Source organism: Uliginosibacterium sediminicola (genome assembly GCF_039631295.1).
GTDB lineage: Bacteria > Pseudomonadota > Gammaproteobacteria > Burkholderiales > Rhodocyclaceae > Viridibacterium > Viridibacterium sediminicola.
In genome coordinates, this window is sequence record NZ_JBDIVE010000015.1 from 1 (window position 1) to 55,539 (window position 55,539).

Sequence of the window (55,539 nt, forward strand, 5' to 3'; positions counted from 1 at the left end):
ACTCAGATGACTGTAACGTTTGCCCATCGCAACACCTTAGCTCACTCCAAGTGTTGCACTTGAAACTTGAGACTAAGATTGCACGGCGGTCGGAAAAGCCGCAGGCGCCTTCCGACGTTTGTGCAGTTCATTCAAACCGAACGGGCGTCAGGGGGCGAAGGCTGATGTGCCCTCTCCCGGCGCTGCGCGCTACCCTCCCGCAGGCGGGAGAGGGGAATCATCTTCGCCCTCCTTCGCCCTCCTTCGCCCTCCTTCGCCTTCCTTCGCGGCCCTTCGTTTCCTTTGCGCCTTTGCGGTGAAAACTCACCCGTCAAACAAGCACCACGCCCAAACCCAGAAGATAAATGGGCATTGCCGCCCACAGCTTGTATGCTGACCCGAAGGGGTCGCCATGACTGGTACCAGGGAAAAGACGCAGCAGTGGCACGCGCAGGCGGCGGATGCGCTGGCGGCTGAGCTGGGTGTGGAGCTTGCGACGGGTTTGTCGGCCGCCGAGGTGGCGGCGCGCACGGTCAAATTCGGCCCCAATGCCTTGCGCGAGAAGCCGCCGCGCCCGCGCTGGCGGATGTTTGCGGATCAGTTCGCGGACTTCATGATCCTCGTGCTGCTGGTCGCGGCGGTGCTCTCCGGCCTGATGGGCGACGCCAAGGACGCGGCAGCGATCATCGTCATCGTCGTGCTCAATGCCGGCATCGGCTTTGTGCAGGAGCTGCGCGCGGCCAAGGCGATGGCGGCGCTCAAGAAGATGGCGGGCAGCCGCGCGCAGGTGCGGCGCGAGGGGCAAAGCCTGGACGTGCCGGCTGAGGAGATCGTGCCCGGCGATGTGCTGCTGCTCGAAGCGGGCGACGTGGTGGCGGCGGATCTACGCCTGATCGAAGTCGCCCAGCTCAAGCTCGATGAATCGCTACTCACCGGCGAAGCCGTGCCGAGCGAGAAGACCGCGGCGGCGCTGACTGCCGGCAAGCTGCCGCTGGGCGACCAGCGCAATATCGCCTTCAAGGGCACTATCGTCTCTTACGGGCGCGGCGTCGGCATTGTGGTCGCGACCGGCATGCAAACCGAGCTGGGCAAGATTGCCGGCATTCTCGACGCGGCGGTCGAGCCCGCCACGCCTTTGCAAAAGCGCCTTGCGGTGTTTGGCCGCTGGCTGCTGATCGCCACGCTGGCGATCTGCGCGGCGTTCTTCGTGATCTGCTTGCTGCGTGGCCAGCCGCTGGTGCTGATGCTGATGACCGCCGTGAGCCTGACGGTGGCGGCGATTCCCGAAGCGCTGCCGGCCGTGGTGAGCATCTCGCTGGCCCTGGGTGCGCGGCGCATGGTGCAGCAGCATGTGCTGGTGCGGCGCCTGCCGGCGGTCGAGACCCTGGGTTCGGTGACCTATATCTGTTCCGACAAGACCGGCACGCTGACCGAAAACCGCATGCGCATGGTGGTGCTGCATGCCACGCGGCCGCTGCGTTTTGATGCAGAACCGCCGCCCGAGATCCCCGCCAGCGAGCCCTGGCCAAGCCTGATGCGGGCGCTGGCGCTGTCGAACGACGCGACGCGCAATGAGGACGGCACGGTGAGCGGCGACCCGACCGAGGTGGCGCTGTTCAAGGCCGCGTTCGATGCGGGCTTTGCCAAGGCTGAGCTGGAAAAAGCTGCCGAACGCGTCTTCGAGCTGCCTTTCGACTCCGACCGCAAACGCATGAGCACCGTGCATCGTCATGACAGCGGCTTCATCGCCTACACCAAGGGCGCGCCGGAGAGTGTGCTACCACTGTGTCGCGCCGCGCTGGGCGAACAAGGCGAGGCCAGCTTCGACGATAAAGCCATGCTCAGCACGGCCGAAGGCATGGCCGCCGAAGGCTTGCGCGTGCTGGCCGTGGCGCAGCGGCATTGGACCGCGCAGCCGCACAAGGACGAGCAAGGGATCGAAGCAGAGCTGGTGTTCCTCGGCCTTATCGGCCTCATCGACCCGGCGCGGCCCGAAGCCCAATCCGCCATCGCGCTGTGCCGCTCGGCGGGCATCCGCGCAGTGATGATCACCGGCGACCATCCCGCCACCGCCTGCGCCGTGGCGCGCCAGCTGGGCATGCAGGGCGAAGCGGTGCTGAGCGGGCCACAGCTGACGGCGATGAATGATGAGGATTTCGCTGCACGCGTGGCCGACATCGAGGTCTATGCGCGCGTCGATCCGGCGCAGAAAATCCGCATCGTCGAAGCGCTGCAAAAGCGCGGTGAATTCGTCGCGATGACCGGCGATGGGGTCAATGACGCGCCGGCACTCAAGCGTGCTGACATCGGCATCGCCATGGGCAAGGGTGGTACTGACGTGGCACGCGAGGCGTCCAGCCTGATCCTGCTCGACGACAATTTCGCCACCATCGTGCAAGCCGTGCGCGAGGGGCGGCGCATCTTCGACAACATCCGCAAGTTCATCCGCTACGCGATGACCGGCAATTCCGCCGAGATCTGGACCCTGTTCCTCGCACCCCTCCTGGGCTTGCCGATCCCGCTGCTGCCGATCCACCTGCTGTGGGTGAATCTGATCACCGACGGCCTGCCGGGCCTGGCGCTGGCGGTCGAGCCCGCCGAGCGCGGACTGATGCAGCGCCCGCCGCGCCCGCCGGCCGAGAACATCTTCGCGCATGGCCTGTGGCAGAGCATCCTGATTGTCGGGCTGGCCGTTGCGGCGCTGTCGCTGGGCGTGCAGGCCTGGGCCATCGAGACGGGTTCCGCGCACTGGCAGACGATGGTGTTCACCGTGCTGACCTTGTCGCAACTGGCGATGGTGCTGGGCATGCGCAGCGAGCGGGCGTCCGTCTTCAAGGCCGGCCTCTTCAGCAACCGGCCGCTGATCGGCGCGGTGCTGATCAGCGTCGCCTTGCAGATGGCCACCCTCTACGTGCCGGCGCTCAACACGATCTTCCGCACCGCGCCGCTGAGCTTCGCCGAGCTGGCAATCTGCCTGCTGCTGTCAGCCCTCGCCTTGTTCATCGTCGAGCTGGAAAAGCTGCTGCGCCGCCGCTGGCCGCGCAGCAAACGGCACAGCCAACGCGCCGCATGAGCACATCGGCCCGCCGCACAGAGCGGCTTATTTGACGACGGTCACCGGCACTTCGCTCAAGACCAGCACCTTGGTGGTGATCGAACCGAGCAGCATGCCCATCACCGAACCCAGGCCGCGCCCGCCCATCACGATGCTGCTGCATTGCTGGCTCTGCGCGAAGCTGATGATGCTCTCGGCGATGTGTCCGACCAGGGTGCGCGCCGTGTAGGCGAGGCCTTCGCTATCGAGCAGCGCCTTGGCCGCGGCAAGCGCCTTCTCGCCTTCCTCGCGCTGGTAAGCATCGATGATGTCCTGGCTGATGAAGCGCTTGACGTCGCCGGAGAGAATTCCCGGCTGCACATTGATCAGGAAGATGGCGTCTAGCTGGCCGCGCCGGTTCTGTTCGATCACGTATTGCACGGCATGCAAGGCGACTTCGGATCCATCCACCGGAATAAGTATCTTGTCCATCTTGCTGACTCCTTTTTAACTGGCTGCGTCAGCGCCTCAGCGAGCTGCTGTGGTCTTCGGGCCTTTCTGCATTCTGCGCTCATTGCGCCCTAGCGCAGATCTGTCCGTCACTCAACGCCGCCAGACACTTTCAGCATAGCCGGCGAATCAGGCGCAAGCCGCCATGCATTGCAGCAATTGGTGCATGTCTGGCCGACCCAGGCACCCTTGTCGTGCCATGCAGCACAAAGCTGCCGAAAGAGGACTTTTATGAGCACACGGACACTTGCAGTTTCCACGATGATTCAGTGAGTTAGGGTCGGTATTCGTGCATACCACACAGTCAATACAAGAATTCGTATAGGGATACCCTAACAAGCCCCACAAAGATCAAAAATAGGTGCAAAATTTGCGTTGTGCAGTGCACGAAGCCAAGCCCAAAAGGATTGGCCCCTATTCAAACTACGTAGAACTGGAGAATGTCATGAGCAAGCTTTCCATCACCAGTGCCCATGCAGACGACTTGAACAGCCGGGATGCAGAGATCGAGCGCGAACGTCAGGAATACCTCGAAGAAACGCATGTCCAGAGCTACCAGTTCGGCGTTGATCGCCTGAAAGACGACTACTTCAGTCAGTCCGCCTGATTACCCCGAGCGCTGCGCGGCTGCATGCAGCCTCGCGCCTCCTGCAACGGCCCGTACAGCTCCGCTGTGCGGGCCGTTTGCATTGTGCCCAGGCCTTTCCCGCCCTGACTTGACCCACGCCTGCATGCTGCAATGCAATATCTGCGACAATTCGCCCCTCTTGAGTGAATCAGGACGCTGAAAGTCCCGCCGTGCAGCACAAAATCGCCCCGCAACTACAGTTTTTACGCCGCCTGTGGGCGCATGACAAAACCCTGGACGGTCTCAAGGTCGCCTGCGCCCTAGGTGGTGTGCTGATCCTCAGCCTGTGGCTGGAGCAGGAACACTGGATGATCAGCCTGATCCTCGGCGTCATCGCCTCAGCACTGGCCGAGACCGAAGACCGCGTCAGCGGCCGCCTGATGGCCTTGTGCATCACCCTGGTGTGCTTTGCGGTAGCGGCCTTTTCGGTGCAGTGGCTGTTCCCCTATCCCTGGCTGTTCGTCATCGGTCTCACCGTGTCGAGCTTCGGCTTCGTCATGCTCGGCGCGGCGGGCGAGCGCTACGCGACGATTGCCGTGGCCTCGCTGATTCTCGCCGTCTACACCATGCTCGGCGCGGATCAGCCGGCGATTCCCGGCGAAGCTGCATGGTTCAGGCCGCTGCTGCTGCTGGCGGGCGCCGCCTGGTATGGCGTGATCTCGGTGATCGCCGCCGCCTTGTTCGCCACCCGCGCCGCGCGGCAGTCGCTGGCACAACTCTTTGAAGCGCTGGGCGATTACCTGCAACTTAAAGCCGACTTGCTGGAGCCGGTCGGCGGGCGCAATGAAGATGCGCAGCGCCTGGCTCTGGCCGCGCAGAACGGCCAGGTGGTCAATGCCCTCAACCAGGCCCGCGAGGTGCTCACCCGCTGGGTGCAGGACCGGCGCCCCAGCGCCAGTGGCGAACACCATCTAAAGTGGTTTTTCCTCGCGCAGGACGTGCACGAGCGCGCCAGCTCTTCGCACTATCCGCACGCCGCTGCACTGGCGACGGCCTTCGCACGCAGCGATGTGCTGTTCCGTGTCCATCGTCTGATGCAGTTCGAAGCGCAGGCTTGCAGCCGTCTGGCGCAAGCCATTCTCAGCGAGCAAGCCTTTGACTACGGCGCCGAAGGCATGCGCGCGCTCGATGAGATGAGCGCCGCAATGGACTACGTGCAGACCCATACCGAGGCTGCGCATCAGCCGCTGCTCGAATCGCTCGCCGATCTGTGCCGCAACATCACCACCATCGAGCGCCTGCTGGCCGACGCCGGCAATCCCGACGCGCTGCAGGCCACTGCAGACAGCAGCCTGCGTGACAGCAGCCCACGCAGCCTGGCAGAAGCCTGGCAGCGCATCCGCCTGGAGCTCAATCCGGGTTCGGCGCGCTTCCGCCACGCGCTGCGACTGGCCCTGGCGCTGGCGGCCGGCTATGGCCTGCTGCACCTGTTCGAGTTGCCGCAGGGCTACTGGGTGATGCTCACCACCTTGTTCGTCTGCCGGCCCGGCTATAGCGATACCTGGCGGCGCATGAGCCAGCGCGTCAGCGGCACGGTGCTGGGGCTGATCTTCGCCACCGTCTTCATCGCCCTCTTCCCGCAAGCGCTGGCGCAGCTGGCGCTGATCGTCGTCGCCGGCGTGCTGTTCTTCGCCACCCGCACTGAGCGTTACCTGCTGGCGACCGCCAGCATCACCGTGCTGGTCCTGAGCTGCTTCAACCAGCTGGGCAGCAGCTATGCGCTGATCTGGCCGCGCCTGCTCGACACCGTGCTCGGCGCCCTGCTCTCCGGCCTGGTTGTCGCCTTCGTGTTGCCAGACTGGCAAGGCCGCCGCCTGCCGGTGGTGATGGCGCGTGCGCTGCGTTGCGCCACCGCCTACATGCGCGAGATCCTGCTGCAATACCATCAGGGCAAGCGCGACGACCTGCCCTACCGCATCGCCCGCCGTGACGCGCACAACGCCAATGCCAATCTCGCCGCGGCGATTGCCGCCATGCTGGGCGAGCCGGACCAGCATCGTCTGGCGCCGGATCAGGCCTTCCGCTTCCTCTGCGCCAGCCAGAGCCTGCTTGGCTATGTGTCGGCGCTGGGCGCACATCGCGAGCAGATCGACAACTGGCAGCACGCCGCACTGACCGACAGCGTTGCGCAACACATCGACCGTCAGCTTGAAGTGCTGGCCAATGCCTTGCAGCACCGCAGCGCACCGCCGGCCGTGGCGCTGGCCCCGCAGCTGGCCGAGCAGATCGACACCGCGCTGACCGGCGTCAATCCCAGCGAGCGCCGCGTGATGCGCCAGCTCTCGCTGATCAGCCGCCTGCTGCCCGAGCTGGAAGCCTTTGCCAGCGTGTTTGCCGAAGCACCGGCCGCCGAAAGCTAGGGCGGCCCGCATTCCGGCGCCGGTGCCGCTGGTGGATAATGGCGACTCGCGCCAGAGAGAAGCCACAACATAAATGAACGACACCCCCAGCGCCGGATTCGTCCGCCCCAATCGCCGCGAACTCTTCCTCGGCTTTTTCCTCACCGGCCTGAATGGTTTTGGCGGCGTCATGCCGCATGCGCGGCGCATGCTGGTGGACCGCCAGCGCTGGCTCAGCGACCGTGACTTCACCGACTTGCTCGGCCTCGGTCAGATCCTGCCCGGCCCCAATGTCTGCAATCTCGCCGTGATCGTCGGCGACCGCTTCCATGGCCGCCAGGGCGCGCTGATCGCTATTGCCGGCCTGATGCTGGCGCCGCTGGCAATCGTGATCCTGCTGTTCAGCCTATTCGCCCACTACGCCAGCGCCCAGCCCCTGCAGTACGCGGTGGCTGCGGTCGCCGCCGGCGGTGCCGGGCTGATGCTGTCGACCGGTGTGCGGCTGGCAATCAAGGCCGAGCGGCATCTGTGGTCGGCGCTGATCGCCCTGCTCAGCCTCGTCGCCATCTGGCTGCGCGTGCCGCTGCTGCTGGTGCTCGCCGTGCTCGGCCCGATCAGCATCGGCCTGGGCTGGCTGACGGTGCGCAAGGAGCTGCGCAAATGATTGGTCCGAGCTCGTTCGAACTCCTGCTACGCTTTTGCCTGTATTCGCTGATGGCCGTCGGCGGTGCCAATGCGCTGATCCCGGAAATCCATCGTGAATTCGTCGACAACTACGGCTGGTTCAGCAATGCCGAGTTCAACACGCTCTACGCCATTGCCCAGGCGGCGCCCGGCCCGAATGTGCTGATCGTCAGCCTGATCGGCTGGAAGCTCAGCGGTCTGGCTGGCACCCTGGCCTGCACTGTGGGCATGTGCGGGCCTTCGTCCTTGATCGCGCTCTATATCGGCCGCCTGTGGGAGCGCTTCAAGCATTCGCCGTGGCGCCGTGCCCTGCAGCTGGGGCTGGCGCCGATCACCATCGGCCTGGTGATCGGCAGCGCTGCCTTGCTGATCAAGACCACCGGCACCCACTGGCAACTGCTGATCGTCGCCCTCAGCACTGCCGTGCTGGCAACGCGCTTTGCGCTCAACCCACTGATCTGGCTGGCGATTGCGGCTGTGTTGGGCGCGCTGGGTGTGCTCAATTAAGCGCTGCAGCGCGCATCCCGCTTACGCGCACGACTGACGGGCCGCATGAATTGGGTCGCATGTCGTGAATGCCTTCGGCGCACAGGCACGAGCAAAGATTGCATTACCCAACTTTAACAGCCATCCCGTTTGTCGTGTGCCGCGGTCTTCGCGATGCTTTAGATGCGTATGGGACAATTCGCTGGGCCTACGCACACAGGCGGCCGATTACCTAAATTTTTTGCATGGCTTTGCATGTGCATGCCTGCATGAGCCCCTCGAACGAGACAAGCGACAGCGATGCGGAAACTGATCAGCGACACTCAGCATCTGTTCCAGCACAACAAGTTCGTCCGCCAGTGGTGCTGGCTGGCGCTGATTCATGGCGCGCTCGGACTGATTCTGGCCAACAGCTTGCAGCAGAAATATCAGGACATCCTCAAGCGCAATGAAGTTCAGCTATCAACCTTGGCCGACGTGCTGACCAGCAGCATCGAAAACGAGGCAACCCACATCATTCACTTCCTGCAGGCACTCAATGCCCAGCAGGACACACCGCGTTCGATCAAACTTGATGCACTGGCGAACGCTCTGCCTGCGGGCATCCGGGACATCGCACAGATCAGTCCTGAGGGGGTGGTCATTCATTCATCCCGGGGCGAACTGACCGGACACCCCTTAGGCAATCCGGAACTGCTCAGCACTCTGCGCAGCGCAGGTGCGGACACCGCCATTGTGCTGTCCGACAATGCGGGCAATGGGATCCCCGGCATCGTCCTGGCCTTGGCCAAGCTCAATAGCCATGGCGCCCTGCTGGGTGCAAGTGTGGCGCGAGTGGAATCGAGTTACTTTGATGTCTTGATGACACCGCTCATCAGCGCACCCGATATGCGCAGTGTACTGGGGCTGGAAAATCTGCAACTGCTCAGCATTCAGCCGCCTGTAAGCCTGCAGTTGATCAACCAAAAGCTGCCGCCGACCTCCATTTATGCCAGACACCTCGCGACCGGCCATGACCGCTCGATTCAGTACGCGCCAAGTGCCATCTCGGGCGGGCTAGAAAGAATCGTAGCGCTGCGCAGCACACGTGGCGCAGGCCTGAAATTTTCACAGGCCTTCATTGTCGCGGTCTCGCGCAGCCGCGCCGAAGTCCTGGCTAGCTGGTATGCCGACCGCCGCCTGCTGGGCGGCATCTGGCTGGCCTCGCTGCTCCTCGCCATATCAGCACTGGGCTACGTGCAACATAATCAGGTAGCGGCGCGGCGCGCGGTCCACCGCTCGAACGAAGCGCTGGCGCTGAGCAATGAACGCCTGAATACCGCATCGAGCATCGCCGCCCTCGGTTTCTGGGAATACAACATCAGCCGGGATCTGCTGAGCTGGGATCACGCCATGGGGCGCATTCTTGGGCACGCATCGCGTTCGTCCATGCGCGCCGAAGAGGCGATGCGACTCTGGCTCGTACCGGAACACCTGGCCAGATTCAGACTGGCCCTGGCACAGGCAGCGGAGAGCATCGTCCCGCTGGATGACATCTACAGCATCGTACGGCCGGACGGCTCGCAACGCCGGGTACGCCTGATCGGACAGGCACGCGAAGGCAGCAGCGAGAGCGGCCCCTACCTCATGGGCACGGCGGAAGACCTCACCGAACGTCTGGCCACCGCTGCCGCACTGCAAGAAGCGCAGGAGCAGTTCCGCACCGCCTTCAACGAGTCGGCGATCGGTCAGGTGTTCGTTTCGCTCAGCGGACGCTACCTGAAAGTCAATGAAGCCCTCGCCAGGTTCACCGGCTACAGCCAACAAGAACTCGAACGCATGGGCTCCGAGGACATCACCTACCCGGATGACCTGCTGCTTCACCGGCAAGCCGCGGAAGCGCTATGCAGCGGAAAACAGTCTTCTTGCCAGATCGAAAAGCGCTATCGCCACAAGAATGGCGAGATCATCTGGGGACGTGTCGTCGTGTCCGCCATCCGCAATGCAGCGGGTGAAACGCTGTACATCTTTGGCCAGGTTCAGGACATCACCGCCGCCCGCAAAGCCGATGACGCACTGCGCGAAAGCGAGAGCCGTTTCAGGAGCATGGTCGAGCTCTCACCGGTGGCCTACCAGACGCTGGATGCACGCGGCATCATTCTCGACGTCAATCCCCCCCTCTGCGCGATGCTCGGATTCGCACGCGAAGAACTGCTCGGCCGTGCTTTCCGCGAACTGTGCGATGCGGAGAGCCAGACCCGCTTCGCCACAGCGCTGTATACCCATGCGCGTCTGGATCGACTGAACGCCGAGTACAACCTGTATCACAAAGCAGGACACATCCTTACCGTAGTGCTTGATGGCCGCATACAGCGTGACACTGGCGGTACTTTCATGCGACTGCGCTGCGCGCTGCACGACATCAGCGAACGCAAACGCAATGAACTCGCACTGCGCCAGGCGATGCAACAGGCCGAACAGGCCAGCGAAGCGAAAAGCCGCTTCCTCGCCAACATGAGCCATGAAATACGCACGCCGCTCACCGCCATCATCGGCATCTGCACCTTGCTCCAGACACAAACGCTGTCGAGTCATGTGGCCGCGCAAGTGGGCAAGCTCAACACTGCGACGCAAATGTTGCTCGCCATCATCAACGACATTCTCGACTTTTCACGCATCGATGCCGATCAGCTACGACTGGACAGCGCGCCTTTCTCGATTCGCGACATGTTGCACAGCCTGCTGGCCATTCTGGAGACAAGCCTCGAACAGTCCAAGACGCTGGATATCAGCCTGGACTGCGCGGCGGAGCTGCCCGCCTACGTGCTCGGCGACCGACTCAGGCTGCAGCAAGTGATCCTCAACCTGGCCGGCAATGCGATCAAGTTCACGCCGCAGGGAGCGGTCAAGATTGCTGCACGCTTGTCTGCCCTCGTCGATGGCGAGGCCGACATCGCGTTCTCTGTTCAAGACACCGGCATTGGCATCGCGGGCGAACAGCTGGAACAGATTTTTGCCGAATTCACACAAGCCGACAGCTCGATCACCCGCCGCTTCGGCGGCACCGGCCTGGGGCTGAGCATCAGCCAGCGCCTGGTGCACTTGATGGGTGGCCAGATCAAGGTCAGCAGCCAGCCTGGCTCTGGCAGCAACTTCGCATTCAGCCTGCGCTTTCCAGTTTGCGCCCCTCCTCCAGATGCCCATGCTAGCGATGACGTCGCCAGCCAGGACGCCGACCCGGAAAGCTTGCCCTGGGACGCAGCGCTGCAAGACTTCAGGCTGCTGCTGGTGGATGACAGCGAGATCAGTCGCGAGGTGCTCGCAGCCTTGCTGCAGAGTGCGGGCGCAACGCTCAGCCAGGCGGCCTGTGGCGAAGATGCGATCGCCTGGCTGAGCACCGCAAACGCCTTACCGGACGCGATCCTGATGGATCTGCAGATGCCGGGCATGGATGGCTATGCCGTCTGCCAGGCCATTCACCAGCTGCCGCACTGCCGTTCTCTGCCGGTCATCGCCCTGTCCGCGCACATGCAGCCACAAGATATCGATGCCTGTCTGCGCGCGGGCATGGTCGCCCACATCGGCAAACCGCTCGACATGCCAAGCCTGGTGTCCTGCCTGCACGCCATCCGCGCACCAGCCCGGGCAAAAGTATTGAAAGACAAGGCTGGCGATGCTCAGCCCCCCCTGCCGGTAGTCGAAGGCTTTGAACTGGACAATACGCTGCGCCGACTGGGCCACAGCAAGCCCCTGTTCGCCCGTGCGGCCCGCAAGCTGCGCCCCGCCTTCGAAGCCTGGCCGGCGCACCTGCAAGAAGAGCTGCGGAACGCAGGCGTCCCAGCAGCGGGCAATGCACTGCATGCGCTCAAGGGCACAGCCGCAATGCTGGGCGCCCTGCATCTGGCACACCAGGCGTCCACACTACAGAAACATCTGCTGGCCCATGCCGAGCTACCCGCTGAGCAACTCCTTGAGCTGGACAAACAGCTTCAGCACGCATTCGAAATCCTTGAAATGACCGCAGACAGCCTGGAAAGCACGTCGGATCAGCAAGCAGATAAAATAAGCTGATTCATAACCAGACCTTCACCACGAGGCAAAGCTCATGAACACTCACTCCGAGAGCATTCTGGTCGTCGAAGACGACGCCATCATGCAAGACATCCTATGCACCACACTATCCCAGGCAGGCTGGCGCTGCATCAGCGCCTACAAGGCCGAAGAGGCGCTCGACAAGCTGAATGCCGAGCCGGACATCGCCCTGTTGCTGATCGATCTGGGCCTGCCCGGTATGTCGGGCCTGGAACTGGCGGCTGCCGTGCAAAAAAAATACAAGCTGCCCTTCATCGTCCTCACCGTCGATGACGAAGACGGCAAAGTGTCCGACGCTATCAAGGCCGGCGCAATGAGTTACCTGACCAAGCCCTTTGACACAGCGCAGCTGCCGCCCATCGTGCGCACCACGCTGGCGCGCCACAAGGATGTGCGCCAGCTCGAATCGGCCCTCCAGGCCGACCGCAGCGTCAGCGTCGCCATCGGCATCCTCATGCACAGCAAGGCCATGAGCGAGCAAAGTGCTTTCAATCACCTGCGTCAGGAGGCACGCGCCAAGCGCCAGGCGCTCGGCGGCGTGGCACAGAAAATTATTAAAGAATTCTCTTCATCAGAACGTTAAACTTAACAGAGCTTTTAGCAGCAAAATACTTGTCGCCCACAGCGCAAGCGCTTCCGTCCCGCCCCGACCCCGCGGATTGCCCCCAAGCCTGATCGCCTGACAGCGCGCTTGCCAAGCGCCTCCAGTCAGCAATGACGTCCTTCCGCACGCAATGAACAGTACCGAACAGATCCGCAATCTCGTCCTGCATCCGGGCGAAGTCCACATCGGCGATGCCCGCGACCGGGTCATTACCCTGCTGGGCTCCTGCGTATCGATCACCCTGTGGCATCCGCAGAAACAGATCGGTGCGATGTCGCATTACCTGTTGTCGACACGCGGCACGCAACAGCGATATTCAAGCCCGAGTGCTCAACTCGATGGGCGCTACGGTGACGAAGCCATGCAACTGATGTTTGAAGGCTTGCGCGCACGCGGCGTGGCGCCAGCTGAATGCGTGGCCAAGGTATTTGGCGGCGGGCATATGTTTGCCGGTCTCTGGCAGAACGAAGCGCGTGACATCGGTCGCAAGAATGGCGATGCCGCGCGCGCAATGCTGCGCAGCCTGCACATTCCCATCGTCTCGGAAAGCCTGTATGGCGAGCGTTTCCGCAAAATCTATTTCGAGATCGCCAGCGGCTTCGTGTGGGCCAGCAAGAGCACTGCGGATCTGCAAAAGGCGCCGCGCCGCCTCAACGAGACATTCCACACCAGAGCGGCGGGCCTCTATGCTCGCGCAGCGCGCAAACCCTTAGCCGGGCCTGTGTCCTGTCCCTGCGCGTGCGGCGCGGCCATGCCCTGCAACACGTTTCTAAAGTCGCTAGACTGCCGTATCGTCCGCAACAAGCTGGCGCGCAGTTGCGCGTAGAATTTGCGGCGAGCCGGTATCGCCCAAGCGTGCCGCCGCCTGCAAAGCCCTTGATAAAGCCACTCCATGCCCTACAGCCTTGACAACAGATTGGTGATCGGCGTCGCCTCCAGCGCGATGTTTGATCTCTCGGAATCGGATGCGATCTTCAGGCGCGAGGGCGAGGCGCTGTACCGCAAATTCCAGGAACAGAATCTCGACAATCCGCTGCCCAAGGGCATCGCCTTTTCATTCATCAAGCGATTATTGTCGCTGAATGATCTGAGCCCCCGGCAGGACGACCCGCTGGTCGAGGTGATTTTATTATCGCGCAACGATCCGGACACCGGCCTGCGCGTGATGCGCTCGATCGAGCATTACCAAATCGGCATGACGCGTGCCATTTTCATGCAGGGCAGATCACCCTACGAATATATTCCGGCGCTGAATATCTCGCTATTTCTCTCCGGCAATAAAGAAGATGTCGAAGCGGCGATCCGCCTCGGCATGCCGGCCGGCCATGTGATGAACTCGGCCCTGGTCGATGATGCCGAAGACGAGAGCTTGCGGATCGCCTTCGACTTTGACGGCGTACTCGCCGACGATGAGTCAGAGAGCGTATTCCAGGCGCAAAAAGACCTCGAAGCTTTCAAGGCGCACGAGGTCAAGAATGCCATGCAGCCGCACAACCCTGGCCCGCTGCAGCAATTTCTGGTGCGCGTATCGACGATCCAGGCCGCTGAAGAAGCGCGCAAGCGCGCCGACCCCGATTATCAGAACCGGCTGCGCGTATCGATAGTCACCGCGCGCGACGCGCCCGCCCACGAACGCGCGATGACCACGCTCAAGAGCTGGGGCGTGATGGCCAATGACGCCTTTTTCCTCGGCGGTATCGAAAAGAGCAAGGTACTCGCCGTGCTCCGCCCGCATATTTTCTTCGACGATCAGTCCGGGCATCTGAAAACTGCTTCCGAGGTCGTACCCTCGGTTCATATTCCCTTCGGCATTACCAATCAGCCCGCCCCGAAAGCCTGATAGCCCCCCGCTACTGAACAATGGCGCATCCTCAGCGATGCGCCATTTTCATTTTCAGCTGCGTCACAGGCATTACATTCAATTTGCTGCAGAAATATAACAACAAGGCTTTGTTTTTATTAAACCGGCTCCCGGCCGACGTCACAAATATTTAACTCAATAATCGCTCAAGTATTTCAAGCCAACTCCGCAAACCCCAGCCAGGAGACTGTGATTTGTAGGAAAAATAAACTTGAATACTGATGAACGATTTACCCCGTGCACGACTTTTTGTAACAAAAGTGCGCACAGGATTTAAATACAGGGCGTCGCGCAGATGAATATTCGTCACCGCATTGCATTACTGGTCATGCTGAGTTTTCTGGCCATTGCCTCGATAGGCGGCTATGCCGTCTTCGAGTCCCACAACAACGCTGTCAAGGTTCAGTCGGTGACCGACGGCGTGGTACCCACGGCACTGGCCACCGCCGATCTGGTCTCCGAGGTCAAGCAAGTCCAGCTCAACACCATGGCCCTGGTGTCGGCACCGGACAACGGCATCGCCAGCCAGCTCAAGGACAAGCTGGTGGCACAGAAGCTGAGCCTGCTCGACGGCCTCAAACACCAGCGCGCCAGCGCCACGGATGCCAAACAACAGGGTTTGCTCAGCCAGGCGCAGGAGAGTCTGGACAACTACTTCAACGCCATCGACGAGACGGCCCAGCTCAAGCTGGCCGGTCAGAGCGCGCTGGCCGAGGCGAATCTCTACGCCACGGTGGCCGAATACCAGCGCGAGTTCGGCCAGATCATCGACACCTTGCGCGTCGAGAAGAACCGCAGCAAGGACGAGACCATCGCCTCGCTCAAGGCCAGCCTGTCACGCACGGTTCAGGGCTTGTCCCTGGTGACGGTGCTGGCGGTCTCGCTGCTGTCGCTCATCGGCTGGATGCTTTATCGCCAGGTGATCCGCCCGATCAGCCACATGCAGGCGGAAATGAGCGAAATCGCCAGCAGCCAGGACTTCACACGGCGCGTCCCGGTCGAGCGCGAAGATGAAATCGGTCGCTCCATCCTCGCCTTCAACAGCATGATTGCGCGCATCCAGGAGAGCGCGGCGCAGCTGCGGCAAAAGAGCGCCGACATCCAGAGCATGCTGCAGAACATCCCGCAGGGCATTCTCACCATCACCGCCGGCAATCGCGTGCACCCGGAGTATTCAGCCTATCTGGCGAATATTTTGGAGACGCAGGAGATCGCCGGACGCAATGTGATGGAGCTGCTGTTTGCCGACAGCAAGCTCGGCGCCGACGCGCTGTCACAAGTCGATACCGTGGTCGCCTCCTGCATCGGCGAAGCGCTGATGAACTTCGAGTTCAACCAGCACCTGCTACCCGGCGAAATCGAAAAGAAAATGCCCGGCGGCGCCAGCAAGATTCTCGATCTGCAGTGGTCGCCGATTGCCGGCGAAGACGACAGCATCGCGCGCCTGATGGTCTGCGTGCGTGACGTCACCGAGCTGCGCAAGCTGGCCGCCGAAACCGCCGAGCAGAAACGTGAGCTGGAGATCATCGGCGAAATCCTCGGCGTGAATCAGGAGAAGTTCCACGAATTCATTACCGGCAGCCTGCGCTTCATCGACGACAACGAGGTGCTGCTGCACCAGCATCCGGAGCAGGATGCCGAGGCGCTGAGCCAGTTGTTCCGCAACATGCACACCATCAAGGGCAATGCGCGCACCTATGGCTTGCGCAAGCTCGCCAACCTCGTGCACGAGGCCGAGCAAAGCTACGAAGCGCTGCGCAAGCCGCGCCCGGAGCGCGCCTGGGACCAGGCGCAATTGCTTGAGCAGCTGGCCCAGGTGCGGCGTCTGGTCGAGCGCTACGCACACATCAACGAAGTCAGCCTGGGCCGCAAGGGCCCGGGACGGCGCGGCAATGTGGAGCGCTACCTGATGGTGGACAAGGCGCAGATCCAGGACACCCTGCAGCGCCTCGAAGCGGTCAATATCGCCAATATCCACGAGCTGATCGCCGCCCGCGACGCGATTCACCAGACCTTGCGCCTGCTCGGTACCGAGACGCTGCATGAAACCCTGGGCGGCATCATCGACTCCCTGCCCGGCCTGGCTGACGAGCTGGGCAAGGCCAAGCCGCGCGTGATCATTGATGATCAAGGCCAGCTGATCCGCACCCAAGTCAGCGCGACGCTGAAAAACGTGTTCATGCACCTGTTCCGCAACGCCCTCGACCACGGCATCGAGGCGCCGGGCGAACGCCGTGCGGCGGGCAAGGAGGCGGCCGGCACGATCAGCCTCGAAGCGCGGCGCGAAGCCGGCATGCTGCAGCTCAGGCTGCGCGATGACGGACGCGGACTGGCGCTGGCACGCATTCGCGACAAGGCGCTGCACAGCGGCCTGATCAGCGCCGACGAAGTGCTCAGCGATGAAGCCCTGGTGCTGCAGATCTTCCGCCCTGGCTTTTCGACCGCGGCGACCGTCACCGATGTCTCCGGTCGCGGTGTCGGCATGGATGCGGTGCAGGACTTCCTCAAACGAGAACAGGGGCGGATCGAGATCCGCTTTACCGACGAGGCCATCGGCGCACCGTTCCGCCAGTTCGAAACCCTGATCAGCCTGCCCGAGAACTGTGCCGAACAGCTGGCCGAGGGCAGCCGGCGCACCCTCATCGACACTGCCGAGCTCGCCGCCCATCAAGCCGCCACCCGCCAGCCGCGTGCGCTGCTGCGCGCAATCTGACCTTGCAAAGGAAAACAGCATGACCCAAGTACTCGTAGTCGATGATTCCAGCACCGTGCGCAACGAAGTCTGCGCCTGCCTCAAGGACGCCGGCCTGTCGGTGATCCCCGCCGTCGATGGCAAGGACGGGCTCGACAAGCTCAGGGCCAATCCCTCGATCAAGCTGGTCGTCAGCGACGTCAACATGCCCAATATGGACGGCCTGACCATGGCCGAGAAGATTCGCAGCGAGCTGCGCAATGCCACGGTGAACATCATCATGCTCACCACCGAAAACAGCCCCTCGGTCAAGGAGCGTGGCAAGGCGGCCGGCGTCAAGGGCTGGATCGTCAAGCCCTTCAATGGCGCGGCGGTCATCGCCACCTTCAAGAAGCTCGCTTCCTGAAGCACTCCATCCACTCTGGCTAGGCACTCACGGCTTCATTCGATGATGGACTACACACTCAGCACCCTGGCTTTACTGCTCACCGGCGGCCTGCTCGGCTGCGCCCTCGCCGCCCTCAAAGGCTTGCCGCGACTGCGCCAGCTGCAGCGCGAAACGGCCGCCCAGGCGGCGCAGATCGCGACCCTGTCGCAACACCTGCCACCCGGCGAAGTCACAGCGCAGCTTGAACAACTGCGCCAGGACGCGGCGCGCGAGTTGCAATCCCAGCTGGCAAGGCAAGAAGCCCAGCACGCCGCGCAACTGCAGGAAGCGCTGGCGGCCGCCCAGCAAAACGCCGCCGCCGAGATTCAGGCCCTTGAGCAGGCCCAGCACGCCCAGCTGAGCCAGTTGCGCGTCGCCCTGCAAGCCGAGCACGCCTCGGCGATGCGGGACATCGAGGCCCTGCTGCAGATCATGAAGATTCTCGAGCGCTGGCACGACGAAATGCGCGCGATTCTGGCCAACAACGGCACCCTGAAAAACCAGAACGCCGAGTTCGCCCGCATCGTCAAAAGCGTGGTCATCCTCTCGCTCAATGCATCCATCGAGGCCGCACGGGCGGGCGAAGCAGGGCGCGGCTTTGCCGTGGTGGCCGACGGCGTGCGCGATCTGGCTGACTCTGCCTCCAAATGGGCGCAGCACTACAAGCAGAACCTCGACACCAACGACCTGATCACCACCACCACCTTCCAGGACATCCAGGCCAGTGGCCACCTGATCCAGACCGCCGTGCTCAACCTGAAATCGGCTACCGAGCGCATCGGCCAGACCATTGCCCGCACCGAGCTGGCCCGGCTGTCATGATCAGCGCACGCACCTTGCAAAGCCTGGAAGCGGCCTTCACCCAGGCGCTGCAGCAGACCCTTGTGCTGTCGGCGGCCGACAGCCTGCAGATCAGGCCAGGCAAGCCGGGCTGCGCCGCGCCGGCCGACGCACGCAAGCTGCTGGCGCTGACCCTCTCGGCCGGCAGCTTCCGCATCATCACTCTGTTCGAATTCCGCCTTGACGCCGCGACCCGCGCACATTTCGCCGGGCCAAGCAGCCCTGCGCAGGATGGCAACGCGGATCAGCGCCTCGCCGACGCGCTGGCGGAATTCGTCAACCTGGTCTGCGGCACCGCCAACCGCCTCATTTCCAGCGACAGCCGCCGCACCGGCATGTCGACGCCCTGCGCGCTGGAGAGCAGCTGCTTGAGCCACCTGCACAGGCTGCAACCCGAGCAGACCCTGGTGCTGAACGCCCGCATCGGCGAGGCGCTGCAGTTCGACATCGTGCTGGGCATCTGCCTCTCCAAGGGCACTAGCCTGGATTTCGACATCGCACCCGCTGCGCAGGAGGAGATGGTGGGCGGCGAGCTGGAGTTGTTCTAGGCGGGCGCTCCGCGTCTATCGCAGCTTCGCCGCCAAAGCCGCCAGCTCGGGCGTCGTCCGGATGCCCTCTGCGACCATCGCCGCCACCGCTTCCGCACCCTTGCGCTGGAAGTGGGTGGTGTCGGGCTTGGCGCGGGTGCCAGCGCTCTGGCTGGCGTACCAGGGGTATTGCTGCGGATCGGCGGCCAGCCAGTAGTCGGTCCAGTCCTGCGGATGGGCGTTGGCGAAGGCGATGGTGGCCGCTTCGATGTCGATCAGCGGCACCTGGTAGGCGCGCGCGGTGTCCTTGATGGTCTGCACGTAATCACCACCGAAAGCGATGCCGCGCTCGGCGCTGGCAACGGTGAAGTGATTCGGCACCACTGGCAAACCCTCCTTGCGGTCCTTGTTCCAGACCCGCGTGGTCGGCGTCAGCAGAATCGGGATGGCGCCCTTGCTGCGCGCGACTTCAATGTAATGCGCCAGGGTGTTCTGGAAGGACATTTCCGGCTTGCCCGGCGGAAACTGCGGGCGGCCCTGAGCATCGTTAGGATAGCTGCAAAGATTGGCGACATCGGCCGCGCCACGGTCTTTCTTGTTGGCCTCGCAGTTCTGATCGTTATGGCCAAAGTGCAGCACGAGGTAATCGCCGGGGCGCAGGAAGGTCGCCATCTGCGCGAAATAGCCCTGATTGAGGAAGTTGCGCGAGCTGCGGCCGGACTTGGCGCCGTTTAGAATCTTCACCTTGGCCTCCGGCTTGAACAGCGGCTCGAAGACCTGGCCCCAGCCCATGCGCGGCAAGCGCGCCAGCTCGTAAGTGCTGGCTGTGGAGTCACCGGCGATGAGGATGCGCGTGTAAGCCGGGTCGAGCATCTTGGCCTTGGCCTGCTGCGCGCGGGCAAGATTGAGCGGCTCGACAGCGCTCTGCGCATCGACCTTGCCGACGTAGTAATAGTCCGCATCGAGCAGCAAGGTGCCGCCGGGGACGCCGCTGTTGTTGTCGTAGCCGCGGTTGTGCAGGAGCACGTCGAGCACCGCGTCGACGCCCTGGTGATTGGCCTGCATCGGAACACTCAGCGGGTCGAACTGCTCGGCAGCGGCCACGCCGGCATCCTTGAGCGCCTGCAGCACCAGGGGGCGCAGCGCTTCGGTGCGCTCACGGATGGCCTCCGCCGTCACGCCTGCGCTGCGGCCGACATCGATCAAGCCTTGCGGGCCCTTGAACTTCAGCCCCTGCGCCACGTCGGAGGCAATCTTGTCAGTCAGCGCATTGATATTGGCCCGCGTCACGCCTTGCGCAGCGACCTGACCCAGCAGCGCCGCCATGCAGCGTGACCAGGGGCGCGCGCTATCGCTGCAGTTTGCAGGCTCCTGATCGACCGCCCAGAGCAACAACGGCGACACCAGTCCCGTGGCGTCCAGCGTGTAGACGCCTTCTGCGTCGGCCTGGGTAGAACGGCGCTGACCATTTACATCGGCCACGCTTACGCGGGCATACGCCAGCGGGCCACCAATGGACACCACACCACTCAGACGCGGCCCGCTCAGCGGCGACGGGCCGGGGCTCATACAAGCATTCAAAAGCATCAGACATCCTGCAATCAGACAGAATAAACGCGACATCAGGCATCTCCTCCATGAGCCAGGCGGACCTTCTATTGGCGAGGTCCTGCGGCGCGCCGAGTGTGCGCGTTCAGCACGCACAAAGCTTGACGCGGATTGCGCTTTTCTAGGCGCCGCAACGCGCCTCCCGTACAATCCGGGCAACATGGATAACACAGCAACCTCACTGCTGGCGCGGGTATCGGGCCAGCCACGGCGCCCGGCCGCGCCTTTTCTGCCCATGTCGCGTGCCGAGATGGAGGCGCTCGGCTGGGACGCCTGCGACATCATCGTCGTTACTGGCGACGCCTACATCGACCACCCGAGCTTTGGCATGGCGCTGATCGGCCGCATGCTCGAAGCGCAGGGTTTTCGCGTCGGCATCATCAGCCAGCCGGACTGGCAGTCGGCCGAACCTTTCCGCATCCTGGGCAAGCCGCGCCTGTTCTTCGGCATCACCGCCGGCAATATGGATTCGATGATCAACCGCTACACGGCGGATCGCAAACCGCGCTCGGACGACGCCTACACAGCGCACGGCGCGCCGGCCAAGCGGCCGGATCGGGCGGTCACCGTTTACGCGCAGCGCGCCCGCGAAGCCTACCCGGATGCCAATATCGTCATCGGCAGCATCGAGGCCAGCCTGCGCCGCATCGCCCATTACGATCACTGGAGCGAGAAGGTGCGCCGCTCGGTATTGCCCGACTCCAAGGCTGACCTGCTGATCTTCGGCAATGCCGAACGCGCCCTGGTCGACCTGGCGCACCGCCTGGCGGCAGGTGAAGCGATCGAAGAGATCCGCGATCTGCGCGGCACCGCCTTCATGGTCAAGCGCGGCTGGAAGCCCGGCGATGACTGGATCGAGATCGATTCGCTGAATCTCGACAAGCCTGGCCGTATCGATCCGATTCCCGATCCTTACGCCATGGAGCCGCAGCAAAGCGCCACAGCGCCGAATGCCGATGGCTCGGCGCCGGTGCAGATCATCCCTGCCGCCGCCCGCGTTGCCGCACGCAAGGCGCAGCGCGGCAAGACGGTGATCCGCCTGCAGTCCTACGAGGCCATCAAGGACGACCGCGTGCTCTACGCGCACAACTCGCGCGTGTTCCACCTCGAATCGAATCCCGGCAATGCCCGCGCCATGGTGCAGGCGCATGGCGAGCGCGACGTGTGGCTCAACCCACCGCCAGTTCCGCTGACCACCGAAGAGATGGATTTCGTCTTCGACGCGCCCTACGCACGCGCGCCGCATCCGGTCTATGGCAAGGCGCACATCCCGGCCTGGGAGATGATCCGCTTCTCGGTCAACATCATGCGCGGCTGCTTTGGTGGCTGTACCTTCTGTTCGATCACCGAGCACGAAGGGCGCATCATCCAGAGCCGCTCGCATGAATCCATCCTCAAGGAAATCGAGGAAATCCGCGACAAGATTCCGGAATTCAAAGGGCATATCTCCGACCTCGGCGGGCCGACCGCCAACATGTACCGCATGGCCTGCAAGAGCAAGGAGATCGAGTCGTCCTGCCGGCGTTTGTCCTGTGTTTATCCGGGCATCTGCGAGAACCTCAATACCGACCACAGCTCGCTGATTTCGCTGTATCGCAAGGCACGCGCAATTCCCGGCGTGAAGAAGATCACCATCGGTTCAGGCTTGCGTTACGACCTCGCCGTGCGTTCGCCCGAGTATGTGAAGGAGCTGGTGACGCACCACGTCTCCGGCCTGCTCAAGATCGCCCCCGAGCACACCGAGGAAGGCCCGCTGTCGAAAATGATGAAGCCGGGCATCGGCAGCTATAACCGCTTCAAGCAGCTGTTCGACAAGTATTCGAAGGAAGCCGGCAAGAAGCAGCATCTGGTGCCCTATTTCATCGCCGCGCATCCGGGCACCACCGACGAGGACATGCTCAATCTCGCGCTGTGGCTCAAGGCCAATGACTTCCGCCCGGACCAGGTGCAGACCTTCACGCCGACACCGCTGGCGATGGCCACCGCGATGTACCACACGCGCAAGAATCCGCTGCGCAAGGTCTCGGCCGACTCCGAAGAGGTTGAAACACCGCGCTCGGCCAAGCAACGCAAACTGCATAAAGCGCTGCTGCGCTATCACGACCCCGAAGGTCATGATCTGATCCGCGAATACCTGCACGAAATCGGCCGCAGCGAGCTGATCGGCAACAGCCCGCAACACCTGGTGCCGCGCGCGCCGGCCGCACGCCTGCAACGCAATCAGGGCAAGGTGGCGGGCAACGATTACGTGCACGCCATTCCCAACCGGCGCCCGGCGCGCAGCCCGGCCGCCAAACCCTCACGCACACGACACAAAGCATGAAATCACTGGCAGTTTTCTGTGGTGCCTCCAGCGGCCACAAAGCGGTCTATCGCGAAGCCGCCGAGCAATTCGGCCGCCTGCTCGCCGAGCGCGACATCGAACTCGTCTGGGGCGCCGGCAATGTCGGCTTGATGGGTGTCGTCGCCGATGCGGTGATCGCCCATGGCGGCCGCGCCTGGGGCGCGATTCCCGATTTCATGGTGACGCGCGAACTGGCGCACCCCAAGGCGCAGGAAGTGCTGATCACCGCCAATATGCACGAGCGCAAGGCCGCCATGGCGGCACGCGCGGACGCCTTCGTCGCCCTGCCCGGCGGCTTCGGCACGCTCGACGAGCTGTTCGAAATCCTCACCTGGGCGCAGCTTGGCCTGCATCAAAAGCCGATTGCCCTGCTCAATGTAGAAGGCTTCTTCACACCTTTGCTGCAGCTGGTCCGCCACATGTGCGACGAAGGTTTCGTACGCCCGCAAAACCTCGATCTGTTCAGTCTTCACGACGAACCCGCTGCGCTGATCACCCACCTGCAAAACCTTCATGCTTGAATTGCTTCACCGCGCAGAACTGACGCTGCCGCTGTTCGTCCTGATCGCGCTCGGCTATGCGCTGATGCGCTGGGCCAAGTGGCCGCCGGAAGTCTCCAGCGCACTGACCCGCTTCGTCTTCTCCGTCGCCCTGCCGGCCTTGCTGTTCCACATGATGATGGATTTCGCCAAGCTGCCGCCGGTCGATGCGCGCCTGCTGATTGCCTTCTTCGGCTCCTGTCTGATCGTGTTTCTGATCGGGCGCGTCGTCGCCGCAAAATTCTTCAAGCTCGATGGCGTATCAGGATCTGTGTTTGCGCTGGGCGGCATTTTTTCCAATAACGGCATGCTTGGCATTCCGCTGGCCCGCGAACTGCTCGGACCGAGCGCCATGCCCTCGGTGGCGCTGATCCTGGTCTTCAATGCGCTGACGCTGTGGACCCTGGTGACGATCTCGGTCGAATGGGCCCAGCACGGCAGCCTGTCGGTCAAAGGTTTCAGCAAGACGCTGTTCAGCGTACTGACCAATCCGCTGGTGGCCTGCATCATTTCAGGCACGCTGTTCAGCCTGAGTGGCCTGCCAATGCCCGCCATGCTCGGCTCGCCGCTCGACATGCTGGCGCAGTCGGCGGTGCCGCTGGCGCTGATCGCCCTCGGCATGGGACTGGCGGAGTACGGCATTGGCGCCAACTGGCGTCTGAGCCTCTCGATCAGCGTGTTCAAGATCGCCGTGCAGCCCTTCGTGATCTGGTGCCTGGCGCGCATGCTGGGCCTGCCGCGCATGGAAACCGAGGTGGTCGTGCTGCTCGGTTCGATTGCGGTGGGCGTGAACGTTTACCTGATGGCGCGGCAATTCAAGGTCATCGAAGGAGAGGTGGCATCCAGCCTGGTCTTATCGACTGCGCTGTCAGCCCTCAGCACGCCGATTGCACTCACGCTGGCCGCCCTGTAAGCCCGCGCAAGCGGATTGATAGCATTTGCAAATCAGCACGATAGACATCATCGCCGCTTGCGTAATTCCCTTCTGCCCCGATTTTGTTTAGCATGCCCCCACCTACGGCTGCATGAGCAGCCATTTTTGTTGCGAGGAATCATGAGCGAAAACATCCTTCACGTCACCGACGCAGGCTTCGAGGCCTCCGTGCTGCAATCCACGACTCCGGTCCTGCTCGACTACTGGGCGGAATGGTGCGGCCCCTGCAAGGCCATCGCCCCGGTGCTCGACGAGATTGCCAAGGAATACGCCGGCAAGCTGGTCGTGGCCAAGCTGAACATCGACGACAACGCCGAAACGCCGGCCAAGTTCGGCGTGCGCGGCATCCCCACGCTGATGCTGTTCAAGGACGGCAACGTGGTTGCCACCAAGGTCGGAGCGCAAGCCAAGTCGCAACTGTCGGCCTTCATCGACAGCAATCTGTAAATCTACGACTTTCGTAGCAAGCGCCACGCATGTAGCGCTTGACAGGCCGGGACTTCTGCGATTAGAGTCCCGGTCAATCCAACGGCTCCCTGCCCTCTACCGCTACGCGGTCCAGGTTCGAGCCAGGCACCGGTAGCGCCGGCGCATAACACGCAAGACATTCCAGCGGCATCAGGCGCTCCAGCCAGCTTCAAGATTCTCACGATCATCATTTTTCCGGGCTCCGCCCTCCTCTCCGCACATCCTCTCGTCCCCCAGGGTTCTCCATGCAACTTTCCGAATTGAAGGCGCTTCACGTCAGTGAACTGCTTGAAATGGCAATCGCCAATGAAATCGACGGCGCCGCACGTCTGCGCAAGCAGGAACTCGTTTTCGCCCTGCTGAAGAACCGCGCGAAAAAAGGCGAGCCGATTTACGGCGATGGCGCCCTGGAAATCCTGCCCGACGGTTTCGGCTTCCTGCGCTCTCCCGATATCTCGTATCTGGCCGGCACCGACGACATCTACGTCTCCCCGTCGCAGATCCGCCGTTTCAATCTGCATACCGGTGACACCATCGAGGGCGAGATCCGCACCCCGAAGGATGGCGAGCGCTACTTCGCCCTGGTCAAGCTCGACAAGATCAATGGCGAGCCGCCGGAAAACTCCAAGCACAAGATCCTCTTCGAAAACCTCACGCCGCTGCACCCGACCGAGCCGATGAAGCTCGAGCGCGACATGCGTGGCGAAGAGAACACCACCAGCCGTGTCATCGACATGATTGCGCCGATCGGCAAGGGCCAGCGCGGCCTCATCGTCGCACCGCCCAAATCCGGCAAGACGGTGATGCTGCAGCACATTGCACACGCCATCACCGCCAACCATCCTGATGTCACGCTGATCGTCATGCTGATCGATGAGCGTCCGGAAGAAGTGACCGAAATGCAGCGCTCGGTGAAGGGTGAAGTGGTTGCTTCGACCTTCGACGAACCCGCCACGCGCCACGTGCAAGTGGCTGAAATGGTGATCGAAAAGGCCAAGCGCCTGGTCGAACACAAGCGTGACGTGGTGATCCTGCTCGATTCGCTGACCCGTCTGGCCCGCGCCTACAACACCGTGGTGCCGGCTTCCGGCAAGGTGCTGACCGGCGGTGTCGATGCCAACGCCCTGCAAAAGCCCAAGCGCTTCTTCGGCGCCGCGCGCAATATCGAAGAAGGCGGCTCGCTGACCATCATCGCCACCGCGCTGATCGACACCGGTTCGCGCATGGACGATGTGATCTACGAAGAATTCAAGGGTACCGGCAATATGGAAATCCACCTCGACCGCCGCATGGCCGAGAAGCGGATCTACCCGGCCATCAACGTCAATCCCTCGGGCACCCGTCGCGAAGAGCTGCTGCTCGAACCATCAGTCCTGCAAAAGATCTGGGTGCTGCGCAAGCTGCTCTACAACATGGACGATCTGGCGGCGATGGACTTCCTGCTCGACAAGGTCAAGCAGACCAAGACCAATGCAGAGTTCTTCGACGCGATGCGTCGTTGAGCTAGCTAAAAAAACGTGCCATAATCGACGTCTTTGCAACTGGGCGGTCACACCCTCCGCCCGCACGAGGAAAAATCATGAAAGCTGATACCCATCCGAATTTCGTTGCCGTGAAAGTGACGTGCAGCTGCGGCAATACCTTCGAGACCCGTTCGACGCTGGGCAAGCCTGCCTACCACGTTGAAGTCTGCTCGGAATGCCACCCGTTCTGGACCGGCAAGCAAAAGATCATCGACACGGCTGGCCGCGTCGAGCGCTTCCGCCAAAAGTACGGCAAGCCGGCTTAAGCTCCGGTTTGACACAAAAGGCAGCCTAGGCTGCCTTTTTTTGTTTACCCTCTCGGATCGCCTTAACCCCGTTTGAAGCGCCTGCCCAATATCATCCCTTGCATGTTCAAACAGCCCGCCATTGAATTTACCACCATGCCCCTGGCTCGCCCGGTCCGCTTGCCGGGCTGGGCGCTGATGCTGCTGGTCCTGGTGTACCTGCTTCCCGGCAATCTCGGTCACGGCCCCTGGCGCGGCGATGATCTGATCAATATCGCAGCCTCGGCCGAGATGTTGCGCAGTGGCAGCTGGCTGATGCCGCACCTGGCCGGCACGCCGGTCTTTGATGCCTCGCCACTGCATTACTGGCTGGGTGCGCTGTTCGGTGGCTTGCTGGGCTGGTTGCTGCCCTTGCACGACGCCATCCGCCTGGCCAGCGTGACGGCGCTGTTTGGTGGGCTGTGGGCCTTGCAGCAAGCTGCACGTGAGCTGCTGCCGCAGGACGACAAAGGTCATGCCGCCCTGCTGCTGAGCCTCGGCACGCTGGGTCTGGTCGTGCATGCACACGAATCGCAGGCGCAGATCACCCTGCTCGCCAGCTTGTGCGGCATGCTCTGGGCCTGCGCACGCATGGCGCGGCAGGCGCGATCCAGCGGCTTGATGGCGGGTGCGTTCTGCGCCGCATGTTTCCTCGCCGGCGGCTTGGCAGGTCTTTGGCTGAGCGTGCCGATGTGGCTGGCCACGCTGTGGAGCGTGCGTCGTCGCCCGCGTGGCGATTCGCGTGCGCCGCTGCGCAGCGGCGACTATCTGCCCGGCGCCTTGCTGGCCCTGCTGCTGATTAGCGCCTGGCCTTTATTGCTCTATCTGCGTGACCCCCTGCTGCTCGATGTATGGTGGCATCAGCAATGGCTGAACCTGAACCCGCAGTTCAATGGCAAACGACTGAGCACCTTGTTCGGCTTGCTGAGCTGGTTCGCCTGGCCGCTGTGGCCGGTGGCTGCCTGGGCGCTGTGGCACCGCCGTGCGCAGCTTGGACAGCTGGGCTTTGTGCTGCCGCTGACGGCCTTGCTGTGCGCGCTGAGCTTGATTCTCAGCAGCGCCGCCAGCCGCCCGGCCAGCATCCTGCCGGTGCTGCCCGGTCTTGTCCTGCTCGCCGCCGGGGAGTTGAGCCGCTTGCGGCGCGGCGCCTCAAACTGGCTGAACTGGTTCGGCATCATCACCTTCAGCTTGCTGGGCATCTTCATCTGGTTTGCCTGGAGCGCTCTGCATCTGGGTTGGCCAGTAGCCATGGGGCGCAATGTGACACGGCTGGCACCGGGCTTCCTGGCCCAGATCAGCGTGTGGAGCATCTGCGTGGCGACAGCCTTGTCCGCGATGTGGCTGCTGGCGATTTGGCGTGTGCCGCGCTTTGCGCTGCGTGGCGCGCTGTTCTGGGCGCTCGGCGTGACGCTCACCTGGGGTCTGCTCACCACGTTGTGGCTGGACTGGTTCGACTACGACCGCAATTACGCTCCGATCATGGCGCGCATCAGTCGTGACGCGGCCAGCCAGCAGTCGGGCTGCGTACTGGGCCTCGGCACCGGGGCCACGCAGCTGGCGGCCTTTGACTACTTCACCAAGCTGAGCGTGTTCAGCTACAGCAGCAAGGATGAGCGCTGCAATCTCGTGCTCAGCTACGCCTCGGCACGCAACAAGCTGCGTGCGCCCGATGGCGACTGGCAGCTGTTGTGGCGGGTGGAAAAAGGCCGTGGCCGCATCCAGGAACAGTTCGCGCTGTATCGCCGCGAACGCTGAGCGGCCAAACGTAAAGCGCGATCAGGCCAGCGCTGCGCGCAGACCGAGCAAGGACTGTTCGTAAGCTGCAGCGTCAAGCTGGCCGCGCATGTGCTGCTCACGCAAGAAGATGAAATAGCGGCCCAGCACGCGGGCTTCGCAATCGCGACGGATCAGGTCGAACTCTCCCGCCAGGCTGGCGCTGATGCGCGCATCCTCAGTCAAGGTCGCGGGCACAGTGAGGCCGCAGAGGCTGGCCAGCTCATGCAGGGGCACGCGTGGCAGCTGCGTCAGCTGCGCGCCGGCACCAGCACAAACATTCGTCGGCCAGCTTGCAGGCAAGCGCACGGCACTGACCAGGGCACGACTATGCAGGATGGGCATCGCGTGCTCAGGTGCGTCCAGCACATCCTCTCCGAGCAGATCAAGAAACTGCTGTAGCAGCGCAGCTTCACCCTGCCCGGCCTCGGCGACGGAATGCAAAGCGAATTGCGGCGCCGCGCTGCGTATCCAGGCGATATGCACAATGCGTTGCAAATGCGCGGGCAGCTCACCGTGCTCACCCATGGCGCGCTGCTTCTGCAAGGCATATTCGATGACTTCAAAGTCGGCCAGCTGCGCTGGCAAGCCATGCAGCAAGCGCAAGCCGGCTACATCGGGAACGGTGCCCAGCGCGAAAAACAGAATGCTCAAAACCAGGTCCTCATGCCGGGAATACCCCGGTCGACAGGTAACGATCGCCGCGGTCGCAGACGATTGATACGATCACGGCGTTCTCCAGCGTCTGTGCCAATTGCAGGGCCACACTCAAGGCGCCGCCCGATGAGATGCCCGCAAAGATGCCCTCCTCGCGCGCCAGGCGACGCGTGATGTCCTCGGCATCAGCTTGGCCGACGTTGAACACCTCATCGACGCGACTCGCGTCAAAAATGCGCGGCAGATATTCCTGCGGCCACTTGCGGATACCCGGAATCTGCGCGCCATCGGCCGGCTGGCAACCAATGATGCGGATCGCCGGATTGACCTCCTTGAGATAGCGCGAGGTGCCCATGATCGTGCCTGTGGTACCCATGCTGCTGACGAAGTGCGTGACCTGGCCGCTCGTCTGCTGCCAGATTTCCGGCCCGGTCCCTTCGTAATGCGCTTGCGGGTTATCGCTGTTGCCGAACTGGTCAAGGATGATGCCGCGCCCTTCGCTGCGCATGCGCTCGGCGGTATCACGCGCCAGCTCCATGCCGCCGCTGCGCGCCGTGAGCACCAGCTCGGCGCCGTAGGCGCGCATGGTTTGTCGTCGCTCGATGCTCTGGTTTTCAGGCATCACCAGGATCATGCGGTAGCCGCGAATCGCTGCGGCCATGGCCAGTGCAATACCGGTATTGCCGCTGGTGGCTTCGATCAGGGTGTCGCCGGGTTTGATGTCGCCACGCGCTTCGGCGCGCATGATCATCGACAAGGCGGGACGGTCTTTGACCGAACCGGCGGGATTATTGCCTTCGAGCTTGGCCAACACGACGTTGTTGCGTCGTGCGGCCTGCTCACCGGGCAGGCGCTTGAGGCGCACGAGCGGGGTGTGCCCGACGTAATCTTCTAGAGTAGGGAATTCCATGTTGGGGCGATCAATTCAAAAAGCGCTGGCCTGTGAATGATAACCGCCACCAAGCGTTTGCGCCCTTCCGGCGCGCAAACTCGACAGGGCTTTACTGCTGCACGCTGCCGAGCAGGCCGGAGAGCTGTTGCGATTCCTCACGCAGTTGCTCGAGCTGGGCGCCCATGGCTTCGAGGTGATCACCGATCATGCCCATCATCTGCTTGACGGCATTCATCGGCGTGCCGGCCTGGGCGCGCGTGGCATCAATGAGCAACTGCATCTGCATGAGCGAAGCCTGATGCTCGGCCGGCGCGGCGGCGATGAAGTCGGCGATGAGTTTTTCGCGTGCGGTGAAAAACGCAGCCGGATCGCGACGAGCCAACTGGCTCCAGTGATCAAAGTCGAAATTCGTGTTGGGCACGGCAGGCTCCTTGGCATCGAGGTTTCAGGCCCGCCGCAGGGACGAACAGACCTAAGGTTTACCTTGATGCTACGCGCTGAATCGGCGCTGTTCAAGAAAGCGACATACCGCTAGGCAGGCTTTCTGCAGCCCGCTGCAAACTACGACACGAAAAAAACGGCAGCCGAGGCTGCCGTTTTTGTGTCTGCTGCGTCGCCCGGATCAGGCGGCAATCGGGTAGGAGACTTGTTCGAGCAGGAGCTGCGAACGGGTGACCATGCGTTGTTCGCCCATGCTGGCCAGCAGTTCCTTCATGTCGAGGATCAGCACGATCTGACCGTTGGACAGGGTGGACACGCCTGCCACGCCCTTCGGACGGAAGTCGTCCAGCGACTTGATCACCGCGTCCTCGCGGCCAGCGAAACTGTCGATGGCGAGGATGAAGCTGTGCTCGGCGGTCTGCATGAGCACACCGTATTCGGGCACGCGTTCCTGTTCCCAGCCCAGGAGGCCGGCCAGGGTGACGATAGGCAGAACCTCGCCACGCACCACCATGGTGGCGCGACCGCTGAGTTCCTGCACTTCCGCCGCAGCAATCGGCAGGATCTCGCGAACCATCGACAGCGGCACGGCGAACGGCTGTTCGTTGAGGCAGACCAGCAGCACCGGCAGGATCGCCAGGGTCAGCGGCAGAGAGATGATGAAGGACGTGCCCTTGCCTTGTTCCGAGCGAATATCGATGGTGCCGTTGAGCTTCTGGATATTGGTACGCACCACGTCCATGCCGACGCCACGACCGGAGACGTCCGACACTTGCGAGGCGGTCGAGAAGCCAGGCAGGAAGATGAGGTTGTAGCTCTGGCGCTCATCCATCGTATTGGCTTCTTCATCGGAGATGAGGCCTTTTTCGACGGCTTTGGCGCGCAGACGCTCGGGATTCATGCCGCGACCATCGTCGGCAACGATGATCAGGATGTGATCGCCTTCCTGACGCGCCTCCAGACGCACGATGGATTTTTCGGGCTTGCCCAAGGCAGCGCGATCTTTCATGGATTCAACGCCATGATCAACGGCATTGCGGATCAAGTGGATGATCGGATCGGAGAGATCCTCAATCATGGTCTTGTCGATTTCGGTGTCTTCACCGGAGAGCACCATTTCCACGTCCTTGCCCAGCGAGCGGGCCAGGTCGCGGGCAATCCGCGGGTACTTCTGGAACAGGCGACCAATCGGCTGCATGCGCGTCTTCATGACGGCGTTCTGCAGGTCGGAGACCAGCAGATCGAGCTGGCTGACCGCCAGGTCGAGCGCATGCAGGGTATCGGTGTCGTTCTTGCCGTTGAGGATGTCGCTGCGCAGCGCGTTGAGGCGATTCTTGGTCAGGCCGATTTCGCCGGACAGGTTGAGCACCTGGTCCAGACGCGCAGTATCGACGCGGATCGAGTTGTCGCGAACCTTCTCGCTTTCGCGGCGGCCGGTGGCCGGCCCCTGATAGCCGGGCTTGTCCGTCTCGCGACGGCCAATGGCACTCTTGATGATCTGCTCGGCCGACACTTCGGGGCTGGACACTGCATGCAGTGCAGAGGCATTGCCTTCAACACCGGTCACGGCCTGGTACAGACCGGGCCAGTCGATGTCGTCTTCGCTACCGGCGTCAGCTTCCACCACATGCTCGACATGCACTTCAACCTTGGCCGGAGCCGCTTCGGCGGCGGGCTTGCCGAGCACCGGTGCGGCGCGCAGCTCGCCAGCGATGGCCAGACGCAGCGCTTCGATCAGTTGGGCCTCGGCGGCCAGCGGCTGCATGCCACGTTCCAGATCCTGGAACATGTTGCGTAGCGAAGCCGTCGCCGACAGGATGGTGTCGAGAATTTCCGGCGTCACCAGCAATTGGCCATTGCGCAGCAAATCGAACAGGTTTTCGGTCAGGTGACACAGGGTCACCATTTCCGTGGCATTGAGAAAGCCCGCGCCACCCTTGATGGTGTGGAAACCGCGGAAAATTTCATTGAGCAGGCTGCGATCGTGCGGCGTACGCTCGAGGTCGACCAGCTTGTTGTCGACGCCGGAGAGCAAGTCGCCGGCCTCAACCAGGAAATCCTGCAACAGGTCTTCCATTCCACCAAAGTCACTCATGTTCAGCTCCAGTCTATCCTTGGCCTACGCAAACATCAGAAGCCGAGGCTTTCGAGCAGGTCGTCGACCTGTTCTTGCCCCGTCACCACGTCCGAGCGTCCTTCTGCATTGACGACCGGACCGTTGAGCAAGCCATCGTGCTCGGGGGTACGCTTGTCTTCCGGCAACACATCGATCAGCACCGTCAGCAGGCCTTGCTCAAGCGTCGCGGCCATATCCACGATCTTCTTGATGACCTGACCGGTCAGATCCTGGAAGTCCTGCGCCATCATGATTTCCATCAGCTGGGCATTGACGATCTTGCCGTCATTGGCGGTCTGCGCCATGAACTGGCGGGTATCGCTGGCCAGCTGCTTGAATTCTTCAACCGACAGCTGCTTGGCGTAGAGCTTTTCCCAGCGTGCGTTGAGACTGCCGGCATTGCTCTCCAGGCGATCCTGCAGCGGCTTGGCGATGTCGGTCGCGTTGAGCACGCGGCTGGCAGCCTGTTCGGTCATCTGCGAGATGTAGGACAGACGCTGGCGCGCATCGGGCAGCTTCTGCGCCGTCTCGGAGAGCATCTTGTCGTAGCCGAGTTCGCGAATCGTGTCGTGCAGCAGACGCGTCATCTGGCCGATGCGGTTGAACACCTGTTCCTGGCGCTCTTCCGGTGTGCTCGGCGTGCTGCGCGGTTTGGCGCTGCCTCCTGCAGCGACCTGATCGAACAGTGCTTCAAGTTCGGGCGAGTCATCGCTGGAGCTCGGCGCTACTGCAACCGTCACGGCCTTGGCTGCTGGCGTACCGGTGTCCGCTACGCTGTCGAACAGTTCCTGCAATTCGTCCGAATCGCCTGCGCCGTCGGAGGAAGCAACCACCTCAAGCTGGGGCTTGGTGGTTTGTTCCGTGATTGAATCGAACAAGGCCTGCAATTCGACGTTGTCGCCTGTTTCTTCTGATTTCAGCCTTTTGGCCATGGCTCCCACTCCTGATTCAGTAGATCTGTGATGTGCTGGCTATCGATGCGCTGCTCAGGCTGCTGCCTTTTTGTCCAGCTTTTCGAAGATTTTGGCCAGCTTCTCAGACAAGGTCGCCGCGGTGAAAGGCTTGACGATGTAACCGGAAGCACCGGCTTGCGCCGCTTCGATGATGTTTTCCTTCTTCGCCTCGGCCGTGATCATCAGCAGGGGCAGATGCGCCAGCTGAGGATTGGCGCGGATGGCTTTGAGTAGTTCGATACCGGTCATGTTGGGCATGTTCCAGTCGCTGACCACAAAATCAAAGCCGCCCGCGGTGAGTTTCTGCATGGCGACGACGCCGTCTTCGGCCTCATCGACATTGGTGTAGCCGAGTTCCTTGAGCAGGTTGCGAACGATGCGTCGCATAGTCGAGAAATCATCGACAACAAGAAATTTCAATTTGGGATCCGACATGACTTTCTCCGTTTAGTCTCGGTTGGCTTTGAGGAGATACGGGCGCAGCGTATCGGCAAGCACATCCGCATCAAATTTGGCTACATACGCGTCCACACCGACCGACTTGCCCATTGAGCGGTTGGCCTCCGAAGACAACGATGAATGCATTACGACGGGGATTCCGTCAAAACGTGGGTCGTTCTTGATATTGCGCGTCAGCACATAGCCATCCATCTCGGGCATTTCGGCATCGACGAGGATCAGGTTGAGCTCGTCGGAGAGATGGCGTTTTTGCTGATGGGCATGATTGGCCATGCCTTCCAGACGCGTCCAGGCTTCCTGGCCATTGAGCGCATGCTTGTGATGCACGCCCAGCTTTTCCAGGACCTCGGCAATCTTCTTGCGGGCAATCGAGGAATCATCGACGAAGAACACATTCACGTCGTCCTGCTTGCCCAGCGGCTGGATCGAGCCAATCGGGGCTTCGCCAAAGGTCTGCGCGAGGATGCTTTCGACGTCGAGAATCGACACCAACTTGCCGTCGGGCAGATCTGTGATGGCGGTAATGAAGTTGCTCGACGCGGCGATCATGTTGTCCGGCTGACGGACCTTTTCCCAATCGACGCGGATGATGCGGTCCACTTCATGGACCAGAAAACCGAGCGTGCGCTTGCTGTATTCGGTCACCATCATCGAGCCGCCGAGCGGCTGACCCGGGCGGGCGATACCGATCACCTTGGCCAGCGACAGCACCGGGATGACGTTGCCGCGCAGCGAGATCAGACCTTCCACGCCATTGGGCATGTTCGGTGATTTGGTGATGAAAGGCGCCTTGGACACCTCCCGCACCTTGAACACATTGATGCCGAAGATCTCGCTCGTACCCAGCGAGAACAACAGGATCTCCATGCGGTTGGAGCCCGCAAGTTTGGTCCTGGCATCGACCGTTTCCAGCAGATTGTTATCGACCCGTTCCATGCTCACCTCTTATTCAGGCTGCGGTTCAAGCAGCAAGATTGACGCTGTCCGGCGCCAGCATCGTGCGGATCGCGTCCGCCAGACGATGCGGTTCGAACTTCGGTACGTAGGCATCTACGCCGACGGACTTGCCCAGGGTCTGATTCGACATCGACGACAGCGAGGAGTGCATCAGCACCGGCACGCCGTCAAAGCGCGGATCAGACTTGATTTTCTTGGTCAGGATGTAACCGTCCATCTCCGGCATCTCGACGTCGGTGAGGATCAGGTGCACCAGTTCCCAGACCTTGCGGCCGGTCACTTCGGCGTGGGCGGCGATGCGTTCGAGCTCGTCCCAGGCGGCGCGGCCATTGACCGTCGGAATGCCCTTGGCGCCCATCGAATCGAGCGTGCGCTCGATCTGCTTGCGCGCCACGTAGGAGTCATCGGCGTAGAACACCGTGAAGTCGCGTTCGAGCTTGGGAATGTCGCGGAACACCGACTCTTCGTCGTAGCCCGAGGTCTCCGAGAGCACCTTCTCGACATCCAGCATCATCACCAGATTGCCTTCCTGCAGCTCGGTGACGGCCGTGACCAGACCGCCCATGCGATTGGTCAGCATTTCGGGCGGCACGCGCATCTGCGACCAGTCCAGACGCAGGATGGTATCCACCGCCTCGACCAGGAAACCCTGAGTGTGGCCGTTGTACTCGGTCACGATCATGATGTCGTGGCGACCGGCCGGATCAATGCCACAGTAACGCGACAGATCGACCACCGGCACCAGCTGTCCGCGCAGCGAGACCATGCCTTCGATGCCGCCGGGCATGTCGGGCGCAGCCGTGATCGGCGGCGTCTTCATGACTTCGCGCACCTTGAACACGTTGATGCCGAAGCTCTCGCGTCGGCCGGTACGGTGATCCACGCCCAGCGTGAACAGCAGGATTTCCAGCTTGTTTGTCCCTGCAAGCCGGGTTCTGGCATCAATATTCTTCAACAACTCCGACATGGTGTTCTCCGTACCGAGTTTCATTTGAGGTCAGCGAAGACCTCGATATGTAGGTAACCCAAGAGACATTACGACCCCTGGCCGACAAACTTTAGGCACAAATCAGATCCTGAAACCGATCCGGAAGCCCCCCCAGTGGCGGCCCTTGACGAAAACGGGAGACGAAATGTCATGCAGCACTTCACCGGTATCGCGGCGATAGGTCTGCACCAGATAAGGCAGCTGATGCGCCCCGCAGCGACGCCCGACCGGGTCGTCAAAAATCCGCTTGGTACGGTTGTTGACGCGGTCAATCTCGGGGTCGCCGGTCAGTGGCTGGCTGTAGCGCAGGTTATGGGTCGGGAAGTAACCGCGGCGATCCACGGCACCGGCAAACACGCCGCCAGGCAAGGCATCAAGCACGGCTTCCTGCACCGCCGGCAGCACTTCATCGGTCAGCGCATCAAAGCGCGTGTGGAACTTGGGCGGCGAGCTGCCGGGAATCGGCACGTACTGCTCGTCGAACAAATCCTCCAGGCGGATTCGCCCTGCATCGATCGCCGCTTCAAGCACCGCCGCCACCCGGCGCGCCGCGTCCTGAACCACTTGCGGCATCTGCGCGTAGGCTTGCTGCGCCGCTCGCCCGCCCTCGCCGAGCTCGAAGACCTTGGCGATTTCCTGCATGTTCTCGGCCTGCTGCCCCAGCTGCAGGGCATGAGCCTGGGTCACCGTGGCCAGGTGATGGTTCTGCGCCACGGATTCGAGCATCTGGTCGAGTGCCTGCTCCAGCTGGGCCGCTTCGCGCCGGCGCGCATCCATCGCCGTTGCAATCGACTCCACGCGCTGCAAGGTCACCTGCGCCCCTTCATTGATCGCCTGCAGGCTGTCCATCGCGTCGCGTGCCCGCGTGGCGCCAACACGTACGCGCGCGCTGCCGTCTTCGATCGAGACGATGGCGCTCTGCGTGTCCTGCTGCATCTGGTTGGTGACAGCGGTGATGTCACTGGTCGCCCGTGTGGTGCGTTCGGCCAGCTTGCGGACCTCGTCAGCCACCACCGCGAAGCCACGCCCCTGCTCGCCCGCCCGCGCCGCCTCGATGGCGGCATTGAGCGCCAGCAAATTGGTCTGATCGGCAATCTCGTGGATTTCACTGACCGAGCGTGTGACCTCCATCACCCGCTCGCGCAGGCGCGACATCAGCTCGATGGACGCACTGGAATTGGCCGCCAGGCCCTCGATCTCGCCGACAGCTGCCAGTACCGCCGAGCGTCCCTGCTCGGAGAGCTGGGTAGCCTGCTCGGCGATGCGCGCCGCCGCCTGCGCATCGAGCAGGGTCTCCTGCACATGGGCGCCCATCTCGTGCAGCGCCGAAGCGGTATGTCCGGCACTCTGCTTCTGCTGCTCTGAACCCTGAACAATGGCTTGCGAACCCTCGCACACCTGACCCGCGATGCGCTCCAGATGCCCAGCATCGACCAGCGCCTTGCCGAAGATGCCCTGCAAGGACTGCAGGAACTGGTTGATGGACGCCGCCAGGCGACCACTCAGGGAAGTTGTCTCCGGCACACGACCGGCGAGATTGCCTTCGCGCAGCAGGGTCTGCATCCAGAGCAGCATGGCATGCGTCTCAAGCCGCGAACGGTGCTGGGTGAGCCAGGCAAAACCGAAACAACCGGCTGAAATACCCAAACACAGGGCGATGGCTGGCGCAATCGGCCACGCGCCAGCCGCCCAACGCAGGACCAACACGCCCCAAGCATTGAGCAGCAGCACCAAGACGAACAGTCCGATACGCCGCGGTGTAGTTGGCCCCATGTTTCCCCCCATATCCGACGTGTACCTTGTTCGTTCTGGATGCAAGGCTTATCGGATACAAGCTGGGCAACTTGAGATAAGTCCGGCGCCGCCATCTGAGCTGACGCAAAACCTACGTAAATACCCGCATGCTCGCGCGCCATGGCGCACATAAACAAAGGGCCACCAGGGAAGCCCGTGAAGGATTCCCTGGTGGCCCGGCAGGAATCTGCAGCGTTCGCCTAGTTGATCGAGAACAGCTTGGAGAAGTTAGCGATGTCCAGCACCTGGCGCACACTGCCGCTCACTCCGACGAGGGCGACGTCGCGACTGGTGGCTTTCGCCTTGTCGCGCAGCATCAAAAGCATGCCCAGCGCCGAGCTGTCCAGATAGGAGACATCTTTCATGTCGACCTGCACAGCATTCTTGCCCGCTTGCTGCAAGAGGCTGTCCACTGCTTCGCGGAATTCGCGATGCGCCTTGAAATCAAAGCGCCCTGCCAGTCTCAGAACAGCCGAGCCTTCATTGACAGTGACATGCGTATCCATTTATTTCTCCTTCGACAAGGTCTTCTTTGTTATCGTCCGGCCGCTGCCAGCCTTGAGTGGATTATTCAATGCCGCCCGGCACGCAAACGCGCCAGCAGCAGACCCGGAATATCCCGTACGGATGCCACTTCGCAGGCTGCGCCGATCTGGATCGCCTCGCGCGGCATGCCCCATACCACACTACTCTCTTCATCCTGAGCGACCGTCCACGAACCTGCGCGGCGCATCGCCAGCATGCCCTGAGCGCCGTCCTTGCCCATGCCGGTCAGCAGGATAGACAGCGCACGCTCGCCCAGTACGCTGGCGGCCGAATTGAACAGCACATCCACCGCCGGACGATGACGATTGACCGGTGGCGTGTCGGCCAGTGCGCAGACATAGCCGGCCGCAGTCTTGCGGATCGACAGATGTGAATGCCCAGGGGCCAGATAGGCTACACCGGGACGAATGCGTTCGCCATCCTCGGCTTCCTTGACATGCACACGGGCCAGACTGTCCAGACGCTTGGCAAACGAGCCGGTGAACATCTCCGGCATGTGCTGCACCATCAGAATCGGCGGCATCTCGGCCGGCAAGGGCACCAGCACATCCTTGATGGCCTCGGTGCCGCCTGTCGAGGCGCCGATCATGATGAAGTTTTCTTGTTGCACGCGTGCCCCCAATACCGGTCCATCACTGGCCATGCTGTTCTTGTTCGCGCCATTGCTCAGGCTGTTGCGCCCCGCACCGACGCGGCTTCGCGCATGGTAAGCGGCGCGGATCTTGTCGCAGATTTCCGTGGCCGCATCATAAATGCCCCGCTGACTATCGCTGCGCGGCTTGGCCACGACCTCCAGCGCGCCCAGCTCCAGCGCCTTGAGGGCGGTGTCCGAGCCACGTGCGGTCAGGCCCGAGATCATCACCACCGGCATCGGCCGCAGGCGCATCAGCCGGTCGAGAAAATCCAATCCATCCATGCCCGGCATTTCCACATCCAGGGTCATGACATCAGGGTTGCTCGACTTTACCGTTTCCCGCGCCTCGGCGGCAGTAGCCGCCATGGCCACGACATGCATGTCTCCTGCAGCATTGATGATACTGCTCAGCAAGGCACGCATGACACCCGAATCGTCAACAACCAGTACGCCAATCTTGTTCATGCCCACACTCAAAATAGTTCGATAGCGCCAGACAAAGGTTTCTTGAGGCTGGCGGCGTAAGCGCGTTCGCGTTCGAGCAAAGCGGCATCGCGCGCCTCGTGCAGACGTTTGACCAGCACGCGTCCAGTCTGCGGAAAAAAGCAGATCTTGCGCGGATGAATGTCGAGCAGATCGGCCGCGACGACGGGAATCTTTTCCGTCTGCAGATAGCTTTGCACGAATTCGGCATTGCGTTCGCCGACCTGGGCGCCGATCAGCGCAGCCAGCACGCGCCCGCCGCCGAATACCTTGGCTTCCAGGTTCTCACGGCGTGCGCCCATTTTGAGCAGATGATTGAGCAACAGCTCCATCGCATAGGCGCCGTAACGCGCAGACTCGGAAGCCACGCCGGAGCTGGCATCGGGCAGCATGAAGTGATTCATGCCGCCAATTTTCAGGCGCGTATCGCGCAAGCAGGCTGAGACGCAGGAGCCAAGCACGGTCACGATGGCAAGTTCATGACTCGCCACGTGATACTCACCGGGCAGGACCTTGATGGCCTGGCAGGCGAGCGCATGATCGAAATAGACATTGCGCGCGAAGTGCTCAACGCCGCCGTCAGGCGCGCGTGCCAGTGCTCGCTCGTGCATAAACAGTCCTTCCGAGCGAACGGAACAGTTTTGCGGCATGGATGAAGTTTTCCGAGTGACCCGCAAACAGCAAGCCGTCTTCGCGCAACAGCGGCAGGAAGCGTTCCAGAATGTCGTATTGCGTCGGCTTGTCAAAATAGATCATGACATTGCGACAGAACATGGCATCGAACGGCCCTTGCAGCGGCCATTGGCGGTCGAGCAGGTTGACGCGCCGGAAGCTGATCAGGCGCTGCAGCTCGGGGCGCACACGCACGAAGCCGTCCTGCGTTCCGGTGCCGCGCAGGAAGAATTTCTGCACCCGCGTGCGGTCCATGCGCTCGATACGCTCCTCTGCGTAGACGCCACGCTCCCCCTGGGCCAGCACATTGGTGTCGAGGTCGGAGGCGATGATCTGCACCGGCGGCGTCATCGAGCCGAACACCTCGCAGGCGGTGATCGCCAGGGAATACGGCTCCTCACCGGTCGACGCGGCGCTGCACCAGATCTTGATCGGCCGGCGCTCCAGGCCGCGCATGAAGTCGGCGAGGATGTCGAAATGATGCGCTTCACGGAAGAAGGAGGTGAGGTTGGTGGTCAGCGCATTGACGAAGGCTTCCCACTCGCTGGGATCCACGCCGGACTCCAGACGGTCCAGGTATTCCTTGAAGGTCTTCAGGCTCTTGGCGCGCAAGCGGCGGGCCAGACGGCTATAGACCATGTCGTGCTTGACCGGCGAGAGCGAAATACCGGCGCGTTTGTAGATCAGGCTGCGCACGCGCTCGAAGTCCGCTTCGCGGTAGAGGAACTCGCGATCCGAAGAATCAAAGCGCGGCGGTTCGACCAGCGCAGCCGCCGGCGTGAGCGGCGTACGCGTGCTGCGCGCCGTAGCCAGCGAAGAGGTGAACGGGGTACTGCCAGGTTTGGGAAGATCAGCCACAGTAAGCATCCATTCAGATCAAATCAGATCGGGCGTTGATGGGCTGCGCGCGCAGGGCACGCGCAGCACCGAGCACTCAGAACTCGGTCCATTCATCATCGAGCTTGGCGGCGATCTGCGCCGTCGCAGCTTTTCGGGCGGCCGGACGTGCCGCCGCAGCGGCAGGCGACTTGGCGGCTGTGCGCGTGGCCACAGGCACCGCAGCGCTCAGACGGAACTGCGAAACAGTTTCCTGCAAGGCACGCGCCTGCTCTTCCAGGCTCTCGGCGGCAGCGGCAGCCTCTTCGACCAGGGCCGCATTCTGCTGCGTCACTTCATCCATCTGACCGACCGCGCTGGAAATCTGCTCGATGCCATCGGCCTGCTCACGGCTGGCCACCGAGATGTCGGTCACCAGGCTGGAGACACGCTGCACGCTCTGCACCAGATCTTCCATCGTGTGGCCGGTGTCCTGCACCAGACGGGCGCCGCTATCGACCGTGGTCACGCTGCTGGCGATCAGGGTCTTGATCTCCTTGGCCGCCTGCGCGCTGCGTTGCGCCAGGTTGCGCACTTCGCTGGCGACCACCGCAAAGCCACGGCCTTGCTCGCCGGCACGCGCCGCTTCCACCGCCGCATTGAGCGCGAGGATATTGGTCTGGAAGGCAATCGAATCGATCACGCCGATGATGTCGGAAATCTTGCGGCTCGATTCCTGGATGGCGCCCATGGTGTCGACCACCTTGCGCATCATCTCGCCACCGCGCGCGGCCACATCGCTGGAGCTGGCCGTCAGCGCGCGGGCTTGCTGCGCATTCTCGGCGTTCTGCTTCACGGTGGCGTTGAGCTCTTCCATGCTGGCCGCCGTCTCTTCGAGGCTGCCGGCCTGCTCTTCGGTACGCGAGGAGAGGTCCGAATTGCCGGTCGCAATCTCTTGCGCTGCCGTGTTGACCGACTGCGAAGCTTCGACGATGCGGCTGACCACGTCATGCAGCTGGTCGGCCATGGTGTTCACATCGTTCTTGAGTTCGCCGAAGGTGCCGGCATAGTCGGCCGTGACACGCTCGGTAAGGTCGCCACGCGACATCGCGCCAATGACCCGCGCAATATCACCCAGGCCGGCCGAGGCGGTATTCATCAGGCGATTCAGGCTGACCACCATGGCGTGATAGCCGTTGGCAAACTGGCTCTCGTCGCCGCGCGGCGTGAAATCGCCATTGGCGGCCGCATCGGCGAGACGGTTGATGACTTCGCTAAGCGCCAGCAGCTTGGCCTTGATGTCATTGGCTGCATCGGTGATCTGCCGCTTCTGGCCCGGCAACTCAGGCATGCTGACCGAGAAGTCGCCATCCGCGTAATGGCGCAAGGTGTCGACAAAGCGCTGATTGACCTCGATATGGCTGTGCGCCAGCTCGTTGGTCAGCTCGGCCATCTCGCGATAAGCACCGGCAAAAGCTTGTGCGTCGATGCGGTAATCGATCTGGCCCTTGTCGTGTTCCAGGGTGATCGCCTTTTGCGAACGCACAACATCATTCAGAACCAAGCGCACATGCTCCAGACTCTGCGCGATGACGCCGAACTCGTCCTGCGTGTGCACCTCGCACGCCTGATCGACCTGGCCGTTGGACAAGCGCTCGCAGGCTGCGCGCAGAGTATTGACCGAGCCGGTCACGCCACGGCGCACCGCCAGCAACATGTAGCCCGACAGCAACAGCGCCAGCACGATGGCGCCCAGGGCAATCGTGCGCTCACCTTTGAGGCGCTCAATCCGTGCCTGGATGCGCGTATCGAAGAGGCGCGCGGCCAGATCAATCATGCCGTAGGTGGCGTTGATGCTGCTGGTGCCCTCATCGAACACACGCGCCGGATCAAGATTCGGCTTGACCTGCTGTAGCTCGTTGCGCAGCAGATTATTGAATTTGGTGAAAGCCGCAGTAACTTCGCCAGCTTGGCGGTCGAGCTCTGCCTTGAGCGCAGGATTGGCTCCGCCGGCTTTTGCGGCATCACTCTGCAGGGTGTCCATCGCTCTTTGCGTCAGCGCCATATAGACCGTCATGCGGGTGCGATCATCCTCCACCGAAGCGCGCCGTGTCGCCACCGTGGTGCCGCGTGCGCGCGCCTGCCCCATGAATTCGACGGCATTCGGCCCCTGCACGGAGAAGATGTCCATCAGCGAATAGCTGTCGAGTTCCGGGTCCAGGGTCGCATTGGTGTCGTCCGCGCAGCGGCTGATGTAGTCGGCAATTCTCTTCACCAGTTCGTTATGCGTCTTCATGCTCTCTTCGGGCGTTTGCCGCGCGCCCTGCTCCAGCATGCGCTCGGCGTCACGACTGATCGCCTGCCAATCCGGCGCCACACTCACGATAGCCCCCGCCTCGCTCACCGCGCTGCTGCCGCGCTTGAGCGCCTCGCGCACACGTGCGTCGATCTCGGAGAAGCGCGACTGCATGGCGCTATTGCCCAAGATGACCGCCTGCGACACGCCACGGTGCTCCTGCACCCCTTGCATCAGCTGACGCGCGGGCAGGATCAGCGAGGTGGCATAGGTTTCCTTGACCGAAAAGCCCAGGTCAGACTCGATGCGCAGCATCAACAAGCTGGCACAGACGACCACGGCCATGAGCATCGCGGCGGCGACAGCAAACAGCTTTTGCTGAACGCTCAGGCGATTCATGAGCAGGACGGCTGGACGAAGGATGGCATTCATGAAAGTGCTCCGGAAAAAAAGCGGTGATTCAGTGGAGGTCTTGATCGACCAGGCCCAGATCGGTCGACAACAACATGCGTTCAATATCCAGCACGATGAGCATGCGCTCCTGCAGGCTGGCCAGTCCGGCGATGAATTCGGAGCCGACCATCGCGGCAAACTCCGGTGCCGGCTTGATGGCCGACATCGACAGGTCGATCACATCGCAGACGCTATCGACGACGATGCCGATCACGCGCGCGCCCACTTTGAGGATGATGACCACGGTGAAGGCGGTGTAATCAAAGCTGCCGATCCCGAATTTGATGCGCAGATCGACAATCGGCACGATGATGCCGCGCAGATTGATCACGCCCTTGATGAATTCCGGCGCACCGGCAATCCGCGTCACGGCGTCATAGCCCCGGATCTCCTGGACCTTGAGAATATCGATTGCGTACTCTTCATGGCCAAGGGTGAAGCTCAGATACTGATCCGAGTGCGCCGGGAGCTCGCCCGGCTGTCCAAACCCTGAGTCTGCCGTTTGCAGCATTTTGTGTCCTCGCAGAAAACCTCTCATGCAGCTAACGGCAACGTGACATCATTCCTTGAGGCAGATTTGCACCGCACAACGAGCGCTCAGCTAGGCGCCAGGCCCGCCCGGGCTGTTACACCTGACGCTACGCGGTACATGCCTGCGCGGCTCAGAACAACTCGACCACGGCCTCATGGTGTGTCTCTTCCGTGCCTGCCAGCGCATTGGACAGGCGCAGCAGCGGCCCGGCCTCCTGTTCGCCCAGGCTCGCCGCCTTGAGCGTCAGTTCGCGGGCGAGCTTGAGCAGGCGCCAGGCGATCTCGTTGAGCACGCACTCCGCCTCCAGGCGGATTTCCTGCAGCGCGTCGGAATCCTCCGCGTGCTCCAGACTTTGCAAACCATTGATGCCGGTACTGGCAAAGGCCTTCTGGATTTCGACAAAGCGGTTGAACGCCTCGCTGAGCATGCCTTCGACCTTGGGCTGCAGGCATTCACGGTGATGCATGATGTCGTCGTACACCGACAGCACCGCCGCGATGCGCATGAACACCGCGTGCACGTCTTCAGCCTTGGTCGTCGAACCGGGCGGCGGCGGCACGGCCGTTCTCTGGCGGCCATGCAACAGTTCATAGACCAGACTGACCAATTCGCGATCATGCTCTCCGGGCATGATCTTCAGGGCCACGTCGATACGGCTTTCCGCCGAGGGCTTGGTAATCAGGGCTGCCAGCACCTCGGACAGCGAAGCCAGACGCCCGGCCACCGACAGGCCCTTGCCGCACAGATTGCGCGGATAGCCAAAACCGTCGGCGTACTCGTGATGCTCAAGAATGGCTTGCTGGGTCGTCTTGTCGAAACGGCAGACTTCACGCGCCAGCGCCGCGCCGATGATGGGGTGGGAGCTGTAGGCATGCCATTGCTGCGCGCTCAGCACATGATCAGCCTGCATGCTTGCCGGGTCGACGTAGAGCTCGCCAATGTCGTGAAACAAGCCGGCCAGGCACAAGCTGACCAGCATCTGCGGATCGTTGTAGCGGTGCGCATTACACAGGCCCATGGCGATCAGTGAAGTCATCACCGCATGCCGCGCGGCCAGTGGGTTCTGCGCGAAGGCAACCGCCAGCAAGGACGACGCGCCCTCCCCCATTTTGCACTGTTTGAGCATGCCCAACGGCGTCACACGCCCGTGCTTCCAGCTGCACAGGTCGGTCAGCAGCGGGAATTCGTCGAGCACCTGTTCGGCGGTGCGCGCCAGCATCTCGCCAGACGGTGCATCTTCAACGCTCAGGCATAGCTCGATCGGCTTGACCAGTTTGTGACTGATGACTTTCGAATAGGTCTCCGACGACACTTTGGCGCCGCGTGACAACAGTTTCACGCCGTTCTGGTTATAGACGTCATCGGTGAGCGAAATTTCCTGCTCGTGGGTGCTCTTGACCACGGCGTCCATGAAATGGCGATTCGTCTGATGCGGAATGTCCGGCAATACGAAACTCATCGTTGAACTCTTGCCCCAATAGTTTTTGCCCAAGAACACATGATTTAGCGATAATTTACAAACCATGCATCGCAGCGATGCGCGCCTTTTCCGGCGTACGCAGCACGTCTTCTGGGTTTGACTAGCGACAAATTCCGGTCAAACTTCAACACAATTTAGGATTTTCCCATTCGTACATACCCTTGCGCGGCAAGCCCCTCCCCGGACATGACGACCGTGCGCCACCTCCCTCGACACCTGAATTCGCATGCCATCTGATCGCCCCATCCTGCTGGTTGAAGACAATCCGGACGACGAAGCGCTCAGCTTGCGCGCCTTCAACAAGCATCGCATCCGCAATGAAGTGATCGTCGCCCGCGATGGCGTCGAAGCCCTCAACTATCTGTTTGCCAGTGGCAGCCGGGCCGGCCAGGCGCCGCTGATGCCGGCCGTGATCCTGCTCGACCTGAAATTGCCGCGCATCGACGGCCTCGAAGTGCTGCGCCGCATCCGCGCCGACGCACGCACGGCCTTGCTGCCGGTGGTGATCCTGACCACCTCACGCGAAGCGCAGGACATCCAGGAGGCTTACCGCCTGGGCGCCAACAGCTACATCAGGAAGCCTGTTGATTTTGAACAGTTTCTCGATACGGTCGGACAGCTTGGCGCGTACTGGCTGACGCTCAACGAGTTTGCCCAGACCTGAGCGCAGCGACCCAAAAGTTCGCATCTGCCCCCGCTCTTAATTCATTTTATTCATAAGCAACACATCTTTTATTCGTTCTCATGCTGAGCGCCCTTCCCTAAAGTGGCTTCGTCTCCTGATGAAACCTTTAAGAAAGGACGCTGTACATGAAGTTCTCGCGCAAACTGGCGCTCACCGCCCTGCTTGGTCTGAGTGCTGTCGCAGCCCACGCTGACGTCTCCCTGCTCAACGTCTCCTACGACCCCACGCGTGAGCTCTATCAAGAGTACAACGCTGCTTTCGCCAAGTACTGGAAAGCCAAGACCGGTGAAACCGTCACCATCAAGGCCTCCCACGGCGGCTCCGGCGCCCAGGCCCGTTCGGTGATCGACGGTCTGGAAGCCGATGTGGTGACCCTGGCCCTGGCCGGTGATATCGACGCCATCGTCGACAAGGCCAAGCTGATCAACCCCGACTGGCAAAAACGCCTCGCGCACAACAGCTCGCCCTACACCTCGACCATCGTCTTCCTGGTCCGCAAGGGCAATCCCAAGAAGATCAAGGACTGGCCGGATCTGGTGAAGTCCGGTGTCGAAGTCGTCACGCCGAACCCCAAGACCTCGGGCGGCGCACGCTGGAACTACCTGGCAGCCTGGGGCTATGCACTGAAGCAAAAGGGCGGCACCGACGATTCGGCCAAGGCCTTCGTCAAGTCGATCTACAGCAATGTCCGGGTGCTGGACTCCGGCGCACGCGGTGCCACCACCACCTTCGTCGAGCGTGGCATTGGTGACGTGCTGATCGCCTGGGAAAACGAAGCCTATCTGGCCATCAAGGAACAACCGGGTCAGTTTGAAATCGTGACGCCTTCGCTGTCCATCCTCACAGAACCGCCGGTAACCGTGGTTGATAAGGTGGTCGACAAGCGTGGCACCCGCAAGGTGGCCGAAGCTTACCTGCAATACCTCTACACGCCCGAAGGCCAGGAGATTGCAGCCAAGAACTTCTACCGCGCAAGTGACCCCAAGGTGGCGGCCAAGTACGCCAAGCAGTTCGCACCGGTCTCGCTGTTCAAGCTCGGCGACCTATTCGGCGACTGGGGCAAGGTCGGCAAGACCCACTTTGCAGACGGTGCCGTCTTCGACCAGATCTACGGCATCAAATAAGACGAACATCTGAATCGGGGGCTGCATTGCAGCCCTCTTTCATTTTCGGGGGCCGCGCTCCCGAAAATGAAAGAGATCCGAGTCATAAGCCTGAGACGGGTCCGGAGCACACCATGATCCCGAATACGCATTCACCCGCCGAGTTCGCGGACTCAGGCGACAGCCCCGCGGCCAGCGCAGTCCAGGGACATCTGCTGACCCTGCCCAGCAGCAAGGATCAGGCGCTCTCCATCCGCGCCAAGGCCCTGGTATTCCATGACCCAAAGTCGGCGGCGATTTACCAACACCTCGAACAGATCGCCCCCAGCGACGCAAATGTGCTGATCTTGGGCGAGATTGGCACCGGCAAGGAACTGATCGCGCGCCATATCCACACCATCAGCGGGCGCAGCGGGCCCTTCCTGGCGGTCAATTGTGGTGCCTTCAATGACAATCAGCTTGAAGCCGAGCTGTTCGGCCATGAAGCCGGCACACTCGCCAGCACGACAGCGGCCCGCGCGGGCTGGTTCGAGGCCGCCCAGGGCGGCACCCTGTTCCTCGATGAGGTGGGCGACCTGCCCCTGTCCACGCAGATCAAGCTGCTGCGCGTGCTGCAGGAGCGGCAGGTGCTGCGCCTGGGCTCAGGCGAGGCGATTCCGCTCGATATCCGCCTGGTGGCCGGCACCAATGTCGATCTGGAGCGTGCGGTCAGGGCCGGACACTTCCGCCGCGAGCTGTTCTACCGCCTCAATGTCGCGCCGCTGCACTTGCCGCCGCTGCGCGAGCGACGTGGCGACATCCTGCCCCTGGCGCGTTACTTCATTGATTACCACCGCCAAAAGATGCAGCGCTCGCAGCCAGTCCTGAGCCCGGAGGCCGAGCAGCGGTTGCTGCGCTACGAGTGGCCCGGCAATATCCGCGAGCTTGAAAACGTCGTGCACTTTGCCCTGATCGTCTGCCACAACAACATTATTGGCGCCACCGATCTGCGCCTGCCCCATCTGGCTGCTCAGGCGCCCAGCCTGGCGCCTGTCGTGGCGGAGAACCGCGCGCCGGAGATCGCAGCCTCACTCGACGCGCTGCGTGAGCCCTTGCAGCGCCTGCTCGGCAGCGCCGCACCCAAGCTTTACGAACAGATTGAGCACCTCATCTTCAGGACCGCTCTGGCCCATCACCAGCATGATCAGGAGCGCACCGCGCGCGGCCTCGGCATCCACCGAGCTGAGCTCGATAGCCAGCTCAAGCGCTACGGACTGATCGAGGATAAGGGCCGCGACCCCCATTCATGACACGGAAACGCCCCGCATGAGTCAGCACATCGTCGATGCCAACTACCGCTTCATTGCGGCCTATCAGGAAGTCAACGCACGCATCACCCAGCGCCAGCAGGTACTGACGCTCTACGTCAGCATCGTGCTCAGCCTGCTGGCGGCGCTGGTCGCCCTGCGGCCGAGTACCGGCGCCCAGGAGGCACCGGTGGAATGGCTGATCCTCGGCTTTCCGGTCGCCTCGATCTGTCTGGCCTTCCTCAATTACAAAGCCGAGCGCGCGATCACCAATCTGCGCCGTTTCCTCTCATCGATGGAGCGCCTGGGCAATGCGCACCACGCCCTGCCCAGCTACAACACCGATCCGCAATGGGCCAGTGGCGCCAACAAGGCACGCCGTTTCCATGACTACGCCGCCGCCGTGCTGGCTGCGGGCGGCAATGCCGCCGGGCTCGGCGCAGCGCTGGCGATCTACCCGCAGCGCTTTGCCGAGGCGCCGCTCTTCCTCTATGCCGCCAGCCTGCTGGCTCTGGTTTCCCTGATCGTGCTGCTGCTCACGCCACGCTGGGGCTACACCCCGGAGCTGTAAAACAAAATGGCCGCAAGCCAAGCCCGGCGGGCTTTGCTTACGGCCACATAACTCAGTGATGCTTAGCGACGGGTGAAGATCTGATCGTAGACGCCACCATCGGCAAAGTGCGTCTTGATCGCCGCCGGCCAGCCGCCCAGTTTCTGCTCGACGCTGAAGGTACGGATAGTCGGGAAGTTGTTGGCGTACTTCTTCAGCACGGCCGGATCACGCGGGCGGAAGCTCTTCTGCGCGATGATCTCCTGCCCTTGCGGCGAGAACAGGAAGTTCAGATAGGCTTCGGCCAGCTTGGTCGTGCCATGCTTGTCGGTCACCTTCTGCACCACCGCCACCGGAGCCGGTGCGTCGATCGACAGCGAGGGATAGACCACGTCAAACTTGCCTTCACCGACTTCATTATTGATCAGCGCCACTTCGTTCTCGAAGGTCGCCAGCACATCACCGATCTCGCGCTGCGTGAAGCTGGTCGTCGCGCCACGGCCGCCGCCATCGAGAATCGGCACATTGGCGAACAGACGGCGCACGAAATCCTTGGCGCCCGCGTCCGAACCGGACTTTTCCAGACCGTAGCCCCAGGCGGCCAGATAGGTATAGCGCCCGTTACCCGAAGTCTTGGGATTCGGCACGATCACCTGCACACCGGGGCGCGTCAGATCGTCCCAGTCCTTGATCTGCTTGGGATTGCCCTTGCGCACCAGAAACACGATGGTCGAGGTGTAAGGCGTTGCATCATGCGGGAAGCGCTTGCGCCAGTCGGGCGCAACCAGCCCGCCGTTATTGACCAGCAGCTCTACGTCGGGCGTCTGATTCATGGTCACCACATCAGCTTCCAGCCCCGACACGACGGCCTGCGCCTGCGCCGTCGAACCGGCATGCGACTGCTTGATCGTCACCGTCTCGCCGGTCTTGGCCTTCCAGGAGGCGGCAAACGCCGTATTGATGTCTTTATAGAGCTCGCGCGACACATCGTAGGAAACATTGAGCAGGCTGCTTTGCGCCTGAGCGCCAAGACTGGCCAGCCCCAGCATGGCAAACACCAGCGTGCCGCGCAGTGCGCTGGAAATTCGGGAAAGCGGAATGGCATGTGACATGAATGCGCCCTATCGTCAGTGAGAGATGAGCCAGTCTAGCCAGCTCCTCACGGCACACTAAATACCAAAATTGCAGATACTTATCGTGAAACACATAGCTGATAGCACCGACAACAACAGGACTTTAAAGCGGGCGCGCGCTGCTGGCACGGACGCAATTTCGCCCCGCTTGCTTGGCGCAATACAGCGCGGCATCCGCCTGACTCAACAACTCAGCCGCCGTGCACCGCTTTGAAGGCAAAAGACTGGCCACGCCGAGGCTGAGCGTCACGATGGCCGGATCGGCGCCCTCGTGCTGCAAGCCCAGGGCGTGCACATCGCGCTGAATTTTGCGCGACATGGCCAGCGCCGCCGCTTCGTCCGAATTCGGCAGCAAGACCACGAACTCTTCGCCACCATAGCGCGCCACCAGCTCACCGGCGCGAACCGCCTGCGTCGCCAGGGTCTTGGCCAGCGCCTGCAGGCAGGCATCACCCAGCTGATGGCCGTAGTGGTCATTGAAGTGCTTGAAGTGATCCACATCCATCATGATCAAGGCCAGCGGCGTGCCGGCACGCAGACCACGGTTCCACTCCTGCTGCAGCATGCGGTCGAAGCTGCGACGGTTGGCAATACCGGTCAGGCCGTCGCAGTAACTGAGCGTTTCCAGCTTGTGATTGGCATCCTCCAGCGCCCGCGTGCGTTCCTCGACCAGCGCCTCCAGCTCGCGGTTGTGCTCAAGCAAGCCCTTGATCGGATAAACCTCATCGTCGCCCACCAGATGGTAGGGAATCGAGATCCCGCTATGCACGATCTTCCAGTCAGCCGCCTCCTGACGGAAAACCAGCACCGCCCGCGCAGTTTCGCGTGACAGAATCTGATCCGCCAGCGGCAGGTGAATATGGAAAAACGCGCAGACCAGCACCACGTCCTCGCTCAGATCCTGCAAGGACAGATCGAGCATCTCGATACGGATGCGTCCGGGCACCTGGGCAAAATCATGCAAGGTGATGTCCTGCCAGGCCGCGCGATCCTTGACCAGGAAATCACCGCCGCCGGTGTAGCCGCTGAAATCCGCCGAAAAACGCGCAAGCAAAGCCCGATCGCGCGAGGCATACATCTCGATGTAGGACTCGAACAGAGAACGAATCAGTGAATCTCGGGGAGGATTGATCGCCTGGCGCATACAGAAATGATAACGGACTATCTCCATAACATAGTCATTACTTCAGCGTTTTACCGCCTCTGCCCCGCCAAACGCGCGTGCCGCAGCGCTCATCGCAAGCCTCGGCCGGCTTCCGGAGCCTGTCGTTTGAACCAGAACACGCCATAGCCGTGGCAGGTTTCGCTCGTCGCCCCCATGCGTCTGATGACGCACGACGCGCTGGTCGCGCACTACAGCGACACCATCATCAAAACCTGAGATCGCCAACGCCTACCCCGGCTGATAGCTCAGGCGCAGAATCCACCACAGAAAGACCAGACACTGCGCACACCGCTGGCTTTCTCTGTTCGATTGACGTTTAACGCACCTCGTTATACATTGAAAACATGGCCATCCGCTCATTCCGTTGTGCAGACACTCAGGCCTTGTACGAAGGCAAACACCCCAAACGCTTTCGCAACATCGAATCCGTCGCACAGCGCAAGTTGCAGATGCTGGACGCCGCCATCGAGCTGCGGGATCTGCTGGCACCGCCCGGAAACCGGCTCGAAGCCCTGAGCGGAGACCGCGCAGGGCAACACAGCATCCGTATCAACGATCAGTGGCGGGTGTGCTTTGTATGGTCTGCTACCGGGCCAATAGACGTGGAAATCGTGGACTACCACTGAGCGCGGGAGGATAGAAATCATGGCAAGCAACAAGATGCGCCCCATTCACCCTGGTGAAGTGCTGCGCGAAGAATTCCTGGTGCCGCTGGCAATGAGCGCAAACGCACTCGCCATGGCCCTGCACGTACCCGCCCCGCGCATCAACGACGTGGTGCGCGAACGCCGCGCCGTCACCCCCGACACAGCCCTGCGCCTCGCCCGCTACTTCAACACCAGCGCCGAGTTCTGGCTCAACCTGCAAAGCGCCTACGACCTCAAACTGGCCGAAGCCGAAGCAGGCAAGCAGATCGAACTGGAAGTGCGTCCGCTGCAGGCGGCGTAGGCTCGCGCCAAACTCGGCCCAGGCGGCGAAGGCCTATACACGTTGCCCGGATGCAGGCTTGCCGGAATCCGGGGTTTCCGCACTCGCGGATTGCGCTGTGCTTCATCCGGGCTACTCGCTGAACGGCAGCCGTGCTCAAGATGGCCTGCGCCTGATCCGGTTTGGAGCTGAGGCGCAAAACGCAGAGCCGCTACAGCGCAGAGCGGAAAGCACGTAAATCGCCACTCCTGAACGCCTGGGCTCACCGAGCCCGCCCTAGCGAACTTGCGCATCATCCGCGTACGCGCTCGAAAACAAGCCGCCAGAGTGCGTTTTGACAGCGCTACTTAGCCAGACTAGACTAAGCTCTAACTTATGGAGGCTGCCATGCAAGCGGTGAACATGCTTCAAGCCAAAACTTCGCTATCCCGCCTGGTCGAGGCCATTGAACAAGGCGAGGAGCGGGAAATCGTCATTGCCCGTAACGGGCGCCCCGCAGCCAAGCTGGTGCCCATAGATGCCGCGCCGGCCGGCCAGCGCATCGGTATCGCCAAGGGCTTGTTCGAAGTACCGGACAACATCGACGCACACAATGACGAAGTAGCTCAGCTCTTCATGGGCGGAGCTCAGCCTTGAACCTGCTGCTCGACACGCACGTAGCCTTGTGGGCCATCGCCGACAGCCCAAAGTTGCCGCATAAGGCCCGCGAGCTTATTGCCTCGCCAAAAACCAATGTCTGGATCAGCGTCGCCAGCATCTGGGAAATCGCCATCAAACACTCATTGGGTCGCGGCGACATGCCCGTGTCCGGCAAAGATGCGCTGCGCTATTTCGCCGAGTCCGGCTATCGAAGTCTGTCGCTTGAGCCAGAACACGCCGTAGCCGTGGAAGATCTACCGGCACATCACAGCGACCCTTTTGACCGCATTCTCATCGCCCAAGCGCTCGTTGAACCCATGCGCCTGATGACGCACGACGCACTGGTCGCGCGCTACAGCGACACCATCATCAAAATCTGAATCGGGTGCCTGAACGGCAGACAGCCGTGCGCAAAATGGCCTTCGCCTGATCCGGTTCGTAGCTGAGGTACGGAATCCACCGCAAACTCCAAGCAGAATCATGAAAAAGCTGTGTAGATTGGCCGTCTGCGGCCAGCAAGGATTGGCGGTTTAAGTGGGCAGGCGTTCGTGCGCTTTGTCGAGCTATTTCAGCGCAGAGAGAAAACGTGCCGGTAGCCACACCTAAACGCGGGGGGGGGCGCCGAGCCCCCTACCTAGCTTAGCTTTGTGTTGGTTATGCCAAAATGATTGCACTATCTGTACTATTCGCCCCAACAGGAGAATTTAGTTAGGAGAGAAAATGGACATCGTCGATGCAATTGACAAACGGATTGGGGAAGTTCGAACTGAAAGTTTGGACCTTTCTGTTGGCGAAATTACATCGCTACACGAGGCTGCTGAGCTAGTAATTCAGCCTGATTTCCAACGACTCTTTCGATGGAGCCCCGAGCAGCGATCACGACTAATTGAGTCAATGCTTTTGGAGCTTCCAATTCCTTCAATCTTTGTGATTGAACGTGAAAGCGGTGTCTTCGAGCTTATAGACGGCCTACAACGGGTTAGCTCGCTAATCCAATTTCTCAATCATCGAGCGTTGAATTTGGACAAACTTACGTTGCAAGGGTGCGACCTGATTCCAGAACTAAACGGACAATCTTTCGACGATCTGCCAATGACACTAAAGTTGCGGCTCAAGCGCACGGGAATTAGGACTGTTGTTATTAAACGGCAGAGCAGCCAATTTTTGCGATATGAGATGTTCAAGCGACTAAACACCGGTGGGGCAAAATTGTCCGAGCAAGATATTCGAAACGTGAATGCACGCATGCTTGGGGATTCTGGAGTTGCATTCTATGAGTTCTTAAAGAGGTGCGCGGCACACGGCCCGTATACAACGACGGTTGAGCTTCTGCCCTCCACAGCAATGGATACGCGTACCAATGAAGAGTTAGTTCTACGTTTTTTTGCAACAAAAAACTATCGGACCAACTTCAAGGGGAATGTCAGCGACTGGCTCGATGACTTCATGGACTCGGTCCTGCTGAGTAAGAATGAATTTGACTTAGCTGCCGAGTTTGAGGTTTTTGATCGTCTATTTTCCCAATTGTCACGGCTCTTTGGTCCCTATGCGTTCGTCAAATATAGAAACGGATCGCCAATGGGAGGAGTTGCGCCAGCCTATTACGAGGCTGTTACGGGAGGGTGCTTGGAGCAATTGAATAAAATTGAAGGACTTAGCCCAGAATCAGCACAAATCATCCTTGCTCGAGTTGTCGAATCAGAGGCCTTTCGAGAAGTGACTGGGCCGGGAGCAAATTCTCTACCAAAGATGGTACGTAGAATCGAGTTAGTATCTGCTGCCTTTGCTTAAATGACATTGCTTGCATCCGCAATTTCGAAGGAGCTCACGCGCGACCTAGAGTGGCGCGAGGCAGAGCTTGCTCTGATGCGAAAGGACTTAATCCGAACTACCAAGGGCTCACTGCACGAACAAGCCTTGCTCCGAGCGAATGTAGCGATGCTCTATGCTCACTACGAAGGCTTCTGCAAATTCGCACTGGGTGTTTACTTGGAAGCCCTTGGAAAGCTTCGAATTCAGCGAAAGCATCTTAATTGGAGATTAGCAACGTTTTCTATGGGGGAGCTCAAGAAGGAGCTCATATCCAAAGGCGACAGCGCTGCGTTCTTCTCTGCGTTCATGGACGGGTTTAACACGCGCCTGGAAGAACAAGTTACACAGTTCGAGCAAATTCCGTCTATCTCAAATCTCTGGCCCGATCTGCTTATTGAGTGGCTCGATCGGTTGGCACTTGAATCCAACTACATCGCAACAGAAGGCACACTATTGGATAGTCTAGTATCCGCTCGGAATCAGATCGCACATGGCAAGAAGCTGACTATCAACAGCCGAGAGGCGTTGGACAAATACGCCAACGTTGCGGAACTCGCAATGCATACAGTCGCAGTTGGGATTGTGGATAGTATTCAAAAGCGAACTTATTTACGACACTCCATTGTCCATACGATTTTTAATCATGCAGTACAACGAACTTAATCTTTTCTAGCATCTCAATTCTAGAAGCCCACTTATCAACCCGTATAAAACAGCGGGTTGTCGCTTCGCTCCCTCAACTACTCGTCGTCCTCGTTTCTATATGAGGGCAGTGGATGCACGATGGCGGCGATGAGCACGATGAGGGTCAGCGTGCCGAGGATGATACGGGTCAGTTTGAATCGCCCCGGGTTTTCTAGACACCCTGAAGCCTTAAACTTTCAGGCTGATGGAGGTGTTTATGAGCAACAAGCG

Annotated in this window: 50 protein-coding genes; 30 read left to right on the plus strand and 20 right to left on the minus strand. The window is 61.5% G+C overall.

Annotation, left to right across the window (positions count from 1 at the left end; all coding sequences use genetic code 11):
- Window positions 1-391 precede the first annotated feature (391 nt).
- The gene (locus ABDB84_RS18730; RefSeq protein ID WP_345921305.1) at window positions 392-3,052 is read left to right on the plus strand and encodes a cation-translocating P-type ATPase; all 2,661 of its coding nucleotides are present in this window, start codon (window positions 392-394) and stop codon (window positions 3,050-3,052) included.
- A gap of 27 nt (window positions 3,053-3,079) precedes the next feature.
- On the opposite strand, the gene ABDB84_RS18735 is transcribed toward ABDB84_RS18730, so the two are convergent.
- Window positions 3,080-3,505 carry a universal stress protein gene (locus ABDB84_RS18735; protein WP_345921306.1) on the minus strand — a complete coding sequence of 142 codons (426 nt, stop codon included), beginning with the start codon at window positions 3,503-3,505 and terminating at the stop codon, window positions 3,080-3,082.
- A 463-nt stretch (window positions 3,506-3,968) separates the two neighbouring features.
- On the opposite strand from ABDB84_RS18735, the gene ABDB84_RS18740 reads away from it, so the two are divergent.
- The 12 genes from ABDB84_RS18740 to ABDB84_RS18795 all read left to right on the plus strand — a co-directional run bounded on the left by ABDB84_RS18740 (window position 3,969) and on the right by ABDB84_RS18795 (window position 18,703).
- Window positions 3,969-4,130: a hypothetical protein gene (locus ABDB84_RS18740; RefSeq protein ID WP_345921307.1), complete on the plus strand. Its 162-nt coding sequence runs from the start codon at window positions 3,969-3,971 to the stop codon at window positions 4,128-4,130.
- 191 nt (window positions 4,131-4,321) lie between these two features.
- Window positions 4,322-6,511, plus strand: a complete 2,190-nt coding sequence (yccS, locus tag ABDB84_RS18745) for a YccS family putative transporter (RefSeq protein ID WP_345921308.1) — start codon at window positions 4,322-4,324, stop codon at window positions 6,509-6,511.
- 73 nt (window positions 6,512-6,584) lie between these two features.
- Window positions 6,585-7,154: a chromate transporter gene (locus tag ABDB84_RS18750; protein ID WP_345921309.1), complete on the plus strand. Its 570-nt coding sequence runs from the start codon at window positions 6,585-6,587 to the stop codon at window positions 7,152-7,154.
- The gene (locus tag ABDB84_RS18755) at window positions 7,151-7,681 is read left to right on the plus strand and encodes a chromate transporter (protein ID WP_345921310.1); all 531 of its coding nucleotides are present in this window, start codon (window positions 7,151-7,153) and stop codon (window positions 7,679-7,681) included. The genes ABDB84_RS18750 and ABDB84_RS18755 overlap by 4 nt, the downstream gene beginning before the upstream one ends.
- 279 nt (window positions 7,682-7,960) lie before the next feature.
- Window positions 7,961-11,710, plus strand: a complete 3,750-nt coding sequence (locus tag ABDB84_RS18760; protein ID WP_345921311.1) for a PAS domain S-box protein — start codon at window positions 7,961-7,963, stop codon at window positions 11,708-11,710.
- A gap of 34 nt (window positions 11,711-11,744) precedes the next feature.
- Complete coding sequence (locus ABDB84_RS18765; RefSeq protein ID WP_345921312.1) at window positions 11,745-12,314, plus strand: ANTAR domain-containing response regulator; 570 nt, start codon at window positions 11,745-11,747, stop codon at window positions 12,312-12,314.
- A gap of 151 nt (window positions 12,315-12,465) precedes the next feature.
- Window positions 12,466-13,161 (plus strand): chemotaxis protein CheD, encoded by a 696-nt coding sequence (locus ABDB84_RS18770; protein WP_345921313.1) that lies wholly within the window; start codon window positions 12,466-12,468, stop codon window positions 13,159-13,161.
- Window positions 13,162-13,227: 66 nt separating this feature from the next.
- Entirely contained in the window at window positions 13,228-14,175 is a 948-nt protein-coding gene (locus ABDB84_RS18775) for a 5'-nucleotidase (RefSeq protein WP_345921314.1), read from the plus strand.
- A gap of 316 nt (window positions 14,176-14,491) precedes the next feature.
- Window positions 14,492-16,909 carry an Hpt domain-containing protein gene (locus ABDB84_RS18780; protein WP_345921315.1) on the plus strand — a complete coding sequence of 806 codons (2,418 nt, stop codon included), beginning with the start codon at window positions 14,492-14,494 and terminating at the stop codon, window positions 16,907-16,909.
- 19 nt (window positions 16,910-16,928) lie between these two features.
- The gene (locus ABDB84_RS18785) at window positions 16,929-17,294 is read left to right on the plus strand and encodes a response regulator (protein WP_345921316.1); all 366 of its coding nucleotides are present in this window, start codon (window positions 16,929-16,931) and stop codon (window positions 17,292-17,294) included.
- Window positions 17,295-17,336: 42 nt separating this feature from the next.
- Window positions 17,337-18,137: a methyl-accepting chemotaxis protein gene (locus tag ABDB84_RS18790; RefSeq protein ID WP_345921317.1), complete on the plus strand. Its 801-nt coding sequence runs from the start codon at window positions 17,337-17,339 to the stop codon at window positions 18,135-18,137.
- Complete coding sequence (locus ABDB84_RS18795; protein ID WP_345921318.1) at window positions 18,134-18,703, plus strand: hypothetical protein; 570 nt, start codon at window positions 18,134-18,136, stop codon at window positions 18,701-18,703. Before ABDB84_RS18790 ends, ABDB84_RS18795 begins: the two co-directional genes overlap by 4 nt.
- 15 nt (window positions 18,704-18,718) lie before the next feature.
- Here ABDB84_RS18795 and ABDB84_RS18800 read toward each other — a convergent pair whose 3' ends face one another.
- A complete protein-coding gene (locus ABDB84_RS18800; protein WP_345921319.1) occupies window positions 18,719-20,251 on the minus strand; it encodes a GDSL-type esterase/lipase family protein in 1,533 nt (510 codons plus the stop codon).
- Between the two features lie 274 nt (window positions 20,252-20,525).
- On the opposite strand from ABDB84_RS18800, the gene ABDB84_RS18805 reads away from it, so the two are divergent.
- From ABDB84_RS18805 to ABDB84_RS18835, 7 genes are all read left to right on the plus strand, one after another.
- Complete coding sequence (locus tag ABDB84_RS18805) at window positions 20,526-22,613, plus strand: YgiQ family radical SAM protein (protein ID WP_345921353.1); 2,088 nt, start codon at window positions 20,526-20,528, stop codon at window positions 22,611-22,613.
- Complete coding sequence (locus tag ABDB84_RS18810; RefSeq protein WP_345921320.1) at window positions 22,610-23,155, plus strand: LOG family protein; 546 nt, start codon at window positions 22,610-22,612, stop codon at window positions 23,153-23,155. Before ABDB84_RS18805 ends, ABDB84_RS18810 begins: the two co-directional genes overlap by 4 nt.
- A complete protein-coding gene (locus ABDB84_RS18815) occupies window positions 23,148-24,086 on the plus strand; it encodes an AEC family transporter (protein ID WP_345921321.1) in 939 nt (312 codons plus the stop codon). Before ABDB84_RS18810 ends, ABDB84_RS18815 begins: the two co-directional genes overlap by 8 nt.
- Window positions 24,087-24,227: 141 nt before the next feature.
- Window positions 24,228-24,554: a thioredoxin TrxA gene (gene trxA, locus ABDB84_RS18820; protein WP_428715107.1), complete on the plus strand. Its 327-nt coding sequence runs from the start codon at window positions 24,228-24,230 to the stop codon at window positions 24,552-24,554.
- Between the two features lie 266 nt (window positions 24,555-24,820).
- Entirely contained in the window at window positions 24,821-26,077 is a 1,257-nt protein-coding gene (gene rho / locus ABDB84_RS18825; protein WP_345921322.1) for a transcription termination factor Rho, read from the plus strand.
- A 77-nt stretch (window positions 26,078-26,154) separates the two neighbouring features.
- Complete coding sequence (gene rpmE, locus ABDB84_RS18830) at window positions 26,155-26,364, plus strand: 50S ribosomal protein L31 (protein WP_345921323.1); 210 nt, start codon at window positions 26,155-26,157, stop codon at window positions 26,362-26,364.
- Window positions 26,365-26,466: 102 nt separating this feature from the next.
- Window positions 26,467-28,137 carry an ArnT family glycosyltransferase gene (locus ABDB84_RS18835; protein ID WP_345921324.1) on the plus strand — a complete coding sequence of 557 codons (1,671 nt, stop codon included), beginning with the start codon at window positions 26,467-26,469 and terminating at the stop codon, window positions 28,135-28,137.
- A 21-nt stretch (window positions 28,138-28,158) separates the two neighbouring features.
- Here ABDB84_RS18835 and ABDB84_RS18840 read toward each other — a convergent pair whose 3' ends face one another.
- The 16 genes from ABDB84_RS18840 to ABDB84_RS18915 all read right to left on the minus strand — a co-directional run bounded on the left by ABDB84_RS18840 (window position 28,159) and on the right by ABDB84_RS18915 (window position 45,303).
- Window positions 28,159-28,809: a hypothetical protein gene (locus ABDB84_RS18840; protein ID WP_345921325.1), complete on the minus strand. Its 651-nt coding sequence runs from the start codon at window positions 28,807-28,809 to the stop codon at window positions 28,159-28,161.
- 10 nt (window positions 28,810-28,819) lie between these two features.
- A complete protein-coding gene (gene cysM / locus ABDB84_RS18845; protein ID WP_345921326.1) occupies window positions 28,820-29,722 on the minus strand; it encodes a cysteine synthase CysM in 903 nt (300 codons plus the stop codon).
- A 91-nt stretch (window positions 29,723-29,813) separates the two neighbouring features.
- Window positions 29,814-30,125: a DUF3135 domain-containing protein gene (locus ABDB84_RS18850; protein ID WP_345921327.1), complete on the minus strand. Its 312-nt coding sequence runs from the start codon at window positions 30,123-30,125 to the stop codon at window positions 29,814-29,816.
- Between the two features lie 201 nt (window positions 30,126-30,326).
- Window positions 30,327-32,240, minus strand: coding sequence for a chemotaxis protein CheA (locus ABDB84_RS18855; protein WP_345921328.1), 1,914 nt, complete (start codon window positions 32,238-32,240; stop codon window positions 30,327-30,329).
- A gap of 35 nt (window positions 32,241-32,275) precedes the next feature.
- On the minus strand, window positions 32,276-33,193 hold the full coding sequence (cheZ, locus tag ABDB84_RS18860; RefSeq protein WP_345921329.1) for a protein phosphatase CheZ: 918 nt from the start codon (window positions 33,191-33,193) through the stop codon (window positions 32,276-32,278).
- Window positions 33,194-33,247: 54 nt separating this feature from the next.
- Window positions 33,248-33,649, minus strand: a complete 402-nt coding sequence (cheY, locus tag ABDB84_RS18865; RefSeq protein WP_345921330.1) for a chemotaxis response regulator CheY — start codon at window positions 33,647-33,649, stop codon at window positions 33,248-33,250.
- Window positions 33,650-33,661: 12 nt separating this feature from the next.
- On the minus strand, window positions 33,662-34,609 hold the full coding sequence (locus ABDB84_RS18870) for a chemotaxis protein (RefSeq protein WP_345921331.1): 948 nt from the start codon (window positions 34,607-34,609) through the stop codon (window positions 33,662-33,664).
- A gap of 25 nt (window positions 34,610-34,634) precedes the next feature.
- Window positions 34,635-35,597 carry a chemotaxis protein gene (locus tag ABDB84_RS18875; protein ID WP_345921332.1) on the minus strand — a complete coding sequence of 321 codons (963 nt, stop codon included), beginning with the start codon at window positions 35,595-35,597 and terminating at the stop codon, window positions 34,635-34,637.
- Between the two features lie 102 nt (window positions 35,598-35,699).
- Window positions 35,700-37,391 (minus strand): methyl-accepting chemotaxis protein, encoded by a 1,692-nt coding sequence (locus tag ABDB84_RS18880; RefSeq protein WP_345921333.1) that lies wholly within the window; start codon window positions 37,389-37,391, stop codon window positions 35,700-35,702.
- A gap of 221 nt (window positions 37,392-37,612) precedes the next feature.
- Window positions 37,613-37,918: an STAS domain-containing protein gene (locus ABDB84_RS18885; protein WP_345921334.1), complete on the minus strand. Its 306-nt coding sequence runs from the start codon at window positions 37,916-37,918 to the stop codon at window positions 37,613-37,615.
- 65 nt (window positions 37,919-37,983) lie between these two features.
- Window positions 37,984-39,057 carry a protein-glutamate methylesterase/protein-glutamine glutaminase gene (locus ABDB84_RS18890; RefSeq protein ID WP_345921335.1) on the minus strand — a complete coding sequence of 358 codons (1,074 nt, stop codon included), beginning with the start codon at window positions 39,055-39,057 and terminating at the stop codon, window positions 37,984-37,986.
- Between the two features lie 8 nt (window positions 39,058-39,065).
- On the minus strand, window positions 39,066-39,686 hold the full coding sequence (gene cheD / locus ABDB84_RS18895; protein WP_345921336.1) for a chemoreceptor glutamine deamidase CheD: 621 nt from the start codon (window positions 39,684-39,686) through the stop codon (window positions 39,066-39,068).
- Window positions 39,655-40,614, minus strand: a complete 960-nt coding sequence (locus ABDB84_RS18900) for a CheR family methyltransferase (protein ID WP_428715108.1) — start codon at window positions 40,612-40,614, stop codon at window positions 39,655-39,657. The genes cheD and ABDB84_RS18900 overlap by 32 nt, the downstream gene beginning before the upstream one ends.
- A 67-nt stretch (window positions 40,615-40,681) precedes the next feature.
- Entirely contained in the window at window positions 40,682-43,291 is a 2,610-nt protein-coding gene (locus ABDB84_RS18905; RefSeq protein WP_345921338.1) for a methyl-accepting chemotaxis protein, read from the minus strand.
- Window positions 43,292-43,319: 28 nt separating this feature from the next.
- On the minus strand, window positions 43,320-43,823 hold the full coding sequence (locus ABDB84_RS18910; RefSeq protein ID WP_345921339.1) for a chemotaxis protein CheW: 504 nt from the start codon (window positions 43,821-43,823) through the stop codon (window positions 43,320-43,322).
- Between the two features lie 151 nt (window positions 43,824-43,974).
- Entirely contained in the window at window positions 43,975-45,303 is a 1,329-nt protein-coding gene (locus ABDB84_RS18915) for an HD-GYP domain-containing protein (protein WP_345921340.1), read from the minus strand.
- A gap of 247 nt (window positions 45,304-45,550) precedes the next feature.
- On the opposite strand from ABDB84_RS18915, the gene ABDB84_RS18920 reads away from it, so the two are divergent.
- The 4 genes from ABDB84_RS18920 (at window position 45,551) to ABDB84_RS18935 (ending at window position 48,969) form a co-directional block, all read left to right on the plus strand.
- Window positions 45,551-45,988, plus strand: coding sequence for a response regulator (locus tag ABDB84_RS18920; protein ID WP_345921341.1), 438 nt, complete (start codon window positions 45,551-45,553; stop codon window positions 45,986-45,988).
- Window positions 45,989-46,134: 146 nt separating this feature from the next.
- A complete protein-coding gene (locus tag ABDB84_RS18925) occupies window positions 46,135-47,133 on the plus strand; it encodes a sulfate ABC transporter substrate-binding protein (protein ID WP_345921342.1) in 999 nt (332 codons plus the stop codon).
- Between the two features lie 113 nt (window positions 47,134-47,246).
- Window positions 47,247-48,401, plus strand: coding sequence for a sigma-54 interaction domain-containing protein (locus ABDB84_RS18930; protein ID WP_345921343.1), 1,155 nt, complete (start codon window positions 47,247-47,249; stop codon window positions 48,399-48,401).
- 16 nt (window positions 48,402-48,417) lie between these two features.
- Window positions 48,418-48,969 (plus strand): hypothetical protein, encoded by a 552-nt coding sequence (locus ABDB84_RS18935; RefSeq protein WP_345921344.1) that lies wholly within the window; start codon window positions 48,418-48,420, stop codon window positions 48,967-48,969.
- A 62-nt stretch (window positions 48,970-49,031) separates the two neighbouring features.
- Here the strand turns inward: ABDB84_RS18935 and ABDB84_RS18940 are convergent, their stop codons facing one another.
- Together ABDB84_RS18940 and ABDB84_RS18945 are read right to left on the minus strand one after the other, a co-directional pair.
- Window positions 49,032-50,060, minus strand: coding sequence for a sulfate ABC transporter substrate-binding protein (locus ABDB84_RS18940; RefSeq protein WP_345921345.1), 1,029 nt, complete (start codon window positions 50,058-50,060; stop codon window positions 49,032-49,034).
- Window positions 50,061-50,184: 124 nt separating this feature from the next.
- On the minus strand, window positions 50,185-51,252 hold the full coding sequence (locus ABDB84_RS18945) for a GGDEF domain-containing protein (RefSeq protein ID WP_345921346.1): 1,068 nt from the start codon (window positions 51,250-51,252) through the stop codon (window positions 50,185-50,187).
- A gap of 338 nt (window positions 51,253-51,590) precedes the next feature.
- On the opposite strand from ABDB84_RS18945, the gene ABDB84_RS18950 reads away from it, so the two are divergent.
- From ABDB84_RS18950 to ABDB84_RS18975, 6 genes are all read left to right on the plus strand, one after another.
- On the plus strand, window positions 51,591-51,872 hold the full coding sequence (locus ABDB84_RS18950) for a type II toxin-antitoxin system RelE/ParE family toxin (RefSeq protein ID WP_345921347.1): 282 nt from the start codon (window positions 51,591-51,593) through the stop codon (window positions 51,870-51,872).
- A 19-nt stretch (window positions 51,873-51,891) separates the two neighbouring features.
- Window positions 51,892-52,194, plus strand: a complete 303-nt coding sequence (locus tag ABDB84_RS18955) for a HigA family addiction module antitoxin (RefSeq protein ID WP_345921348.1) — start codon at window positions 51,892-51,894, stop codon at window positions 52,192-52,194.
- Between the two features lie 366 nt (window positions 52,195-52,560).
- Window positions 52,561-52,809, plus strand: coding sequence for a type II toxin-antitoxin system Phd/YefM family antitoxin (locus ABDB84_RS18960; protein WP_345921349.1), 249 nt, complete (start codon window positions 52,561-52,563; stop codon window positions 52,807-52,809).
- Window positions 52,806-53,192 (plus strand): type II toxin-antitoxin system VapC family toxin, encoded by a 387-nt coding sequence (locus ABDB84_RS18965; protein WP_345921350.1) that lies wholly within the window; start codon window positions 52,806-52,808, stop codon window positions 53,190-53,192. Before ABDB84_RS18960 ends, ABDB84_RS18965 begins: the two co-directional genes overlap by 4 nt.
- A gap of 340 nt (window positions 53,193-53,532) precedes the next feature.
- Window positions 53,533-54,603 (plus strand): DUF262 domain-containing protein, encoded by a 1,071-nt coding sequence (locus ABDB84_RS18970; protein ID WP_345921351.1) that lies wholly within the window; start codon window positions 53,533-53,535, stop codon window positions 54,601-54,603.
- A complete protein-coding gene (locus ABDB84_RS18975; protein WP_345921352.1) occupies window positions 54,604-55,287 on the plus strand; it encodes an MAE_28990/MAE_18760 family HEPN-like nuclease in 684 nt (227 codons plus the stop codon).
- Window positions 55,288-55,539 lie beyond the last annotated feature (252 nt).

Excerpts from the sequence above, each read along its gene's own strand:
- ABDB84_RS18730 (WP_345921305.1), top strand. The coding sequence starts at position 392 with ATGACTGGTACCAGGGAAAAGACGCAGCAGTGGCACGCGCAGGCGGCG.
- ABDB84_RS18735 (WP_345921306.1), bottom strand. The coding sequence starts at position 3,505 with ATGGACAAGATACTTATTCCGGTGGATGGATCCGAAGTCGCCTTGCAT.
- ABDB84_RS18740 (WP_345921307.1), top strand. The coding sequence starts at position 3,969 with ATGAGCAAGCTTTCCATCACCAGTGCCCATGCAGACGACTTGAACAGC.
- ABDB84_RS18750 (WP_345921309.1), top strand. The coding sequence starts at position 6,585 with ATGAACGACACCCCCAGCGCCGGATTCGTCCGCCCCAATCGCCGCGAA.
- ABDB84_RS18755 (WP_345921310.1), top strand. The coding sequence starts at position 7,151 with ATGATTGGTCCGAGCTCGTTCGAACTCCTGCTACGCTTTTGCCTGTAT.
- ABDB84_RS18760 (WP_345921311.1), top strand. The coding sequence starts at position 7,961 with ATGCGGAAACTGATCAGCGACACTCAGCATCTGTTCCAGCACAACAAG.
- ABDB84_RS18765 (WP_345921312.1), top strand. The coding sequence starts at position 11,745 with ATGAACACTCACTCCGAGAGCATTCTGGTCGTCGAAGACGACGCCATC.
- ABDB84_RS18770 (WP_345921313.1), top strand. The coding sequence starts at position 12,466 with ATGAACAGTACCGAACAGATCCGCAATCTCGTCCTGCATCCGGGCGAA.
- ABDB84_RS18775 (WP_345921314.1), top strand. The coding sequence starts at position 13,228 with ATGCCCTACAGCCTTGACAACAGATTGGTGATCGGCGTCGCCTCCAGC.
- ABDB84_RS18780 (WP_345921315.1), top strand. The coding sequence starts at position 14,492 with ATGAATATTCGTCACCGCATTGCATTACTGGTCATGCTGAGTTTTCTG.
- ABDB84_RS18785 (WP_345921316.1), top strand. The coding sequence starts at position 16,929 with ATGACCCAAGTACTCGTAGTCGATGATTCCAGCACCGTGCGCAACGAA.
- ABDB84_RS18790 (WP_345921317.1), top strand. The coding sequence starts at position 17,337 with ATGATGGACTACACACTCAGCACCCTGGCTTTACTGCTCACCGGCGGC.
- ABDB84_RS18795 (WP_345921318.1), top strand. The coding sequence starts at position 18,134 with ATGATCAGCGCACGCACCTTGCAAAGCCTGGAAGCGGCCTTCACCCAG.
- ABDB84_RS18800 (WP_345921319.1), bottom strand. The coding sequence starts at position 20,251 with ATGAGCCCCGGCCCGTCGCCGCTGAGCGGGCCGCGTCTGAGTGGTGTG.
- ABDB84_RS18805 (WP_345921353.1), top strand. The coding sequence starts at position 20,526 with ATGTCGCGTGCCGAGATGGAGGCGCTCGGCTGGGACGCCTGCGACATC.
- ABDB84_RS18810 (WP_345921320.1), top strand. The coding sequence starts at position 22,610 with ATGAAATCACTGGCAGTTTTCTGTGGTGCCTCCAGCGGCCACAAAGCG.
- ABDB84_RS18815 (WP_345921321.1), top strand. The coding sequence starts at position 23,148 with ATGCTTGAATTGCTTCACCGCGCAGAACTGACGCTGCCGCTGTTCGTC.
- trxA (WP_428715107.1), top strand. The coding sequence starts at position 24,228 with ATGAGCGAAAACATCCTTCACGTCACCGACGCAGGCTTCGAGGCCTCC.
- rho (WP_345921322.1), top strand. The coding sequence starts at position 24,821 with ATGCAACTTTCCGAATTGAAGGCGCTTCACGTCAGTGAACTGCTTGAA.
- rpmE (WP_345921323.1), top strand. The coding sequence starts at position 26,155 with ATGAAAGCTGATACCCATCCGAATTTCGTTGCCGTGAAAGTGACGTGC.
- ABDB84_RS18835 (WP_345921324.1), top strand. The coding sequence starts at position 26,467 with ATGTTCAAACAGCCCGCCATTGAATTTACCACCATGCCCCTGGCTCGC.
- cysM (WP_345921326.1), bottom strand. The coding sequence starts at position 29,722 with ATGGAATTCCCTACTCTAGAAGATTACGTCGGGCACACCCCGCTCGTG.
- ABDB84_RS18855 (WP_345921328.1), bottom strand. The coding sequence starts at position 32,240 with ATGAGTGACTTTGGTGGAATGGAAGACCTGTTGCAGGATTTCCTGGTT.
- cheZ (WP_345921329.1), bottom strand. The coding sequence starts at position 33,193 with ATGGCCAAAAGGCTGAAATCAGAAGAAACAGGCGACAACGTCGAATTG.
- cheY (WP_345921330.1), bottom strand. The coding sequence starts at position 33,649 with ATGTCGGATCCCAAATTGAAATTTCTTGTTGTCGATGATTTCTCGACT.
- ABDB84_RS18870 (WP_345921331.1), bottom strand. The coding sequence starts at position 34,609 with ATGGAACGGGTCGATAACAATCTGCTGGAAACGGTCGATGCCAGGACC.
- ABDB84_RS18875 (WP_345921332.1), bottom strand. The coding sequence starts at position 35,597 with ATGTCGGAGTTGTTGAAGAATATTGATGCCAGAACCCGGCTTGCAGGG.
- ABDB84_RS18880 (WP_345921333.1), bottom strand. The coding sequence starts at position 37,391 with ATGGGGCCAACTACACCGCGGCGTATCGGACTGTTCGTCTTGGTGCTG.
- ABDB84_RS18885 (WP_345921334.1), bottom strand. The coding sequence starts at position 37,918 with ATGGATACGCATGTCACTGTCAATGAAGGCTCGGCTGTTCTGAGACTG.
- ABDB84_RS18890 (WP_345921335.1), bottom strand. The coding sequence starts at position 39,057 with ATGAACAAGATTGGCGTACTGGTTGTTGACGATTCGGGTGTCATGCGT.
- cheD (WP_345921336.1), bottom strand. The coding sequence starts at position 39,686 with ATGCACGAGCGAGCACTGGCACGCGCGCCTGACGGCGGCGTTGAGCAC.
- ABDB84_RS18900 (WP_428715108.1), bottom strand. The coding sequence starts at position 40,614 with ATGCTTACTGTGGCTGATCTTCCCAAACCTGGCAGTACCCCGTTCACC.
- ABDB84_RS18905 (WP_345921338.1), bottom strand. The coding sequence starts at position 43,291 with ATGAATGCCATCCTTCGTCCAGCCGTCCTGCTCATGAATCGCCTGAGC.
- ABDB84_RS18910 (WP_345921339.1), bottom strand. The coding sequence starts at position 43,823 with ATGCTGCAAACGGCAGACTCAGGGTTTGGACAGCCGGGCGAGCTCCCG.
- ABDB84_RS18915 (WP_345921340.1), bottom strand. The coding sequence starts at position 45,303 with ATGAGTTTCGTATTGCCGGACATTCCGCATCAGACGAATCGCCATTTC.
- ABDB84_RS18920 (WP_345921341.1), top strand. The coding sequence starts at position 45,551 with ATGCCATCTGATCGCCCCATCCTGCTGGTTGAAGACAATCCGGACGAC.
- ABDB84_RS18925 (WP_345921342.1), top strand. The coding sequence starts at position 46,135 with ATGAAGTTCTCGCGCAAACTGGCGCTCACCGCCCTGCTTGGTCTGAGT.
- ABDB84_RS18930 (WP_345921343.1), top strand. The coding sequence starts at position 47,247 with ATGATCCCGAATACGCATTCACCCGCCGAGTTCGCGGACTCAGGCGAC.
- ABDB84_RS18935 (WP_345921344.1), top strand. The coding sequence starts at position 48,418 with ATGAGTCAGCACATCGTCGATGCCAACTACCGCTTCATTGCGGCCTAT.
- ABDB84_RS18940 (WP_345921345.1), bottom strand. The coding sequence starts at position 50,060 with ATGTCACATGCCATTCCGCTTTCCCGAATTTCCAGCGCACTGCGCGGC.
- ABDB84_RS18945 (WP_345921346.1), bottom strand. The coding sequence starts at position 51,252 with ATGGAGATAGTCCGTTATCATTTCTGTATGCGCCAGGCGATCAATCCT.
- ABDB84_RS18950 (WP_345921347.1), top strand. The coding sequence starts at position 51,591 with ATGGCCATCCGCTCATTCCGTTGTGCAGACACTCAGGCCTTGTACGAA.
- ABDB84_RS18955 (WP_345921348.1), top strand. The coding sequence starts at position 51,892 with ATGGCAAGCAACAAGATGCGCCCCATTCACCCTGGTGAAGTGCTGCGC.
- ABDB84_RS18960 (WP_345921349.1), top strand. The coding sequence starts at position 52,561 with ATGCAAGCGGTGAACATGCTTCAAGCCAAAACTTCGCTATCCCGCCTG.
- ABDB84_RS18970 (WP_345921351.1), top strand. The coding sequence starts at position 53,533 with ATGGACATCGTCGATGCAATTGACAAACGGATTGGGGAAGTTCGAACT.
- ABDB84_RS18975 (WP_345921352.1), top strand. The coding sequence starts at position 54,604 with ATGACATTGCTTGCATCCGCAATTTCGAAGGAGCTCACGCGCGACCTA.